Below are 55,970 nucleotides of genomic sequence, written 5' to 3' on the forward strand. Positions count from 1 at the left end.
CCTCGCGGTTGCGCGCCACTTCGTCGAGTGCCCGTTGCAGCCGTGGCCACCACTGCGTCGTGGGGTCGTCCCACGTGGCGAAGTGGTCGGTGCTGATGAGCTGGGCGTCCAGTTCGTCCGCCAGGGTCCTCGCGAACGTCGACTTGCCCGCCCCCGAAGGGCCGTCCACCGCGACCAGGCGGGTACCGCCCAGCCGCGGTGGACTCGTGGCTACATGCTCCGGCGACCAGATAGCGCACGTCCCAGCGTCAGCTCGTCCGCGAACTCCAGGTCGCCGCCCATCGGCAACCCGCTGGCGAGCCGCGTGACGGACAGCCCCGGGAAGTCCCTGAGCATCCGGACGAGATAGGTGGCCGTGGCCTCGCCCTCGGTGTTCGGGTCCGTGGCGATGATGACCTCGGAGATGTCGACACCGTCGACAGCCGTGCCGATGCGGTTCAGCAACTGCCTGATCCGCAGCTGGTCCGGACCGACACCGCTCAACGGGTCGAGCGCGCCACCCAGGACGTGGTAGCGGCCCTTGAACTCCCTGGTGCGCTCGATGGCCTGGACGTCCTTGGGCTCCTCGACCACGCAGACCAGGCTCAGGTCACGCTTGGGGTCGCGGCAGATGCGGCACCTGGTCTCGGCACTCACGTTGCCGCAGACGTCGCAGAAGACGACGCCTTCCTTCACCTTCTGCAGTGCCTGCTGCAGCCGCTCGATGTCAGCGGGTTCCGTTGCCAGCAGGTGGAAGGCGATGCGCTGGGCGCTCTTCGGACCAACACCCGGGAGTCTGCCCAGTTCGTCGATGAGGTCCTGTACCGGGCCTTCGTACATGTGTTAGCCGAGCAATCCGCCGAGGCCGCCCTGGGCGAGCGGGCCGAGCTTCTGCTCCACCAGCTCCTGCGCCTTGGCGTTGGCGTCCTTGATCGCGGCGATCACCAGGTCCTGGAGGGTGTCCACGTCCTCCGGGTCCACGATCTTCGGGTCGATGGCGAGGTCGACCAACTCGCCGCCGCCGGTGACCGTCGCGGTGACCAGGCCGTTGCCCGCGTTGCCGGTGACCTGCGTTTCGGCCAGCTGCTGCTGGGCGTCCGCCATCTGCTGCTGCATGTTCTGGGCCTGCTGGAGAAGGGCCTGCATGTCGAACTGACCGGGTTGCACCGCTGGTCCTCTCGGGTGGGGTTCGTTCTGGTCCAGGGTACGGGGCGTGGTCGTTTCTCTGGGGCTCCGCCCCAGACCCCGCCAATCTGATCCGAAGCCGGGGTCCACGCCACGCGTAGGTAGATGGCACGCCTGTTGCGTTGGGCGGAGGCGCGTTGCTTTAAGGGGCGCGTTGGTGGGGTGCCTTCGGCCTCGCGGGTGGGTTCTGTGTTTCCCCTGAGCTTTCGCTCTGACTGCTCGCCTTCGGCTTCGCTGGAGTGTCAGACCCCGTCGCTATGTTGGGTCGCGGGGGGCCCGAATCCGAAGGGGACCCCTGCGTGAGCATGGGTTTCATGCGTGAGCGGGGGTCCGTCCCTGCCTTGGTGCGGTGCGGCTAGGCCTTCTTCAAGGGGCGGGCGCCTAGTTCGTCGGCCAGGAGTTGGAGCATCACCGACTCCGGGTCCTTGGCCTGGACCTCGTTCACCGTGGCTGGGTCCACCGGGCGGGCGGCCTCGGCCAGCATTGCTTCTTCGTCGTCCGGTTCCGGCGGGAGCGGGTCGTCAGGCTCCGGGGGCTCCGGCGGGGGTGGGACGTCGTCCACCGGTGGGCGCGGGGCCTGGGCCTGTTGTGGTTCTGGCTGGGGGCGGGACTGTTGGTTCTGCGCCTGGCTCGGGCGGGTGGGGGCCGGGCGGGCCGCCTTGGCCTGGGTTGCCTGTTGTGGGGTGGCGCCTGGGGTGCCGTGGGTGCAGCGGACCTGCCAGGTGCCGCCCAGCACCGAGGCCAGGGCCGTGGCGATGGCCTCCGTGTTGCGGGACTCGGCCAGGCGGCGGGCCAGTGGGGCTGAGGTGTGGGTGATGGTGACCACGTTGCCGTCCACCTCGCTGACCATGGCGTTGGTCAGCATCGCCTCGGTGCTGCGGCTGGTCGCGCGGACCGCTGCCAGCAGTTCCGACCAGATTCGGCGGACCGCCGTCGCGTCCATGGCGCCGGAGGCAGTGGCCGCAGGGGCTGGGGCAACGGCGGCGGGGGCCGGGGCAACGGCGGCGGGCTGCGTGGGTGCGGGGGCCGCGACCGGTGCGGCTGCTGCGGGCGTGGGCTGTGCGGCGACTGGAGTGGGCGCTGCTGCCGGTGCCGGAGTGGCGGCGGGGGCGGGCTGGGCAGCGACTGCGACCGGGGCCGGGGCTGCTCGTTGTGGGTCTGGCTGGGGCGCGGGCTGGTCTGCCGGTTGCTGGGACCTGCGGGTGAAGACCGGGGCGCCTGCGGGAGCCGCGGACTCGCCCGAGGCGGCCGCGATCGCCGCTGGTGGGCGGCGTTCGAGCTGCTCTAGGCGTTGGAGCAGGGCTGCTTCCGACTGGCTCGCCGACGGCAGGAGCATTCGGGAGACGAGCAGTTCCAGGAGAAGGCGGGGGGCGGTGGCGCCCCGCATGTCGACCAGGCCCTGGTGGACGATCTCGGCGTAGCGGGTCAGGGCTGCCGGGCCGATTCGTTCTGCCTGGGCCGCCATGATGGCCACTTCGTCGTCCGGGGCGCTGACCAAGTTGCGTTCCGCGGCGTCCGGGACCGCGCAGAGCAGGACCAGGTCGCGGAGGCGGTCGAGCAGGTCCGAGGCGAAGCGGCGGGGGTCGTGGCCGGCGTCCACCAGGCGGTCGATGGTGCCGTAGACCGCCGCGCCGTCGCCTGCGGAGAGGCCGTCCACCACGTCGTTGATCAGGGCCGAGTCGGTGACGCCCAGGAGCGAGATGGCCCGCTCGTACTTCACGCCGTCCGGGCCCGCGCCGGAGAGGAGCTGGTCCATGACGGACTGGGTGTCCCGGGCCGAGCCGCCGCCCGCGCGGATCACCAGCGGGAAGACGGACGGTTCCACCGCCACGCCCTCGGCGGCGCAGTTGCGTTCCAGCAGGGAGCGCATGACGCCGGGCGGGATCAGGCGGAACGGGTAGTGGTGCGTGCGCGAGCGGATGGTCGGGAGGACCTTGTCCGGCTCGGTCGTGGCGAAGATGAAGATCAGGTGGTCCGGCGGCTCTTCCACGATCTTGAGCAGGGCGTTGAAGCCCTGCGTGGTGACCATGTGCGCCTCGTCGATGATGAAGACGCGGTACTTGGACTCGGCCGGGGCGTAGAAGGCCTTGTCACGCAGGTCGCGGGCGTCTTCCACACCACCGTGCGAGGCCGCGTCCAGTTCCACGACGTCGACGCTGCCGGTGCCGTTCGGGGCGAGGCCGATGCAGCTGTTGCACTCGCCGCACGGATCGGGCGTGGGGCCCTTCGCGCAGTTGAGCGAGCGGGCCAGGATGCGGGCCGACGACGTCTTGCCGCAGCCGCGTGGGCCCGAGAACAGGTAGGCGTGGTTCACCCGGCCTGCCGACAGGGCGACGCGCAGCGGGTCGGTCACGTGCTCCTGGCCAACGACCTCGGAGAACGTGGCCGGACGGTACTTGCGATACAGAGCGAGCGCCACGCCGCAGACAGTACCGGTGGACCCCGACACAAAAAGGGGACCCCGTGCACCCACCAGAGCCCGCTTATCCTTGCTGCCTTCCGGCCCTGGGGAGGTTCGCGAGATGTGTGCCGCACGAGGTCCGACGCAAGTATAGCGAACCCTCTAGATCGAACGTGTGTTCGAGTTGCCCACAGTGTTGTCCCCAGGTGTGGACAACTTCCGGCCCGTGGCGATCATCAGCAGGTCAGGGGCGGGAAGATCAGGAATTCCGGACTCCCGGAAGCGCTTGCGAGCACCCCAGAATGGGCTTTTCAACACATGTTCGAGCGCGGCCTGAGCCGGTTCGAGCGGTATCTCGCGGACACGGCCCAGCGGACGGGCGATGTCCTGCCCGTGGACGAGGAAGTCGACCAGCGGGTCGATCGGGGCGGCCATCGGGGCGCGCTTCGGCGAGGCGGCGGTCTCGCGGATCTGCGCGATCAACTCCGACCGGGTGAACCGTGCGGCGATCGCGCGGGCCTTCTCGTCCTCCATGCGCTCCCAGTCGAAGCGCGCCTTCACCACACCGGTGAGCACGTCGCGCCAGCCCGTGCGGGTGGACGTGGTCAGGTGGGCGGCCATCGTCTGCATGGTCCAGCCCGCGCAGAGGGTGTCGCGCCGCCACTCGTCGTCGGTGAGGTCCTCGAGGAGGTCGGCGACGCCCAGGCGTTCGGCCTCCAGCCACTTCATGATCATGATTGCCCCTCGATGGCGGTCAGCCTGCGGCGCAGGAAGTCCTGTTCGGATTCGGTGCCCGCGAGCGCGATGGCCTCGCGGTAGGCCTGCACCGCCTCGGCGTCGCGGCCCAGGCGGTGCAGCAGGTCCGCGCGGGCCGCCCGGTACGGGTGGTAGTCGCGCAGCCTGGGTTCACCGGCGAGGGCGTCGAGCAGCGCGAGGCCGGTTTCGGCGCCGTCGCGCATGGCGATCGCGGCGGCCCTGTTCAGGGCGACGACCGGCGACGGCGCGAGCGTGGTCAGCACGTCGTAGAGCGCCACGATCTGCGGCCAGTCGGTGCTGCCGAAGTCCGGTGCCTCGTCGTGCAACGCGTTGATCGCCGCCTGCACGCCGTACGGGCCGTGCCCGCCCGTCAGCGCCCGTTCGGCCAGCGCGCTGCCCTCGTTGATCATGTCGTGGTCCCAGAGCGCGCGGTCCTGGTCCTCCAGCAGCTCGGCGCGGGCGTCGCGGCGGGCGTGGATCAGCAGCATCAACGCCAGCAGCCCGGTGACCTCGCGGTCGGGCAGCAGGCCCCGCAGGATCCGCGCCAGCCGGATGGCCTCGCCGGCCAGGTCGTCGCGCTGGGCCGCGTAGCCCTCGGTGAAGATCGAGTAGACCGCCTGCAGCACGCCGGGCAGGCGTTCCGGGAGCTCGTGCGGGTCCGGCACGCGGAACGGGATGCGCGCTTCCTTGATCTTCTTCTTCGCGCGCACGATCCGCTGCTGCATGGTCGTGACCGGCACCAGGTAGGCCCGCGCGACCTCGGGGGTCGTGAAGCCGGCCAGGCAGCGCAACGTCAGCGCGCCGCGGTCCTCCTCGGCCAGCGCCGGGTGCGCGCACGTGAAGAACAGCTCCAGCCGCTCGTCCGGCAGGCCGTCCCCGGTGGGCGGGTCCGCGCGGTCGACCTCCACCTGCAACAACGCCAGCCGGGCCGCGTGGACCTGATCGCGCCGCAACCGGTCGACGGCCTTGCGGCGCGCGGTCGTGAGCAACCACGCGCCGGGCCGGTCCGGCACCCCGTCCACCGGCCAGTGCTTCAGCGCCGCCTCGATGGCGTCGGAGGTGACCTCCTCGGCCAGGTCGAGGTCGCCGAAGCGCTTGACCAGCGTCGCGAGCAGCCTGCCGCGCTCCTCCCGGAACACCTGCCCGACGTCCACGGCGCCGGACTCAGAAGTCGAACTCGGCGATGGGCCGCACGACGACCGCCCCGCCGTCGCGCGATCCGGGACACTTCGCCGCCCACTCCAGCGCCGCGTCGAGGTCGGGCACGTCGATGACGTCGTAGCCGCCCAGCACCTCCCGCGTCTCGGCGAACGGCCCGTCGGTGACGGTGCGCTTCCCGTCCTGTCCGACCTGGACGGTGGTCGCGGTGACCAGGTCGGCCAGCGAGTGCCCGGAGACCAGGACTCCCGCGTCCTTCATCTCCTTCTCGTAGGCGATCCAGTCCTCGACCGTGCAGCTCGCCTGCTGGTCAGCGGCCGCGTAGATCATCAGCATGTACTTCAAGGTTGCCCTCCTCGGTCCGGTCTTACGGGATCACGACGAGCGGGCTGCCGCCAGATCGACACGGGCTTCCGAACTTTTTCCGGCGACCCCCGTTTTGGGGCCCGGAAGACCCGTCCGGTAAGGTTCTCCACGGAGGATTCGCATAGCGGCCTAGTGCGCACGACTGGAAATCGTGTTGGGTTCACCCCCTCACGGGTTCAAATCCCGTATCCTCCGCTCTAGCTCTGAAGGGCGCCGAACCTCAACGTTCGGCGCCCTTCTGGCGTTAACGTTGCATGATGCTGCCCGAAGATCTGATGCTGCTGTTCCTCGACGAGGTCGCCGGCGGTGTGCGGATGGACTCGACGTCGATCCAGAACGCGCTCGCGGGCGCCGTGCTCCTGGAACTGGTCAACTCCGGGAAGGTCGCGTTCGACGCGGACGGCAAGAGGCTCGCCGTCGCGGACCCGACGCCGCCTGCCAACGAGTTCCTGCGGGAGTCGCTCAGCAGGATCACCAAGCCGATGAAGCCGCAACGCGCGGTGGAGAAGCTGCGGAACCACGTGAAGGACAACGTGATGGCGCAGCTCGACGCGCGCGGTGTGCTGAAGGTGGAGAAGACCAGGGTTCTCGGGATCTTCCCGTCGAAGACCTACGAGCTCAACGATCGGTCCGCGGTCAGCGACCTCCGGCGTCTCGTGGGCGATGTGGCGCAGGGACATCGAGCGCCGGACGACCGCACCGGAGCGTTGATCTCCTTGCTGTACGCGGTGAAAGGCTTGCACAAGGTGTTCCAGGGCGACAAGCGCGAGATGAACGCGCGGGCCAAGGAGATCTCCGCGGGGAACTGGGCCGGGGTCGCCGTGAAGAAGGCCGTGGAGGCCGTCCAGGCCGCCATCACGGCGGCGGTGGTGGCTTCGACCGTGGCGGCTACTTCGGGCGGAGGCTCCAGCTGATGCTGCACGAAGAGTTGATGCTGCTGTTCATCAACCCGCAGAACGGACGGCTGCACGCCAACTCGTCGGCGATCGAGAACGCGCTCGCCGGTGCCGTGCTGATCGAGCTGGTGAACTCGGGGCACGTCGCGTTCGAACCCAACGGCAAGAAGCTCCGGGTAGTCGATCCGACGCCGCCGAACGACCTGGTGCTGCACGAGGCGGTCGCGCGGCTCGACCGGCCGCTGAGGCCGCAGAGTGCGGTCGAGCGCGTGCGGAAGCGCTTGTACGACAACGTGATCAGGCAGCTGCAGGACCACGCGGTCATCCGGGTCGAGCCGCGGAAGGTGTTCGGGATCTTCCCGGCGAAGAGCTATCCGATCGTCGACGAGGCCGCGGCCGGCAAGCTGCGGAAGGCCGTCGGCGAGGTCGTGCACGGCTATCGGGGCGCGGACGCGCACACCGGGTCGCTGATCACGCTGCTGTACGCGGTGGACGCCGTGCACAAGGTGTTCGAGGGCGACAAGCGCGAGATGAGGAAGCGGGCCAAGGAGATCGCCAGGGGCAACTGGGCGGGCGATGCCGTCCGCCGTGCGGTGGAAGCGATCCAGGCCGGTGTGACTGCCGCGACCTCTGCCGCCGCGTCAGGGGAATGACGCGGCGGCAGCGGCGAGCGGTCACTTCTTGAGGCAGTCGATCAGGTCCTCGAGCGCGAACACGATCCTGTCGACGTTCGCGTCACCCGTGGACGGGCGGGCGCGGACGATCTGCGGGTCGTGGTCGCTCGCCTGGTCGGCGAACTCGGCGTTGATGTGGACGACGTCGTAGCTGAAGCGCGTGATGTTCTTGCTCATCACGAGGTGGTCGAGCGTCTGCGAGTTGCCCTCGAAGACGTAGCTGTACCGCTCGTTCGCGGGCAGCGACTCGATCAGCGCCTTGAGGTTGCCGTCACCGGTCAGCGTCTTGAGCGCGGGCGAGAACTGGTAGTCGTTCAGGTCGCCGGCGAGGACGACGTTGGCGCCCTTGTCGACCGCGCGGAGCTGCTCCGTGAACGCCTTCAGCGCCGTTGCCTGCTTGGCGCGCTGCACCTCGGACGTGCGGTTCGGCGGCTGGTTGCGGCCGTGGATGGCCTCGTCGCCGCCCTTGGAGTTGAAGTGGTTCGCGACCACGAAGACCGTGCGGCCGCGGAACTTGAACTCGCCGGCGAGCGGCTTGCGGCTGTTCGCCCACGCGTCGTTCAGCGGGTCGATCCGGCCCGGTGACACGGAGAGCTGCGCGCGGCCGTTCTTCTTCACGACCTGGACGGGCGTCTTGAAGTCGCCGCCCGGGCGGTCCACGAAGGACACCCGCTGCGGGTTGAAGAAGAAGCCGACGCGGATGTTGCCGCCGGGCTCGCCGCCGTCCTTGAGGTTCTCCGGGTCGATCTGACGCCACTGGTAGCGCGGGCCGCCCTTGGCGACGATCGCGTCGGAGAACTTCTGCAGCGTCTGGTCCGCCGCGACGACACCGTCGTTGGTCGCGCCGTTGTTGTCCTGGATCTCTTCCAGCACAACGACGTCCGGGCTGCGCAGGTTGGTCGTGACGCCGTCCGCGAGCCGGTCGAACTTGTCCTGCGGGTCGGACGGGTCGAGGTTCTCGACGTTGTAGGTCGCGACCGAGAGCTCGGACTCCTTCTGCTGCGCGGTGATCTCGCGCTGCAGGTTGGACGACGTGTGCGCGCCGAGCGTCAGTGCCGCCAGGGTGTAGCCGCCGAAGTTCGTGTACTCGATGGCGCCCACGGTCGCGCCGGCGAACACGTCACCGACGTTGGCGGCGGGCAGCGTGCCAGCGGTCTTGATCTTCAGGCGGCCGCTGTTCTGCTGGTCGTAGCTCGGGTAGGTGGTGCCGCCGCGCTGGTTGCGGTTCTGGTCGGGGTTGACCGTCACCCAGACCTCGCCGAACGTGTTGCTCGGGCCCACGACGCGGGCGTCGTCGACCTGCACCAGCGTGCCTTCGAGCGACTCGAAGTAGTCGAGGCCGTACTTCGCGGGCTCCAGCGGGAGCTGCTCGATGCTGCCGCCCGGTGCGGGCAGGTAGCCGGCCGGGACGTTCTTCACGACGACCGGCGCCGGGACGGGGTTGCCCTTGGAGACGGTGATCGTGGTGGGCGCGGTGATCTCGGTGAGGGTCTGGTTGGACCCCGCCTCACCGCCCGGCCGGTACTCCGCGATCGTGCCGCTGACCAGCACGCTGTCGCCGACCGCGACGGCCGGGGCGGTGCCCGCGGTGTAGACGAAGACGCCCTCGCTGGTGCGCGGGTCGGCGTCGGGGCCCGTGACGTCCTGGATCCAGAAGCCGCGGTCACCCGACGCGCGCGTGCCGGTGACGACGCCGGGGACGTTGGTGACCTTCTGGCCGTTCAACGGCGAGATGCGCGTGACGCCCTGGATGTCGTGGACGCGCTTGTCGCCGGGGGTGGGGTCCGGGTCGGGATCGGGATCCGGGTCGCCGCCGCCCGGGGTCTCGCCCTTGGAGTTGGTCGGGGTGGGGTTGCCGACGGTGAAGTCGGCGGAGTTGTCGTCGGTGTCGCCGAGCGCGGTGGCGCGGGACGCCGAGGTCGGGTTGCTCAGGGCGCCCGTCGCGCTGCCCTCGCGCACGACCGCCGTGCCGTAGCCGACGAGGTCCTTGATCCGCGTGTCCGCGGCGCAGTCGGCGGCCGTCTTGCAGGTCAGCGCCGCGGTGCCGGAGACCAGCGCGATGGTGCCGTTGGTGCCGCTCATGGCGATCGTGCCGGTGGCGTCCGGGGCCGGCAGCTCGACGGTGCCGCCGGTGCCCTTGGCCTCGGCGACGAGGAACGTCTTGCCGGGCGCGATCGAGCCGGTCAGCGGGGTGACGCCCCACTGCGTGGTCGCACCGGGGGTGGCCGAGATGTACTGGACGCTGAAGCCGTCCAGGCTGACCGCGCTCGTGCCCTTGTTGGCGAGCTCGACGAAGTCCTGCGTCAGCGTGGCGCCGGAGTTGCCGCCGCCTCCGTAGACCTCGGAGATCAGCGCGTCTGTGCTGGGTGCGGCGACGGCGGGGACGGCGGCGAGCACGAGTGCCGCCACCGCTGTCCCGACGACGGGCAGGGTGGGTCTCAAAACTTCCTCCAGGGGATGCGGCGGACCGACGCATCTTTCCCCGATCGGGTGAGCTTTGGTAGCCGTTGTTACTAACGGTTAACCGGTTGGCCCATCAATGATCACTCGAACAAGTGTTCGATCGTGGTGTATGCTCCATTTCGGAACGCCGGCCAGTGGGCCCCTCCCAGGCACCGGCCGGCGTCCCTACATTCAGACGTGTGGGGATTCCGAGCTACGAGCGCCGCTGCGCCGAGATCATCAACCAGACCGACCTGCTGGTCTCTTCCCTGGACGACGCTGACCTGGGCATACAGGTCCCGTCGACGCCGGACTGGACCCTCAACCAACTGCTGCGCCACGTCGGCCACGCACACCGCTGGGCCGACTCGATGCTCCGCGACAGACTCCCGGAGATCGACTTCTCGCGCAACGGCGCGCAACTCCTGTCGTCGTATGTGGGTGAACCCGCGTCCGTGCTGATCCCGTGGCTTCGGGAAGGCGCGGCGTCGCTCGCGGAGGTGCTGCGCGAAGTCGACCCGGACGAGATGATCGCGCCGCTGGGAGGCCATCCCGGCCCGCGCGTGTGGTCGCGACGGATGACGCACGAGACCGTGATCCACAGGTGGGACATGTGCAACGCCCTGGGCGTGCCGTTCTCGCTGGACCCCGAGATCGCCCAGGACACGCTGCGCGAGTGGACCGGCCTCGCACTGCCCTATGCGTTCCAGCGGTGGCCTTCCGAGACCGCGGCCCTCGCCGGTTCCGGGACCGTGCACCTGCACGCCACCGACGCCGAGGCGGAGTTCGTGATCGATCTCACCGGTCCCGCGCCGGTGGTCGAGGAGGGCCACGCGAAGGCGTCCGTGGCGTTGCGCGGTCCCGTCGTCGACCTCGTGCTCGCCGTGTACCGGCGGCGGCCGCTCGACGGGATGGAGGTGTTCGGGGACGCGGACCTGCTCTCGCTGCTGCTGGAGCGCGTGCGTTTTTGACCATGGGTGCGTTGAGCTACCGGGAACGCCTGGACACCATCGTTTCCGAGACTTCGCTGCTGGTCGCTCGGCGACGAGGAGCCCGTCGAGCCCGCCGACATGATCGCGGTGCTGCGGCCAGGTCAGCCGGGACGCGATGCTGGTCGACACGGATGACGCACGAGACGGTCATGCACAGCTAACGCCACCTGAGTCCTGCTGGGCCCAGCGCCAAGGAAGTCAGGATGTTGCTTCAGCCAGCTTCGGCATCTTCTTGCATCTTGTTGCCACTCGATTCTGCTGCCCGTTCAACTGGAAAGAATATTCGTCTTTTAGATTTACACCAAAGCAGTAGATCTGCTCCGGCCACACTTCTTCCATGATCACCGTATTGTTCTCCACCGCTACGGGAAAAATGTAGCGGTACCAGGAGCCGCACGCCCCCTGCTTCGGCAATTTGTCGTCTACGCCTGAAACTGATGCATCCACCTCGTCCTGACGACCCATCGGCCCGTTGATGTAGAGACCGTTGTTCGGATACTCCATTGTCATGGTATTCCACCACGTGACGAGCACGCGAAGTTTGGTGTCGTCTATCCGCGAGCGTTTGGCCGTGACCGACATCAAGGCGAGCCGGTCGATGGACTCCGTGTCGGAGCCTGTACCCACAGGGCACTTCTCGTTGAACTTAAGTCCCACGGGCTGAGGCGCCATCAGGTCGACCGGCAGAGGGGTCTGCCGGTCGTTCGCAATCTTGATGTCCTGGGTGTCAAGCACCGCCCACACAGCGACACCCACAGAAGCAATGGCAACAACAAGAGACAAAATCGCAATCCGCAAGCCGATCATCACCCCACGGGGTGCGCTCTTATTTCCCGTCAATCTGCGCATGCGCCTCGATTGAGGTCGCCTGATTCCTACTGGTCGACGAATATTTCGCGGATACAGTGGTGCTGGCGCCCGCAATCTTCTTCCAGTTCCGCCCAAGTTCCCCTCCTGCTCCTCAAGCCCCGCTTGTAGCATCGGCTTTGGCCGAAAAACGTTTCAAGCCATTGAGAGCGAAAACCCTGCTGCTAGCTCGATTCGATCCGGACGAGCGTCACGCGGCACATCGGTGAAGCTGCACCGAGATGACCTTGAGGCCGCTAGCAACAGCGCAGCCGGAGGGCTGGCTCTGGAGGTCCAGCAGGGCAACGGCCACCGCTGGTGCCACCAAACGTCAGAGCCCCGGTAACCAAGATCGGTTACCGGGGCTCTGAGCAGCGGTGGCGGTGGGATTTGAACCCACGGAGGCTTTCACCTCACACGCTTTCGAGGCGTGCTCCTTCGGCCGCTCGGACACGCCACCGGTAAGAACAATACACAGCCCGCGCGACTGGGTTAACGCTGGGTCCGGAAGAACCGTTCGAGCAGGTCAGCGCACTCCTGTTCCAGCACCCCGCCCTGCACCTCGGGCCGGTGGTTGAGCCGGCGGTCGCGCACGACGTCCCACAAGGACGACACAGCACCGGTCTTGGGCTCCCAAGCGCCGAACACGAGACGTGACACGCGGGCGAGCACCAGTGCACCAGCGCACATGGTGCACGGTTCCAGGGTCACCGCGAGGGTGCAGCCGTCGAGGCGCCAGCCGTCGCCGAACCGAGGAGCGGCGGCGCGCAGGGCCAGGATCTCGGCGTGCGCGGTCGGGTCGCCCAGGGTCTCGCGGGCGTTGCAGGCTTCGGCGAGGACGGTGCCGTCCGGTGCGAAGACGACGGCGCCGATCGGGACGTCCGCGCCCGCGTTCGAGGCCGCTTTCAGGGCGGCGCGGACCATGTCGTCTGAGGAGATCACGCTTGGATCGTGTCGAGCAGCTTCGTGAGCTCGTCGATGAAGCCGATGCGCTGGGCGATCATCTGGAGCTGCTCGTCCGGGTAGAGGTCGACCTCGTCGACGATGATCTGGAGTTCGTGCGCGGGCATGCCCAGGTCGGTCAGGACGCCGAGGTCGCCTTCCGGCCAGAGCTCGTTGTCCTCCTCGTCCGGCGGGTCGACGCGCAGGAGGTCGAGGACGTCGGCCGCGATGTCGTAGTCGAGGGCGGCGGCCGCGTCGGACAGCAGCAGCGCCACGCCGCCCGGCACGGGACGCAGGATGATGAAGAACTCGTCGTCGACGGCGAGGAGTCCGAACACGGCTCCTGTCGACCTCAGTTGGCGCAGCTCCGTGATAGCCGCGTCCAGCTCCGACAGCGCGGAGCTGTCCATCCTGCTGCACCGCCAGCGGCCGTCCTCTCGGACGACCGCGACCGCGAAGCCGTTGACCGGCTCCTGCTGTGTCATGTGCACACCGTAGGGCCCAGACGACCTTCCCGGTAGCCGAGGTGGTGGCACCATCGGGAGATGAGCACAACTACGCCGGACCCGCGTCTCGCCGGACTGCTCGAAGGGGCTCGCTCGCTGCAGCCCCGCACGGTGGCGCTGCGTCGTCAGATCCACCGGCACCCTGAACAGGGACTTCACCTCCCCAAGACGCAGGCCGCGATCCTGCACGCGCTGGAGGGGTTGCCTGTCAAGGTCACGAAGGGCGAGTCGACGACCTCGGTCGTGGCGGTCCTCGAGGGCGACCGGCCGGGGCCGACGGTGCTGCTGCGCGGTGACATGGACGGCCTGCCGCTCCAGGAGGACACGGGGCTGCCGTTCGCGTCCGAAGTGGACGGCAACATGCACGCCTGCGGTCACGACACGCACGTGGCGATGCTGGCCGCCTCCGCCCGGCTGCTGTCCGACCGGCGTGACGCGCTCAAGGGTCGCGTGCTCTTCATGTTCCAGCCGGGCGAGGAGGGTCACCACGGCGCCCGGTACATGATCGAGGAGGGGCTGCTCGACGACGGCGTGGAGAAGGCGTTCGCGCTGCACATCACCTCGACGATGAAGTCGGGCGTGGTGACCTGCCGGCCGGGGCCGATGATGGCGTCCGCGGACTCGTTCCACGTGCACGTGAAGGGGCGTGGCGGGCACGGCGCGATGCCGCACAACGCCCTGGACCCGGTGCCCGCCGCGGCGGCGATGGTCGGGGCGATCCAGACGATGCTCGGGCGGCGGGTGAGCGTTCACCAGCCCGCCGTGGTGACGGTCGCGCAGATCAACGCCGGTACGACGACGAACATCATCCCCGAGGTCGCGACGCTCGACGGGACGATCCGGACGTTGTCGGAGGAGACGCGGGCCCTGGTCCACAAGGAACTCAAGCAGGCCGTCAAGCACACGGCCGCCGCCTACGGGTGCCACGCCGAGGTCAACATCGTGCCGGGGTACCCGGTCACGGTGAACGACGACGTCGTCGGCCAGCACGTGGTGGACCTGGCGGCCACGGCGATGGGTGCGTCGTGGAGCGAGCCGATGCAGGACCCGCTGATGGGCGCGGAGGACTTCTCCTACGTGCTGCAGCGGGTCCCCGGGGCGCTGGCGTTCCTCGGGGCGTGCCCTCGCGGGATCGACCTGGAGGACGCCGCGCCGAACCACTCGAACCGGGTGCTGTTCGACGAGGCCGCCATGGAGCACGGGGTCGCGATGTACGCGGCGTTCGCGCTGGACGCCCTCCGGTAGTTGCAGGTACGCCTCACACGGAATGATGGACGCCGTGCGAGACGTGTGCGTGATCGGACTGGGACTGATCGGCGGCTCCGTGCTGCGAGCCGCCAAGGCTGCCGGACGCACGGTGTGGGGTGCGACGGCGAGCAAAGAAGACGCGGACAAGGCACGCGCTGAGGGCTTCGACGTCGTGGGCGTGGACGAGGCCCTCAGCCGGAGTGCCGAGGCGCTCGTCGTCCTCGCCGTGCCGCTGCCCGCGTTGCCCGACCTGCTGCGCAAGGTTCCCGAGGGCACGAGACTCACGGACGTCACGAGCGTCAAAGGGCCGGTGCACGACGCCGTGCACCGGTACGCGCCGCACGCGCGCTTCGTCGGCGGGCACCCGATGGCCGGCACGAGCAGGAGCGGGTGGGACGCGGGCAGCGCGAGCCTCTTCGAGGACGCCGCCTGGGTCGTCACACCCGAGGAGGCCGACGACCACCTCAACGACGTCATGCAGCTCGCGCTCGACCTGAAGGCGCACGTGGTGCCGACGACGCCCGAGGAGCACGACGAGGCCGTGGCGCGGATCAGCCACCTGCCGCACATCATGGCGGCGATCCTCGCGGCGGTCGGGGCCGACGGCGGACCGCTCGCCATGGCGCTCGCGGCCGGCAGTTTCGGGGACGGCACGAGGGTCGCGGGCAGCCGGCCGGAGCTCGTCAGGGCGATGTGCGAGGGGAACCGGGACGCGCTGCTGACGGCGGTCGACGACGCACTGGGCAGGCTCGGTGCGGCCAGGGGTTCGCTGGCGTCCACTGGAGGCCTCGCCAAGACGATCGAGGCTGGTCACGAGGGCCGGAACGCGCTGGTCGGCCAGCCGAACCGCACGCCGATCACGATCGACCTGACCAAGCCGGGCGCACTCGCCGCGTTGCGCAACCTCGGGTCTCGTGGCGGACGTGTGGTTGGTCTGAACGGCAGCACCGCCCGAGCGGAAACATCGTAGGGTCGCCGGGTGGATCGACGGACACTCGCCGGTGGTCTCGGTGGTCTCGCTCTCGTCGTCGCCTCCGTCGTGGCGCTCCGCAGCGGTGACGCGCCCGACACCCTCGAGAAGGAAGTCGCGGACGGCGTCGAGGTCGTGGCGCTCCAGGACCCGGTGAAGCCCGCGAACCCGAGGGCGCAGGCGCTCGACGCCGACGCGCTGCAGATCGCTTGGAACGGCTCGGCGTCCGCCTACGAGGTGCGCTGGAACGGCAACCAGCAGCTGGTGCCGACCCCCGAGGTCGAACTGCCGGGGCTCGATCCCGAGCAGGAGACCCAGGTCGAGATCCGGGCGGTGAGCGCCACCGGCAAGCGCAGCGAGCCGCTCAAGATCGCCGCGAAGCCCAAGGACCTCTACAACGGCAGGTGGGACGACCAACTCGTCGGCCAGCCGGACAAGTTCGGCGGCCCGGAGTCGCTCGACCCGCGCAAGTGGCGGGTCGAGGCGGAGCCGGACTGCCTCGGGCTCAGGCCGTTCGGGCCGGGCAAGCGCATCGACGTCGACTGCTCGATGGCGGCCTTCCAGTCGAACACGCCGATCCGCTTCGGCGTGCCCGCGAGCGACGGCGCGACCGGCCGGGCGATCATCAGCGTCGCGGGCGCGGTCGAGTCGAGTCACGTGCGGCTGACGTTGCTGCCCGACCCGTGGCAGTACCTGCCGGAGACCGAGACGCAGCCCAGGGGCGCGGTCAGCCTCGACATCACGACGCAGGGCACGCGGATCGTCGCGGACCCCGAACTCCCCCGCACCGGCAAGCAGGTCACCCTCGGCGACGCGCCCATGACCGGGCTCGTCGCGGGTGTGCGGCACCGGTGGGAGATGCGGGTGCTGCCGGACGCGGTGGTCGCGCTGCGGGACGGCGTCGTGGTCGCCTACGAGCCCGTCGCGATCGCGGAACGGGTGGTGCACCCGCGGATCCGCATCGACGGCGGCGGTTTCCTGGACGCGTTCGGCGTCGGGGGCGTGGCGGAACGCGTCGTACCGACCGAGGTGATCCCGCTCGACCGGGACGTCGAGGTGCCGCAGGACGTCGTCGCGGTGAAGCTCGTCAAGCCAGGTCGGGACAACCAGGTCACGATCACCGACGTGCGTCTCGACGCCGGGCGGGTCGCCGCCCAGGAAGAGGCGCGGCTCGTGGTCGTCCGCAAGCCCGAGAGCCGTCCCGGCGCGCTCCCCAGGCTCGTGGACCGGCCCGGCGGCATCAAGACCGGCGGTCCCCGGCTGCACGTCATGCACGAGGACGGCGCGAAGCCCCCGCAGCCGTTGCCCGCCACAGGACGTGTCCTCGTCACGGCCGAGGTCAACGCCATCGGGCACCGCGGCATCGAGCTCGAGCTGGACGGCAAGCGGATCGTCGCGCTGCCCACCAACGAGCAGGGTCCAGGGGTCCCCGGCAGGCACGAGTTCTGGATCGACAGCCTGAAGCTGCTCTCCGCTTCCCACGCCCGGCTCGAGCTCAGCGTCCTTCCGGCGGACGGTGGCGAACCCGTTATCGCGGAAACCGTGTTCGAGCTGGGGTGAACGCCTTAGCGTGACCGCTATGAAGCGGGTCGTCCTCGTTGCTGCGGGACTCGCGCTGGTGGCGGGCGTGATCGTGCTGCGCGACACCGGCGGAGGCGACCTGCCCACGGCTCCCCCGCCGCCGACGAAGCTCAAGGCGTACGCGGCGGAGAAGATCCTGGTGCCGGGCCCGCAGAAGCGCCCGGCCACCCCGGCCGGCGTCGTCGCGCGGGCCGGCCACCACAAGGTCCAGCTCAACTGGACCGGCGACGCTCCCGCGTACGAGGTGCGGTGGGGCGAGCAGGTCAGGCTCGTGACCCGGCCCGGAACCCAGCTCAACGGCCTGGAGAACGAGCGCGAGCAGCAGATCGACATCCGCGCGGTCGACGCGTTCGGCCAGCGCTCGCAGCCCGTCACGACCAGGGCGACCCCGCGCGCCGACAACGCCCCGTACACGTTCGTCGACCGCTTCGACAGCCGGACCGGACCCGACCCGCAACGGTGGAGGCTCTCCAAGCGCACCGACTGCGCCCGCGCCACCTCGGGCGACGGGGACGACGACGACCGGCTCGTGATCAGCAGCAGTTGCGGCACCCGCGCGGTGACGCTGAGATCGCGCACGCCGTTCGTCCGCAACGACGACGAGAGCCGCCTCGTGATCGAGACCGACGCTCCGAGCACCGGTGGCAAGCTGCTGCTCGACCTCGTGCCGGGCCCGGTCAGCGTGCAGGGCGAACCGGTGCCGCCGAACACCGTCCGCGCCACGGTCTCCACGGACAACGCCGGCAACTCGATCGTCGAGCTCGTCCCGGACGGCACGACGGTCAAGCCCGTGCCGGCCGCGGTGCCGGGCGTGACGGTGCGCTGGGAGCTCGTGCTGACGCCCGCCGGGGTCCAGGTGGTGCGCGACGGCGACGTCGTCGCCACCTCGCCGTTCGTGCCGCAGTGGCGCGAGGCGACGGCCCTGGTCGGCGTCGCGGCGCTGGCGGGCGACCGGATCCGCGCCGGCGTCGACCTGATCGGCTACCGCACCGCCAAGGCCGACGCCCCGCTCACCGGCCCGACGCCGCAGGTGCGCGTGGACGGTCCGGCCAGCACCAGCGCCAGTCCCATCGCGGACGTCACCGCAGGTCAGCTGCGCATCGCCATGATCCCGTCACGCGAAAGCGCGCCCATCACCGCGGTGAAGGTCAACGGCATCCAGGTGCCGCTCAGGCCGGCCGTCGAGGGGTCGCCGTGGAAGCCGGGCGCGGAGTACCCGGCCGTCGCCGACCTGCCGGCGGAGGCGTTCACGGACAACCTGAACGTCCAGCTCGTCACGGAGGAACGCGTCCAGATCACCCACACCGACGTCGAGCTGACCGGCCCGAAGAGCAGTGCCCGGCGCGAGTCCGAGACACCGCTGGTGGACGCGAAACCGACGCTCGCCGACCCGGTCCCCGAGGTCCTGGACGCCGGTGGCCAGCCCGTCGAGAACGGCGCCGCCTTCAACCGCGGCCGCGTGGTCCTGGAGGTGCGCGTCAACGCCCTGGACGCGTCCGTGGCGGGGCTCGCCGGGTTCGAGATCCGGCTCGACGGCAACCACGTCGCGACCGTCCCGACCACGGCGGACGGACCTGCCGCGGCGGGCCGATGGCGGATTTCACTCAACACGGGCGCGCTGACCCCCGGAGCGCACGCCATCGAGGTGAAGGCCTTCAGCACCGATTCAGAGGTACACCCCGAAACGGGTTACGTTCCCTTTTTGCTCAAGGCGTGAGTACCCCAAGATGGGAGCATGGCACGCGCATTGATCATCGACGCCGCCCGCACTCCGTTCGGCAGGTACCGGGGAGGTCTCTCCGGCATCCGGGTGGACGACCTCGCGGCGCTGCCCATCGTCGACCTGCTGCGCCGCTACCCGTCGCTCGACCTGGCGCGCATCGACGACGTGCTGCTGGGTGACGCGAACGGCGCCGGCGAGGACAACCGCAACGTCGCCCGCATGGCCTCGTTGCTGGCGGGGCTGCCGGTCTCCGTGCCGGGCGTGACGCTGAACCGGCTGTGCGCCTCGGGCGGCGAGTCGATCATCCAGGGCGCTCGGGCGCTGATCACCGGGGACGCCGACCTGATCGTCGCCGGTGGTGTCGAGGGGATGTCGCGGGCGCCGTTCGTGACGGCCCGCCCGGACAAGGCGTTCCCTGACCGGCTGGAGACCGTGTCGACGGCGCTGGGCTGGCGGCTCGTGAACCCGCGCATGCCCAAGCACTACACCGTGCCGTTGGGGCTGGCCGCCGAGAACGTGGCGCACGAGCTGGGGATCACGCGTGAGCAGATGGACAACTTCGCCCTCCGCTCGCACCGTCGCGCCGCTGCCGCCTGGGGCGCGGGCGTGCACGAGGGGTTCGCGTTCCCCGTGCAGTTGCCGGACGGGACGGCGATCCGGCGCGACGAGAACGTCCGCGCGGACACCAGCCTCGAGAAGCTCGCGAAGCTGAAGCCCGCGTTCTCGGAGAACGGGTCGGTGACGGCGGGCAACGCGTCGCCGTTGAACGACGGCGCGCTCGCGGCTTTGCTCGGCACGGAAGCGATCGCGTCCGAACTGGGTGTCGAGCCGCTGGGTGAGGTGCTCGGGTCGGCGACGACCGGCGAGGAGCCGCACCGGTTCACGATCGCGCCTGTGTCGGCGATCCGGAAACTGTTGAAGCGCCTGCACATCGAGGCCGAGCAGGTCGACCTCTGGGAGATCAACGAGGCTTTCGCGGCGATGGCGTTGTCGGTGGTGCACCACCTTCCCGAGATCGACAAGGAGAAGGTCAACGTCCACGGCGGCGCGATCGCCTACGGGCACCCGCTCGGCGCCTCGATGCCGCGCGTGATCATCGACCTGTGCCGCCACCTGCGGGCTCGTGGCGGCGGCGTCGGCATCGCGGCTGCCTGTGTCGGCGTGGGCCAGGGCGTGGCCGTGGCGGTGCGGGTCTAGCTCTTCGAGTGCAGGATGTCGCGCGCCTGTTCGGCGGCGCGGACGATGCTCTCGCTGACGAAGTCGAGGAACCGCGCGATGTTCTCGAGCCGGACGGCCGCGGGTGTGCCGGGGCCGAGGCTGCTGACGCCCTGGCGCGCGGCCTCGGCCAGCGTGGTCGTGCCGGCCGCGCTCGCGATCATCGACTGGTACCAGATGTCGCCGTCGTCGACCACGTAACGCTCGCGACGGCGTTCGTCGCGCTCGCGCCCGATCAGGCCCTGACTTTCCAGGTAGGACATGGCCTTCGACACTGAGGCCGCACTGACTCCCAGGTGCCCCACCAGTTCTGACGCGGTGAGGCTGCCGGAGTCGGTCGCGTAGAGGCTCGCGAGTGCCCTGGCCGGCATCTTCGACAGGCCCTGCCCCATGAAGATGCCGGAGAACAACTCCTCGAACTCCCGCACGGCCTCCAGGTCACGCCCGTCCGCGCGCTCGGCCGCCTGCCGGCGAGGTGCGGACGGCTTGCGGCGCTGCGCACGGCGTTCCGTCGCGAGGTGGGCGATGTCGGCCTTGTAGCCGGCCGGACCTCCGTTGCGCATCACCTCGCGCGTGATCGTCGAGGTCGGCCGGTCGAGGCTCCTCGCGATCTCCGCGTACGCGAGGCCGTCGGCCAGGCCGATGGCGATCTGGCGGCGTTCCTGCTGGGTGAGTCGACCTCCTGGCATGCGCCGATCATAGCGTTCACCGACACTTCATTGCAACGCTCGTTGCATTAGATCTACTGCCGGTTGCAACGATATTGTGCTTTTGAACTGCTATTATGCCTTCTCGTCACAACGAACTTGTTGTCCAGATCTGGAAACGCAACGTAGCTTTTCCATCATCAGAAACAACGAGTCGCAGGAGCCAGAGATGCAGACATTCGCCACCCCCGCCCCCATCGCCGCCGTCCTCGACATCCCCGCGGGCCGCGTCCAGTTCATCGCCGCCGACCGCTCCGACACCGCCGTCGAGGTCCTGCCGGCCAATGCCTCGCAGAGCCGCGACGTGAAGGCCGCCGAGAAGATCGCGGTCGCCTTCGCCGACGGCGTCCTGCGCATCGCCGCCGAGACCGGCAGCAAGGTCCTCGGTTCGTCCGGGGCCGTCGAGATCACCGTCCAGCTGCCCGCCGGTTCCCGCGTCGAGGCGAAGGCCGCCAGCGCCGAGTTCCGCGGCGTCGGCCGGCTCGGCGACATCGCCTTCGAGGCCGCGCAGAGCGACGTCAAGATCGACGAGGCCTCGAACGTCCTCGTGAAGACGCAGGCCGGTGACGTCACGGTGGGCCGCCTCAACGGCTCCGCCGAGATCAGCACCCAGAAGGGCGACATCACCGTCGCCTCCGGACTCTCGGCCTCCCTGGACGCCGGCACGGCCTACGGCCGCATCGACAACTCGCTGCGCAACGACGGCACGGCCGGCATCACCATCCGCGCCACCACGTCGTACGGCGACATCACCGCCCGCAGCCTCTGACCGCACACACTTCCTGGGGAGAGACCATGACCACCGCTGCCGATTACCAAGCCGCAGAACAACTCCTCCGCCGCCTCGCCGCCCCCGGCGAACTGGTCGTCGGCGACAAGGTCCGTCCACAGTGGATCGAGGACGGCCGCCGCTTCTGGTATCAGGTCCGCGACGGCGACACCAGACAGTTCGTCGTCGTCGACCCGGCCGCGGGCACCCGCACCCCGGACTTCGACCCGATGCCGTTCATCGCGGCGCCGGGCAACCCCCTGGAGGTCGCCTCCCCCGACGGCGAGGTCGCGGTCTCGCGGCGCGGCCAGGACCTGTGGGCCCGCTGCGGTGAACGCGAGTGGGCGCTCACGACCGACGGCGAACAGGACTACGGGTACGGCTACGGCCCGGACGTCCTGAGCTACAGCACGCTGATGCGCAAGTTCGGCCTGCCGCACATGCCGCCGGCCCTGGCCTGGTCGCCCGACTCGGCAAAGGTGCTCGCCCACCGCACCGACCAGCGCGAGGTCCGCCAGACCCACCTGATCGAATCGCGCCCGGCCGGCGGCGGCGTCCCGGTGACGCACACTCAGCGCTTCGCCTACCCCGGCGACGCCGACCTGCCGTTCGCCGAACTCGTCGTCTTCGACATCGCCGCGGGCAAGACGGTCCACGCCCAGTGCGACCCGCTGCTCATGCCGGAGCTCTCGCCGATCGCGGCCGGATGGGCGTGGTGGTCCGCGGACAGCTCGACCGTCTACTTCCTGAGCCGCCCCCGAGACCAGCACACCCTGACCCTGAACCGGATGGATGCCTCCTCCGGCGAGGTCAGCGTCGTGCTCAGCGAGACGGGCACGAACCGCGTCGGCCCCAACCAGCTGATCTACGGCATGCCCCTCGTCCGGGTGCTCGCCGACGAGGTGCTGTGGTTCTCCCAGCGCGACGGCTGGGGTCACCTCTACCGCTACGACCTGCACACCGGCGCGCTGCTCGGCCAGGTCACCACCGGCCAGTGGCTGGTCCGCGAGGTCCTGCACGTCGACGAGACGAACCGTCTCGTCTCGTTCACGGCCAGCGGCCTGGTCGCGGAGGACCCGTACCGGCGCACGGTGTGCCGGATCGGACTGGACGGCACCGGCTTCACGGTCGTCACCGACGACTCGCTGGACCACGTCGTCACGGTGGCTCCGAACGGCGGGTACTTCGTCGACTCGGCGTCCACTGTGGACACCCCACCGGTGACGACCGTGCGCTCCTGGACGGGAGAGGTGCTGGTCTCGTTGGAGGAGGCCGACATCAGCCGGATGATCGCCACGGGCTGGACCGCACCGGAGCGCTTCCGCGTCAAGGCAGCCGACGGCACCACGGACATCTACGGCGTGCTCTACAAGCCGCGCGACTTCGACCCGACGCAGAGCTATGCCGTGGTGGACAGCGTTTATCCCGGCCCGCAGGTCACGAGGGTCGAGCCCTGCTTCGACCCCGGCGGCATGGGGATGGACGGGGAACCGTTGGCAGCAGTCGGTTTCGTGGTGGTCGCACTCGACGGACGCGGCACCCCGGGCCGTTCGAAGGCCTTCCACGACGCCTCGTACGGCCGGTTGGCCGACGCAGGCAGTCTGGAGGACCACGTCGCGGCACTGCACCAACTGGCGGAGTCGCGGCCGTGGATGGACCTCTCACGTGTGGGCGTGATGGGCCACTCCGGCGGCGGATTCGCCGCGGCACGAGCGATGCTGGACTTCCCGGAGATCTTCAAGGCCGGTGTCGCGTTGTCCGGCTCGCACGACGCCACGTGCATCGCGCAGGGTTGGGCGGAGACCGTCGACGGGCCGGACAACCCCGAGGCCTGGACGCGGGCGTCGAACGTCCTGATCGCGGACAGGTTGAAGGGAAAGCTGCTGCTCGTCCACGGCGAACTCGACGACACGGTGCACCCGGACCAGTCGCTGCGACTGGCCGACGCGCTCATCGCCGCCGGCAAGGACTTCGAGCTGCTGATCGTGCCGGGGGCCGAGCACCTGCTCCTCGACCGGCTCGCCTACGTGCGGACGCGGGCCTGGGACTTCCTGGTGCGGACGTTGATGGGCGTCGAGCCGCCCGCATACCGTCCGGCGCCGATCGTGATCGATCCCGAGGTGCTGGGAGAGATGCTCTAGCGAGCGGACTTCACCTCGGCCAAGCCGCCTGCTGCCCTTTCACCGACACAGGTGAGGGGCAGTAGACGGCTTCATGGCCGGATCGATACAGACTGAACGGCCCCCTGGGGGGATCCGGGTCCCATCCCAATCATCTCAAGGAAGTCTGACAATTTCGGGCGCCTCATCAGGGCACGAGGCCGGCGATCAGTTCCATGGAGTGCTCGGCATCCAGGGCGAACTGGTCGATGCCCTTCAGCGCCTTCATCACCTCTGGGCCGCCCACCGGCAGCCGAAGCGCGTTTTCGTGGATGTAGAAGACGAACTCACGGCTGCTGTGGATCAACGACCACGCGGTGATCTTCGTTGCGTGGCGTTCCTGGTGCATGAGGGTGCGCACCGAGCAGGCGGCAGGCTTCGTCCGGCTCGACGCGGCAGAGGCCGAGGAGCATCTCGAACTCGACCTCTGTGACTCCGCCCTTGACGAGGTCGGAGTCATCCCCGTGAACCGGATGGCGTCGCGGACGCCATCACCGAACGAGCGACCGACCACGCTCGAAAATCGTTTCGGCATGGTCGGAAGCTAGAACCACAGTCCCGGCGCTTCCATCGTTCGGATGCGACTCGCCACGAAGGAAGTACTTCTTGGACCGGTTCTAAATCCGCTTCGAGATCAGCGGGTACTCGACGACCAGGCCGTTGGGGTCGACCTTGATGTTCTGCTCGAACCCGCCGCTCTTGAACCGCACCACGGAGACCTCGTCCCCCACGGACACGGTCTTGTAGGTCTGGGTGACGGCCTTCACCGACAGGTCCGGCAGCGACACCCGCACGACGGGCAGCGCGTGCTCGGACGGTTCGCGGTGCAGCCCCAGACGCCGGATCGGGATGGCGTTGAACAGCACGGCGAACTGGACGTCGACGTCGAGCGCGTCGTTGAACGTCTCGCGTTTGCTGCCCTGGCCGTGGTCTACCAGCCAGGCGCCGTCCTCGGTGCGGGAAAGAGAGCACTGGCGCTCTTCCAGCACTGTGGCCGTGCGCAGCAGCAGGCGGTTGACCTGGCCGCTCTCGCTCACGGACACCTCGAAGGAGGCGTTGAACTGCTCGTCGGGGCCGGCGGCGACGAGACGGCCCGACGCGCGGAGGCGCAGGTCGCTCGACAGGAGCAGGCGGACCTGCTCGAGGCGCGGCTCGTGGATGCCCTGCCAGGTGATCATGTCCGGCCGGCGGGCAGAAGGAGAGCGGGTCTCTCCGGTGGAGGTGACCCGCCCCGCGTCAGTGGCGTTGAAGGAGTTCACTCATCCACCTGGAAGGATGTCCTTGATCTTCTCGGCGACCGAGTCGACCTGCTGCTCGTGACCGAACTTGCCTGCGACGAAGTCCGCCGCGGCGTCGATGCCCTGGTCGACCTTCTCGTGGTTCTGCTCGGCCAGGTCCAGGGCCTTGTTCTTGATCTCGTCGAAGTTCATGTGGTGCTCCTTCGTCCCTGACGCAGGGTACCCGAGTAGGGCCCGCGTGTTGATAGCCGCGATCACGCTAACTGCGCCTGGACAAGTTGGCTGGGTGACAACGAAGATGTCGCTACCGCCGCCTGGTCGGCCGCCTTCGCGGTCAGAACCAGGAGGATGCTCGATGACACGACTCCTGCGTGGAGTTATGTCCGCAGTACTGCTGTTGCCGCTCGTCGCGGTCTCCTCGGCCAACGCCACGGCCGATGCTCAGGGGAAAGCGAAGTTCACGGTGACGACCACGGCCACGAGTGTCGCGGCCCGCAGTGACCGGCGTCCGGTCGCTGGCGGCGTCCACGACAAGAAAGTGAACAAGACGTTCATCTCGTGGGCCGGCCAGTACGAGGACAGCTACGTCCAGTCGTACGACCACCGCAAGTCCACCTGGTCCGCGCCCAACCGGATCGCGGACGGTGCGTCGGACGCCCACAACTACCCGACCATGGTCCAGGCCAGGGACGGGCACCTGCTCATCTTCCGCGGCATGCACAACGTCGAGTTGCGCATGTCCCGTTCGCCCGAGCCCCACTCGGCCGACGGCGTCTGGGAAGAGACGCTGATCTCGAAGAACGCGGCCACGTACCCGATGCCGTTCGTCACGCGCGACGGCACGATCTACGTGTTCTACCGCGAGACGACGCGTGACCTCGACGGCACCACGCCGACGGACACGCGTCCGATGCTCTACGTGGTGTCCAAGGACAACGGCAAGACGTGGAAGACCTCCACGGACCTGACCGGGGACCGCTTCGCGATCGGCTCGACCGCCCGCGCGGACAACATGAACGAGATCTACATCGGCCAGCTCCGCCAGGAGGAGAACGGCCGCGTGCGGATCGTCTACACGCTCGCCGGTGGCGGGCCCGAGGGCAACAAGCACGACCGCTACCACCGCAACATCTACTACACGTGGTTCGACCCGCAGAACCGGCACTTCTACTCGGCGTCGGGCAAGGACCTGGGCACCCAGATCGACGACGCCGACCAGGAGAAGCACCTGTTGGTCGCGGAGACCCCGCTGACCCTGCCGAACAACGTGAAGTCGCCCGACTACATCCAGCAGGTGGGCACGACCCTGGGTCAGCCGTTCCTGTTGTGGTTCATGGGCGACGAGGCCGGCGGCCCGCTGCGCAACTACCTGTCCACCTGGAACGGTCGCAGTTGGGAGACCAAGGAGGTCGCACGGGGCCTGCGCACCCGTGAGGTCGAGAAGGTCGACCTGTTCACGTGGCGCGTCTACGCCACCGAGGACGGCAAGCCGAACGTGAACACGTACCTGGTGCGGCTGGGCCGTTTCTGGTCGCCGGAGACCGTCATCCCGACGGCCAAGCCGGTGCAGCGCGTCGAGATCGTGGAGAACTTCCGCGACCCCGCCCGCGCGATCTTCTCGGGAGCGTCGTCCAACCGGGACGTCGCGATCGCCGACGGCGACATCTACGTGGCGGGCTTCACCCGCCGGTAGAACCCTTCGAGAATGGCAAACGCCCCCTGCTCCGGCGCGGAACCAGGGGGCGTTCGTCTTGGGGGCTGGCTACCTCAGATCAGGCGCCGGCCTTCTTGCGACGGACCACGAACAGCGCACCGACACCGGCGCCGACGAGGACCAGACCGCCGAGCAGCGGCCACAGGATCGACGCACCGGTCGACGCGAGGTCGTCCTCGCCGCCACCCGGAGCCGGGTTGGCCGGGGTGGAGGAGGTGGTGCTCGGAGTGGTGGTCTCCGGCGTCGTGGTGGTCGTGGCGGTGGTGGTCGTCGTGGTCGGCTGGGTCGGGACGGTGCCGGCCTTCCAGGTGGCCTTGGCTTCCTTCTCGACCTTGGCCTTCTGCGGCTGCGCGACGACGAGCGACTGCGCGACGTTGTCCGAGCTCTTGTTGTGGGCGACGAAGAGGCGACCCACCGGGATGTCGGCCTGGGCGGAGAGCTTGAAGGTGGCCTCGCCGTCCGGCGTGCCGGTCGGCACGTTCACGGAGAACTCGGAGATCTTCTCGGTGCCCTTGATCGAGAGCCCGTCGGACTTCTGCTGCACGTCGAGCGGCTTGCCGTCCTTGCCGACGACGGTGACGCCTGCGGGGAGGTTGCCGGTCAGCTTGACCTCGTCAGCCGTGGTCTTGACCTCGAACGGGCCGATCGGCGTGCCGGGCACGCCTTCCTTGGACTCCGGGGTGATCGTCAGCGTCGGCTTCGGCGCGGCTTCCGGGGTGGCCTTCGCGAGGAACGTCTTGTAGAGCTCGACGACCTGGGGGTCGTTGTTCTTGTTCTCGACGTCGAGCTTGGCGTCGTCGGAGAAGTGCCACAGCGCGGCCTGCGTGGCCGCGATGATGTCTTCCTTGTCCAAGTTCTTGATCGAGAACTCGTCCTTGACTTCCTTGACCGACTTGTTCGGGTAGGAGCGGTTCAGGATCCAGAGCACCTTGCCGGGGTTGTCACCCTTGAACTTGGTGTTCTTGCCGGGGTGCTTGTCCCAGTCGACTTCCTTCAGGACGTCGTCGTCCAGGAGCGGGGTCGGCAGCTCGACGCAGTACGCGAAGACGTTGGAGCGGTCCCTGTCGTCCGTGATGCGGAGCTTGATGACCGAGGTGCCCTCTTCCTTGGTCACCTCGTTGTTGTCCTTGTCGAGGACCCTCAGCCACACCTTGTGGCCCTGCTCCTGGCCGCCACGGTCCGGAGTGATCTTGACGTCGGCGTGGGCCGGGATGGCCGAGAACGCGAGGGCGGCGGTGGCGCCGAGCAGCGCCGTACCGATCCTGAACCGGGAAGCCATGGGTCTCCTCTTGCTCACTGAAGTTAGCCCGAACGCGGCGGGAAGTCGTCATCCGTCGGGACGGTCGGCACGTCGTCATCGACACTGAACCGACAGGAAGCGAGCGGGACGTTAGCCGATGGGGTGACACACGTATGAGTGAGGTAAGGACGCCGTCACCCACTATGCGTGAGCAGCGAAAACATCCGCAGGGTGTCCACAGTGGATAGGGCTGCGATGCATTCGTTCCGTCAGGTGACGTTAAATTCGTTGCCGAACAGTTATCGACCGAGGCGTTTCGCTACGGATGATCGACAACTTCGGTTCAAGACCTAGGCCACCATTTCGGTAACTTCTGCCGGACGAATGTCGCCGGGACGCAGTGAGGTGCCGCGCAGGCACATCTCGCGGGGCTCCGGGCGGTCGCCGGTGAGAATCCACCTGGTGAGCCCGGCCAACTGGTAGGCGATCAGCGGCGGAACGGCGTCGCCCACGTGCCGGTAGGCGTTCCCGAGAATCGAGACGTCGAACTTGAACTGGCGCGGGAACCCTTGCAGCAGAGCCATCTCGCGGACCGTGCACAGGCGGTGCTGGACCGGGTGCGCATAACGCCCGTTGCCGACGTGGCCGCATTCCCGCTTGATCGTGCGGGCCGGTTCGTCCCACCACAACCGGCCGTAGACATCGGGGTGGGAACCCCAGTTCTGCTGCTCGACGATCTTGCGTTGTGCCGGGTTCAACAACTCCGCGGTCTCCGGTGAGCGGAGCAGATCAGCCCACGATCCGCCGTTCGCCGGAATCGCGCGCATTCTTTCGAGGCTGCGGTCCTGGGAAAAGGTCGGCGAGACGTGAATGGGGTCTTCCAGGTCCGCGACGCCGGCCGCGAGGACGGGCAGCTTGCCGATCGCGCGCCGGACCGTGATCGCCGACGGCCGGATGACCCGGCCCTCCCACAGGTCGTCCAGCGTGAGCAGCGGAAGGCCGCCGTCGACGGCCACCATCAGCGTCCGCTCGCGCAGTTGTGGGAGGCCGAACTTGGACAGCATGTGCGTGCCGCCCCAGACGGAGTACCCGATCCGGGTGAGCTCCTCGGCGAGGCTGTCGAAGTGGTGGCGCTGCTTGCCCTTGACGAGCTCGCGGGCGTTCTCCATCAGCACGACCTTGGGGCGCAGCTCCTGTGCGTACACCGCGATCCGGCCGACCAGGGAGTTCCGCGGGTCGTCGCGCAGGTGGTTCTGGGAGGTGATGCGGCTGAAGCCCGAGCACGGCGGGCACGCGAGCAGCACGTCCAGTTCGCCGCGTTGCAGGCCCCAGACCTCGCGCAACGCCGCGGGCGAGACCCTCGCGAGGTCGACCTCCAGCGGGTCGACGCCGATGTTCGCGCGGTAGGTGTCGTTGCAGCGCAACGAACCCAGCTTCGAGCTGGGCTTGCCGATCTGCGCGTCTGCGGCACCGACCACCCGGAAGTCGCGGTGGGCGTGGAAGCCGAAGCTCATGCCGCCCGCACCCGAGAAGATGTCGGCCACCGAGAAGGACACGGCGAGATCGTACGGGCGAGGCGCCGAGGTCCTTTCCCTGACATCCCGTACCTTTCCCGCCTATGGAGCTGCCGCGCGCCTGGCAACGGCCTGACCCGTTGCGCGGACTCGACAGGATTTCCTGGAGCGAGGTCTACGACGGCCGGGGTGGCGCCGGCCGCGTGCCCCGTCTGCTGCGCTCCCTGATGGACCCCAGCGCGGACGAGCGGCAGAACGCGCTCTCACAGCTCGCTGAGCGGATCCTCACCGAGGACACGGTGTCCGAGGCCTCGTTCTGCACCGTGCCGTTCCTGGTGGAGCTGGGAGCCTCGTACAAGGTCGCCGGGGACGTGCGGGACCGGGTGATCTTCCTGCTGGCCGCCGTGGCGTTGGCGGGCAAGGGGTTCACCGAGGACGGACGGCGCACGCACCGCAGGTGGAACGCCCTCGGCCGCGAACTGCCTCGCACGGCTCCGGACTGGTTGACGCAGACCCGGCACGCCGTCGCGCAGGGAGCGCCGAAGATCTTCGAGGCGCTGGCGTCCGAACGGGTCGCGTGCCTGGTCGCGCTGGCCTGCGCGGTGCCGGAGAAGCTGCCACCGTTCGTCGGCGGCCTCATGAACGACATGGTCGAGCTGCCGGGCGAGGAGATGCTCGCGGACGCCGCCGAGATCGCCGTGGCACTGCTGAAGGACTCGCCCGAACTGCTGGGCGTGGACCTGCCGAAGGTGCTGGGCGAAGGGCTGGTGCGTCCGGTGCACCAGCCCCGCGAGGTCGCCGCAGCCCTGATGGGCTACCGGTTCGCCCTCGTCTCCGCATACGGCGACGAGGGCGCCTGGTAGGTCTTCCTAGGCGGTGACGGCCTCTTCGATGGCCTGCTCGACCTGGTTCTCGTCCTCGACCGCGATGGCGGGTTCCAGGGCGCCGAGGCCCGTCCCCCACTCCTGGTCCGCCAGCGCGAACGCGGCGACCGTCAGCGCGGCCACGGGAGCGCCCACGGGCATGTTCTCCCGGTGCAGGTCGAGGTCGAGCCGGCCGCCGATCGGCGACGGGCTCAGCCGCAGCGTCGCGTGCGCGGCCTCCTCGGGGTGCGCGAGCCGGCACGCCCAGCCGGTGAAGATCACCCGGCGCTCGTCGACCGTCGTCGGCTGCACGGCCCGCACGTTGGCGCCCACGGCCCCGGCGCGGTGGTTGTCCGCGGCCTGCAGGACGAGCTCCTCGAACTCCATCGAGGAGATGCCCAGGTCCCATCCGGCGACCAGGGCGACCTGGACCAGCGCGAGCGGCAGCGTCGGGACGGCGTCCTCGAAGCACACCATCGCGCCGCCGTAGCGGGTGTTGATCTCGGTCGGCAGGAAGCCGTCCTCGGTCGCGATGCCGTCCAGCGTGAACGTGCCGCGGTAACCGACGGTGCCGCGCAGGTGTTCGCCGACGCGGCGGGCCAGGTTGCGCATCTCGTCGCGGATCCACACGGGCGGGTCGTAGTACGACGCGCAGCCCGCGTAGAGGAACTTGGCCTGGCCCTGGCGGCGCGGCACGACCATCTCGATCGGACGCAGCACCGCGGTCCCGTCCGGGAAGACGATGCCGTGCACGCTGACCGGGATGCCTTCCAGGAACGGCATGACGCGGACCTGGTCGCACTTGGGCGCGAGCACGTCGAAGGCTTCCTTGGCCTCCTCGTACGACCGCACGCGGCGCACGAAGTTGGCACCGCCGTTGATCGCCGGGCCGTCGCCGGACCAGACGACGCCGGCGCCGCGGTCCAGGATCTCCGAGGCGCCCCAGAGGCGTTCGAAGTCGAGGTCGAACACCATCGCGGGCGCGCGGCGGGCGGACAGCTCGTCCCACAGCGCGTCGATGGTGGTCTTGTTCTCCAGCTCGACCCAGTCGTGCTGCCGGGCGTTGAGCACCGGACGGCCCTCGAACGAGCTGATCTCGTTGTAGGGCGTGCTGATCACGACCGCTTCACCGTCGGCGTCGAAGTCGCTCAGGATCGCCTTGACCTCGGCGCCCGGCTTGGTCAGCAGCTTGCCCAGACGGCGCTGCTCGACCGCGACGAGGCTGCCCTTGATGCCCAGCGACACCCAACGCGCGATCACCGAATCATGAAGCGGCGCATGATCGTCGGTATCGAGCACGAGCGTATGGCGGGCGCCGAGCGCATGGAGCTCATGCGCGCGCTTCGCCAGACGCGTACCGCCGGCCAGGACTACCAGCCGGTCACCGAACAACCTGCCGAGGCGCTCGTTGAGCGCTGAGAGGACATGATTCATCGCCGAAAACTCGCTTAAGAGAAGCGGAGGACGTGACCGGCGATCGCCGGGTGACGCGTAGCGTAGAGCCACCCGGTATGTGTGTCGAAGCACGGTCCGGCAACGGCCGGATGAATCTTGCGACGGGCCTGTCGGCTCAAGCCCGCAAGCATGTGGATCAGCAGCTGTTCCGGGTGCTCACCGGGAACGGGCCGCGTCCCGAAGGACCTGGTCAACGCGGTTGAGGAAGCTGCGCCTGGGGTTGATCGACGGCAGCGGCGCCGTGAGCTCAGCGGACTGCGGCGCGGGTGCGGCTCCCACGATCTCAGCCACGTTGCGCAGGAACTCCTGCCGCTTGAACTCGAGCACGGCGTGATCGTGCAGGAGTCCGGCGATGCTTGTGTGCACAGCGCGATGGGGGTAACTCACTCGTGTGTTATCGGCGCAGTCGCCGTCGACCTTTAGGGTCAACTCGTGCGAGTTCTGGTGACCGGTGCCACTGGGTACGTCGGCCGCGCCGTGGTGCGTGAGCTGCAGGTTCATGGTCATGAACCGGTTCTGTCCCGTCAACGTCTCTCTGAGCCGTTCGAGCTGGACGACGTGGACGCCGTCGTCCACCTGGCCGCCGTGGCCCGTGTCCGGGAGTCGTTCCAAGATCCACTCCCCTACTGGGAGACCAACGTGGGCGGGACGCTGAACCTGCTCAAAGCCCTGAAGGGCCAACGATTCCTGCTCGCTTCGACAGGCACCGTGTACCGGCCTTCCGACGCCGTGCTGACCGAGGAATCGGCCCGGGAACCCTCCTCCCCGTACGCCGCCTCCAAGGCCGCCGCGGAGGACCTCGTGGCGTGGGCCGCGCGGTCCGGGCAGATCGGGGCGACCACTCTCCGTTTGTTCAACGTCGCTGGAGGAGGTGACACGGACACCACTCGGGTGATCACGCGGGCCGTGGCGTGCGCCGCCGGAACGGTGCCCGGCATGGAGGTCTACGGCGACGGCGGGGCCGTGCGCGACTTCGTGCACGTACGCGACGTCGCTGCCGCCTTCGTCGTGGCCCTGGAGGCGTGCTCCGTGGGCACGTCGTCGGTCTACAACGTCGGCGCGACCGCCGCTTCCGTCCGGGACGTGCTCGACGCCGTCGCCGAGGTCACCGGACGAACCGTGGACGTTACGTGGAAGCCCGCCGTTCCCGGGGAGATCCGTTCACTGCGGGCCGACGCGTCGCGGCTGCGAGCGTTGGGCTGGGAGCCCCGTTCGTCGGCGCTGGCGGAGATCGTCACCGACCAGTGGCTCGCTTCGGCACCGGCACCCGGTCCAGGTCCTTCGCGATGACGATCTCGCCGTCGAACTCGGCGGCGGCTTCGGCGAGGAACTCGGCGGGGTCGTCGTAGCGCTGGGAGAAGTGGGTCAGCACCAGCTTGCGGACGCGGCAGTCCTGCGCGACGCGGGCGGCCTGCTGGGCGGTGAGGTGGCCGTGGTCGCCCGCGAGCTTCGTGTCGCGGGCCAGGTAGGTCGACTCGATCACGAGCATGTCGGCGTTGTCGGCGAGCTCGAAGACGTTGTCGCAGAGCCTGGTGTCCATGACGAACGCGAACCGCTGACCCTTGCGGGGTTCGCTGACGTCCGCCAGCTGGACGCCGTTGAACTCGCCCTGCTGCTGCAGCGTGCGGACCGCAGGCCCCTGGATGCCGTGCTCCTTGAGCTTCTCGGGGAGCATGCGGTGGCCGTCGGGCTCGACCAGGCGGTAGCCGACGCTGTCGATGCCGTGGTCGAGCGCGTAGGCCTCCAGCCGGCCGAACTTGCCGTCGGCGATCTCGCCGTCCTCGACGACCGGCACCTCCTTGACGTCCGCGGCGTCGTAGAACGCGCTGGCGTGGCGGAGGCGTTCGAAGAAGTGGGCGCCCGACTGCGGGTAGTGCGCGTGGACGGTGTGTTGGACGCGGTCCAGGGACAGCCGCTGGACGATGCCGGGCACGCCCAGGCAGTGGTCGCCGTGGAAGTGCGTGATGCAGATCCGGGTGATGTCGCTCGCAGCGGCGCCTGATCGCAGGAGCTGCCGCTGGCTGCCGTCACCCGGGTCGAACAGGAAGCCCTCGCCGTCCCACCTGAGCAGATAGCCGTTGTGGTTGCGCTGGCGGGTCGGGACCTGGCTGGCCGTTCCCAGGACGATCAGTTCCCGGACTGTCACACCCTGACGTTAACGTGCGTCCTATGCAGAGCGTGGAAGTAGCGGCGTCCTGGCCTGTCGGGAACGTGGCGGTGGCGGTGGTCACCCCCGACGGCGTGGCCGGCTCACTGGGTGATCAACAGCGCGTGTTCCCGCTCGCGTCCGTCACGAAGCTGCTGACGTCGTACGCGGTGCTGGTGGCAGTCGAGGAGGGCGCGGTCGAGTGGGACCAGCCGGCCGGCCCCGAGGGGTCGACCGTCCGGCACCTGATCGCGCACACCGCCGGTTACGCGTTCGACGAGGCCGAGGTGCAGGCCGCTCCCGGCACCCGCCGGATCTACTCGAACGCGGGCTTCGACGTGCTGGCGTCCTTCGTGGGCGAGGCGTGCGAGATGCCGTTCGCGACCTATCTGCACGAGGCCGTTTTCGCACCGCTGGGGATGAGTTCCTCCGCGCTGACCGGCTCGGCGGGCGCCGGGGCCGAGTCCTGCGCCGCCGACCTGGCGCTGTTCGCGGCCGAGCTGCTGTCACCACGCCTGGTCTCCGCCGAGCTGGTGGCCGAGGCGACGTCGGTCGTGTTCCCCGGCCTGAACGGCGTGCTGCCCGGCTACGGGATGCAGAAGCCGAACGACTGGGGCCTCGGCTTCGAGATCCGCGACTCGAAGTCACCGCACTGGACGGGGCTCTCGTTCTCGCCGCGCACCTTCGGCCACTTCGGGCAGTCCGGCACCTTCCTGTGGGTCGACCCGGAGATCTCCGCGGCCTGCGTGGCCCTGACCGACCTGCGCTTCGGACCGTGGGCGGTCGAGGCCTGGACCCCGTTCTCGGACGGCGTGCGCGCCGAGCTCGTCAGTCGGCGAGCCTGATCGCGAGCTGCCGCAGGACCTCCTGCACGTCGGCTTCCTCGTAGTCGTTCTCGTAGGCCTGAGCGACGCCGTGGAAGGCGTAGAGCAGCCCGGCCGTGAACCAGCCGAACTGCGACAGCACCTGGTCCATCGCCTGCTTGAGGGCCTGCTGCCCGGCCTCGTTGAGCTCGCCGTCGACCTTGACCTCGTAGCTGAACACGCCCTCCTGCAACGACTTGAGGGCCATGCGCAGGTAGTCGTTGGACCCGGCGCCGTCGTAGGTGAGCGTCAGGACGCCGAGCGCTCGCTGCATGATCTCCCGCTGCTCCACGCCGCCACTCTGCCTGGAGATCAGGCGTGCGTCACCTTCCGACACCCCATCGGACCCTGGCGGGCTCCTCCGGCACGATGTGCCGCTCGAAGGCCTCGGCGATCGAGTCGACGTCCCACGCCTCGCGTTCGAGAACGGGTTCCTTCGGCGACGTCTGCCCCATGACGTGCAGCTTCTGACCGGCGAACCGGACGAGCTGCCCGGTGATCTTCGCCGCGCGGTCGCTCAGCAGGTACGTGACCAGCGGCGCGATCGTCTCCGGCGGCCCGCTCGGTCCGCCCTTGGTGTCGGCCGCGGCCATGCGGGTCCAGGCGACGGGGCACACGGCGTTGACCCTGATGCCCTTGTCGCGGAGTTCCGCCGCCGCACCGGCCGTGATGCTCGCGACGGCCCCTTTGGACGCGGAGTAGGTGAGCGCGGTCGGCTGCCCGACCATCGCGACCGAGCCGAGGTTGACGATCGACCCCCTGCCCATGCTCCGCACCGCGGCGTTGGTGCAGTAGAGCGTGCCGAGCACGTTGATCTCGATGAGCTCGCGCATGGCCCGGGGGTCGTCCTGGCCGATCTCGGCCTGGTACCGGATGCCGGCGTTGTTGACGAGCCCGTCGATCCGCCCGAACGCCGCCGTGCAGGCGTCGACCATGGCCTCGGCCTGATCGGGGTCCTGCACCGGCCCGGCGCTGACGACGGCCTTGCCGCCCCTGGACGTGATCAGGCCGGCGACCTGCCCGGCGAACGGCTCGTCGACGTCGTTGACCACCACCGCCGCCCCCGCGGCCGCCGCGTGGACGGCGAACGCCCGCCCCAACCCTTGCCCGGCGCCGGTGATGACCACGGCCTTGCCAGCCAGAACCGTCATCCTCCGATGATGCCGCCCGGCCCCGTGCGAACGGGGCCGGGTCAGCTCGGCTCAGGCGGGCTTGCGCGCGACCCACCGCGCGACCGAGAAGACACCGGCCGCCCGCGCGGCGTCCAGCACGCGCTTGCCGTCGTGGATCACGGTGTCCTGCTCGCCGGCGTACTCACCCCAGCCCTGGCCGTCGTCCGGCGGCGTGCTGCCCCAGCACTCGACGTCCGGGTAGAGGTCCTCGGCGACCTCGACGACGAAGCCGGCGGCCGACATCATCTCGCGGTACTCGTCCAGCGAGCCGAGCTTCGGAATGGAGATGACCTGCTCCACCGGCCTGATGAACGGCGCGATCTGCTCCTCGGTCAGGTGCTCGCCGAACGGCCGGCGGATCCAGTCGACCCCGACCAGGCAGGCACCGGGCTTGAGGACCCGGAACGCCGCCGTGAAGAAGGCGGCCTTCTCCGGCAGGTGGCACACCGACTCGTAGAAGCTGACCACGTCCAGCGACCCGTCCGGCCACGCGACCAGGGTCTTGTAGTCCTCGTCGCCGACCGTCAGGAACGCGGCCCGCTCGCTCATCCCCTGCTCGGCCGCATAGGCACGCGCCTGCGCCGACAACCACTCGTTGTTGGAGACGCCGACGACGTTCGCCCCGGAGACCGAGGCCGTGTAGACCGCCGTCCCCCCGACGCCGCTGCCGAAGTCCAGGCCGGTCCCGCCAGGACGCAACCCGGCCGCGTCGATCTGCTTGCGCGCCAACGCCTTCGCCGCCTCCTCGGGCGACAACCCGGCCCGTTCGGCTTCCAGGTCTCCGTGGTGCCAGAACTGCCCCATGAGCGCGTGGTAGGCGGGTCCCGCGTGGTCGTAGTACTCGCGGACCTGTTGCTCGACAGAGGTGTTCACAAAACCCGGCCTTTCGTGTTGAGCTCGCGGCCGCTCATCGAAGGGCCAGCGAGAACTCGTCGGCCACACCGAAGTCGACCAGCACCGGCGAATCTCAACGTAGTGCCCGGTCAGCGGGGTTGTCCACGATCCCGGTTGTGGGCAGGACGTGGTGCTGATCATGGCTGGGGGCTCGAATTTTCCGGACCGGGCGCCGACCTGACGCATTGACGTAATGATTACGTCAATCTATCGTCTACGCATGCTGTATCCCACGCCTGATCTCAACGCCGACGATCGGCGAGTTCTTGGCGAGATCGATGACCTTCGCCGCTCCTTGCGCCTCCAGGTCCAGTCCACCCCTAGGAAGTGGACCGAAGGGTTGCGCAAGTTCTTGACCGCCGACGCGGTCGCGGCCTCCAACTCGATCGAGGGCTTCAAGGTCTCCACAGTCGACGTCGAGGACCTCCTGGAGGGCGAGCGGGACGTCGATGTCTCCGAGGAGGATCGAGAAGAGACGCTCGCCTACCAGCGGATGATGACCTACATCCAAACGCTTAACGACGTCGTGGACTTCCGCTACGGCAAGGAGTTCCTCAACGCGCTGCATTGGATGCTGCAAGGGCACCGGCACAACCCGAGGAAGCCGGCCGGGCAGTGGCGGCCAGGTGCGGTCTACGTGACGGATGCCCGTGACCCCAGCATCGCGGTGTACACAGCACCTCACGAGGCGCACGTGCCTGCGCTGATGGGTGAACTGGTCGAGTGGCTGAATGCGGATGACGGCAGCCACCCTCTGATACGGGCCGCCATGGCGCACCTGCATCTCGTTTCCATCCACCCGTGGTCGGATGGAAACGGCCGCATGTCCCGGTCCCTCCAGACACTCATGATCGCGAGAGAGGGAGAACTCGCGCCCGAGTTCTCTTCGATCGAGGCCTGGCTGGGGCGACCCGGCAACACCTGGGAGTACTACCGCGAACTGCAACACCGCGGGGCGACCTACGACCCGGACCAGGACGTTTCTGACTGGGTTCGTTTCAACCTCACCGCGTATCACCAGCAGGCGCAGACCGTCCGCGGCCGGTTGGACCGCTCTAGCCGGGTGTGGGTTCTGCTCGGCGAGTTCGCGGAGGCCCGAGGACTGGAGCAGAGGGTCGTATCAGCGCTGCACGACGTGGCGATGTCGGGACGGGTGCGTCGGACACGCTACGAGCGGGCCGAGGACCTCAGTCTGCAACGGGCTCAACGTGACCTGCGGGACCTGGTCACAGCCGACGTCCTGACACCGGTGGGTCGTACCCGCGCTCGCTTCTACACCGTCGGCGCCGCTTTTCCGCAGCTGGCTCTGGAAGCGGCCCGGACACCACTGACGCTGATCGATCCCTACAAGCGCTGAGCGCGGCCGACATGGACCTGAAAGACAAAGGGCCCCAGTAAGACTGGGGCCCTTTGTGAGCTGGTGCGCTCGGCAGGATTCGAACCTGCAACCTTCTGATCCGTAGTCAGATGCTCTATCCGTTGAGCTACGAGCGCGTGTATTCAATTGTAACCGATCCTCAAGAGGCTCGGCCTTGCGGAGGCTCCGGGATTTGAACCCGGGATGGGGGGTTACCCCAAACCGCATTAGCAGTGCGGCGCCATAGACCAGACTAGGCGAAGCCTCCCGGGACCATCCTTGGCCACTGGACATAGGTTACACAGGTCCTCAACCGAGTTGCAAAACGCCCCCCTCCTACCCCGAAACCTGCTGGTCAGGTCACGTTCAGAGGGTCGGAGAGGGGCGTTAAACGCCTGGTCGCCGCACGCGGAGTGACCTAGATCATTCCGAGGCGATTTCCAGGAACGGTTGGAGGGACTCGGGATTGCGCAGCGCGCCTCGGCTGACGGCTCGGTCCGGGTCCATGCCGGCGAGGATCTTCTTGACCGGGACCTCGCACTTCTTGCCGTTGAGGGTCCTCGGGACCTCGGCCACGGCCACGAAGCGGTTCGGCACGTGGCGCGGGGACAGGGACGCGCGCAATTCGCGGCGCAGCAACGGTTCCACGTCGGACAGGGTTACTCCGTCCAGCACGACGAAGCAGAGGAGTTCGCCCTCGGTCACGCCCGAGGTGTCGATCACCAGGGAGTCGACGACGCCGTCGATCGACTCGACCACGCGGTAGAACTCCGAGGTGCCCATGCGGACGCCGCCGCGGTTCAGGGTCGAGTCGGAGCGGCCGTAGATCACCGCCGAGCCTCGCGGGGTGATGCGGATCCAGTCGCCGTGGCGCCAGATTCCGGGATATGTGTCGAAGTACGCGTCGCGCAGGCGCGAGCCGTCCTCGTCGCCCCAGAAGTAGACCGGCATGGACGGCATCGGCTTGGTGATCACGAGCTCGCCGACCTCGTCGTCCAGGGCGTTGCCGGCCTCGTCGTACGCGAAGACCGCGGCGCCCAGGGCCCGGCAGGAGAGTTCTCCCAGCCATACGGGACGGTCCGGGGAGGCTGCCACGAAGGCGGTGCAGAGGTCGGTGCCGCCGGAGACCGAGGCGATCTGGACGTCCTTGCCGACGGCGGAGGCGATCCAGCGGAAGCCTTCCGGGGTGAGGGGTGCACCGGTCGAACCGACGACGCGCAGGCCCGTCAGGTCGTAGCGCGCAGACGGCTCGATACCCTCCTTCAGGCACGACTGGACGTACGGGGCGGAGGTGCCGAAGTAGGTCACGCGGTGCTGTTCGGCCAAGTGCCACAACACGTTCAGCGACGGGAACGCCGGGCTGCCGTCGTACAGGACGATGGTGGTGCCGACCATGAGGGCGCCCACCAGGTAGTTCCACATCATCCAGCCGGTGGTGGTGAACCAGAAGAAGCGGTCGCCGGGACCGAGGTCGCTGTGCAGGCCGAGCATCTTGAGGTGTTCCAGCACGATGCCGCCGTGGCCCTGGACGATGCCCTTGGGCAGGCCCGTGGTGCCGGACGAGTAGAGCACCCACAGCGGGTGGTCGAACGGCACCGGGGTGAACTCCAGCTCGGCGCCCTGGTGAGCGGCCACCAGTTCCGCGAACGACAGCGTGTCCGGCAGGGTCGAGCCGTTGTCCAGGTAGTCGATCAGGACCGTGGCGCGCAGCGACGGGATCTGCGCGCGGATCTCCTCCACGACCGGGCGGCAGTCGAACGACCGTCCGTTGTAGACGTAGCCGGAGACCGCCACGAACACGACGGGCTCGATCTGGGTGAAGCGGTCGGCCACGGCGCGGGCACCGAAGTCCGGGGAGCAGGACGACCACGTGGCGCCGAGCGAGGCTGCCGCCAGGAAGGCGATGAGGGCCTCGGGGGCGTTGGGGACCAGCGCCACCACCCGGTCGCCCTGGGAGACGCCCAGAGACGCCAGCGCGGCCCGGAAAGCGGCCACGCGCGAGCGCAGGGTGCCGAACGTCAGGGACGAGGTGACGCCGTCTTCGCGGTGGAAGATCACGGCGAGGTCGTCGTCGGCTCCGCGGCGCAGCGCGTGCTCGGCGTAGTTCAGGGTGGAACCGGGGAACCACTCGGCGCCGGGCATCTCCGTGGAACCCAGCACGCGCGAAGGCTCGGTGTGGAACCTGACGTCGAAGTACGAAGCTATGGCGCCCCAGAACCCCTCGAGGTCTGAGACGGACCACTCCCACAGCGTCTCGTGGTCGGGGAGGTCGCGGCCGTGCTCGGAGAGCCAGGCCCGAAAGGCGGTCATCCCGTTGTCCCTCGTGGGGTCCGGGCGCCACAGCAGTTCGACGTCGGTGTCGGTCATGCCCCATGTCTAACCGAGGCACAACCGCACGTCCATGTGTGATTGGCGGACTTGCGGTAGCCCGCCGGTGTGGAACTACCCCGCCGCGATCAACTCGTCGACGGCGCTGGTCAGGCGTGAGGCGTCGGCCGGGGCCAGCACCAGCCAGCCGTCCTGCCTGCGCAGGAGGTAGCGGCCCTCGCGGGTGTCGAGCCACTGCACCGAACGGCCGGTCGGGCGGGGCACGCCGTTGCGGTTGCGGGCGGTCAGGCCCAGTTCGCCGCCGCCGATGCGGGACGTCACGATCCGCATCAGGTTGTGCGCCTCCGGCTCGCGGATGCCCGCGTCGCGCAGGACTTCCAGGAACGCCTGCTTGCCGTCCTGCTCGCCCGCCTGGCCCGCGCGGACGTAGTCGTCCCAGCGCACGTTCACGGCACGGCCGTTGCCCGGTGCGAGGCCGGGCAACGACGACACCGTGGCCGAGGCCAGCGACGTCGGGTGGAACGGGTACAGGTGGACGTCGTCGTTCACGCGGGCGGCGAAGGCACCGCCCCAGCCGGCGCACGCGATGCCGCGGGCCAGTTCGGTGCCCTTGAAGTACGCGATCTCCAACGCGCGGTCGAACTCGCCGAGGCCGCTGACCAACGCCCTCAGGTCGGGATCCGGGCGTTGGACCGTGCCCAGCCGGCGAGCCTGCAACGTCCGCGAGCTCTCTTCGGCGAGAGCCTGCCGCGCCGCCCGGGTGGCCCCGAAGTGGGGCGTGCCGAGCGGCACGACGCGGTCCTCGCCGTGCACGGCTTGCCACAGCAGGAAGAACTCCTGCGAACTCACCGTGTACTGGCGTTCGATCACTGACCGATCACCGGCGGGGCCGCCTTGCGGTCCAGGCCGAAGACGTTGTCGTCCTCTTCCAGGTAGCTCGCCGTCTTGTGCTCCTTGGAGTCGTTCTGCCCGCCGCCGCCCATGGGGGCACCGGCCATCGGCGCGCCGCCCATCGCGAGCGGGTTCTGGAACGCCTTGGTCGTGTTGCCCGGTGCGGCCGAGGCCGCGGCTGCCGCGCCACCGACGCCGCCACCGCGCGAGCCCTCGCTCACACCGGCCGAGCCACCGGCGGACGCGGCACCGCCGGCACCGCTGGCGGCGGCACCCTGGTTGCCGCTGCCGGTACCGAACGGACGGGCCATGCCGCCGCCGAAGCCACCGCCCCCTCCGGCGCCACCACGGCCACCGGCGCCTCCCCCGCCGAAGCGCGAGGAAGCGTTCGTGGTGCCGCGGTTCTGGTTCTGCGTGCCGGTCGCGACGGGAGCACCCGCGGCACCACCCGCACCGCTGTCCGTCGTCGTCGGCGTGCGTCCGGTGAGGTCGCCGCCGACCGGGGTCGGGTTGATCGGGTTGACCGGAGGCGTGAACTGCGTGGGCACGGTCTGGTCGACCGCGGCCGAGTTGCGCTGGAACGCCGCCATCACGTCCGCCGCGAGGCGGTGCGAGGCGTCGTTGGCCGCGAGGGTGTCGACGGGGCTGGTGCCGATGGTCTCGAAGCCGGCGAACTCGGTCTGCGGCTGCGCGATCAGACGCGGTTCCCGCAGGCCCGCGGCCCCGAAGCCGTCGATCTGGTCGACCGTCTGCAACCTGTCCTGCAGCACCGGCCTGGGCAGCGCCGTGTCCGCGGGCACCGGCGCTGCCGGCGCCTTGGGAGGCGGCGGCATCGCGGCACGCGCGGCTTCGACGTTGCTGGTCTCGGTCGTGATCGCGGCCGAGACCTTGGTCGCGTAGTTCGCGGTGTCGTCGACCCAGTTGGTGACCTCGGTGAGGCCGTCACGGGCGAGCCGGGCCGACTCGCTGTCCCAGCCGACCGACGAGTCCTCGACGGCCTTGAGCAGGCTCGTGCGCACGCCGGCGATGTCCTCGCCGATCTTCTTCCAGTTCGTGGCGGCGGCCTGGGCACCGTCGAGGTTCACGCCCGTGTGCACCATCTTGTACAGCGCCTCGTGGCTGTACGTCATCCAGTCGACCGGCTCGTGCAGGTCGTTGCGGTCGTACTTGCCGTCGCCGTGGTGCGACGACTTGCCGTCCTTGTCTCCGTTGCCCTTGTTGTCGTGCGATCCGTGGCTCACCAGGACCCCCCGGTGTTCTTCATCGACTTCTCGGCCTCTTCGTCGGCGTCGCGAATGGTGTCGCGGTTGCGGCGCAGGGCGTTGCCGATGTCGTCGAGGACCTTGAAGAGGTCCAGCAACGCCTTGGCGGCACCCGAGTCCTCACCGACAGCCAGGTCGGCGAACCTCGCGCTGATCGCCTTCGCGACCGGGTTCTCCCCCAGCTGCAACGGTGTGGCCAGCTGGTCGGTGGCGCGCTTCCACAGGTCCATCACCTGGTCCCGGGCCGCATCGACGGCCTTGATCAACGCATCCGCGGCGTCGACGTCGAGCGTCAGCTTCCCGCTGTCCGCCGCCTGGTCGAGCTTGGCCGCGGCGTGGCTCGCCTCCGCCTTGTCCGTGAGCATCTGCTGCTGGAGAACAGGCTTCACCGCCGCCAGCTGCTCAGCCGTGATCGGCACGGTGGTCGACGTCGTGACCTCCGGTGTCACCGCCGGCGGTTCCGCCGGTGGTGGTGCGGTGCCCGTCGTCGCCGCGCCAGTCGTCCCGGTACCTGTCCCAGTGCCTTCAGCCATCCCTTGTAACCCCCTGCACTGCTAACTCGTCACCGCAGCACTGGGTGTTACGCGCAGCTACACCCAGTCAGCCGTCCGAAGCACTCCTTAGATGTACCTGGAGGACGGTTCGGTTCCAATCCGCCGTAAAGACCCTTACCTCATGTGAGCGTCGAACCAGTTCAACGCACGAACCCACGCTTCGTCACTCGAAACGTTGAAACGGACCACATCTGACGCGGTTTCGGAGCTGATCACAGCATCACGAAGCTTGCTCACTTCTTCCGAGTCCTCGTCGCTGAAGATGCCGAGCCACGGGCAGGTGAGGTCGGCGGCGACGTCGACCAGCGCGGGGAGGCCGTCCGAGAGCGGCTCGAGGATGCCGGGCGCCTGCACGGTGACGGCCGCGCCGATCGTGCGGCTGGCGGCGACCACCATGGCGACGGTGCCGCCGATGTCGAAGCCGACCACGCCCATCCGGTCCGCGCCCACCCCTTGCTGCCCCAGCCAGACGAACGCGACGTCCGTGTCCGCGAGCAACCGGTCGCCGTTGAGCTTGCTGACCTGGTCCTTGATGTCGTCGCCGTGCACCCGGTCCGCGTCGTAGAGGTGCGGCGCGATCGCGAGCCAGCCCTCGTCGGCGAGGCTGCTGACGAGCGTGCGCACGCCCGCGGTGATGCCGCGGGCTTCGTGCAGCACCACGAGCCCGCCCCGCACGGCGGAGTCGGGTTCGGCGATCGTCACCCGCAGCTCACGGCCGTCGGTGAGGGAAAGCGTCTCGGTGCGGGTAGTGGTCATGTTTCCCACCCTTCCACGAGGGGGTGAACTCCAGTCAACGTGACCAATCGGACGGAGCAATGCGAGGATCGGGGTCATGACCGTGCGAACCCGTGCTGACCTGGCGTCCCTGCCCTCCTACGTGCCTGGCAGGACCATCCCCGGCGCCATCAAGCTCGCGAGCAACGAGGTGTCGGCCGGACCGCTTCCGAGCGTCGTCGAAGCGATCGCCGAAGCAGCCACCGGCATCAACAGGTACCCCGACTCGGGAGCTACCGAACTCACCGGGCGCCTGGCCGACAAACTCGGCGTGCCCGCGGACCACCTGGCGATCGGCTGCGGCTCGGTGACCCTGTGCCAGCAGCTCGTCCAGGCCACCTGCGCCGAGGGCGACGAGGTGCTGTTCGCGTGGAGGTCCTTCGAGGCCTACCCGATCGTCTCCCACGTCGCGGGCGCACGGCAGATCCGCGTGCCGCTGAACTCGGAGCACACGCACGACCTCGACGCGATGCTCGCGGCGATCACGCCGAACACGCGGATGGTCTTCGTCTGCAACCCGAACAACCCGACCGGCACCGCGCTGCGCACCGAGGAGATCGAGGCGTTCATCGCCCGCGTGCCGCGCGACGTGCTCGTGGTGCTCGACGAGGCCTACAAGGAGTTCGTGGACGACGCCCACGTCCCGGACGGCGTCGAGCTCGCGAAGCAGCAGTGGGCCACCGGCCACAACAACGTCGCCGTGCTGCGGACGTTCTCGAAGGCGTACGGCCTCGCCGGCCTGCGGATCGGCTACGCGGTCGCGCCGCCGGTCGTCGCCGACGTGCTGCGCAAGGTCTACGTGCCGTTCTCGGTGAACGCGCTGGCCCAGGTGGCCGCGCTGGCCTCGCTGGACGCCGAGGACGAGCTGATGATCCGCTGCCGCGCGATCGTCGCGGAACGGGGTCGCGTGCGCGGCGAGCTGCTGGCCATGGGCTTCGAGGTGCCGGAGACCCAGGCGAACTTCGTGTGGCTGCCGCTGGGCGAGCGCACGGGCGCGTTCAACGAGCACTGCCTGGCGCACAAGGTCGTCGTGCGCGCGTTCGTGGGCGAGGGCGCACGGGTGACCATCGGCGAGCCGGACGAGAACGACGCGTTCCTGGCCGCGGCTCGCGCGTTCACTTCGTGAGCAGCTGAACGATCGCCGCGACTCCCACCACCACGATGACGCCGCGCAGCACGGCGGGTGGGAGTTTGCGGCCGATCTTGGCGCCGATCTGGCCGCCCACCACGGACCCGACCGCCAGCAGCAGCACGACCAGCCACGCCACGTCGGCGATGAAGATGAACAGGACGCCGGCGACGAGGTTCACGAACGCGGTGAGCACGTTCTTCAGGGCGTTCATCCGCTGCAGGTGCTCGCTGACGAGCACGCCCATGATGCCCATGACCAGCACGCCCTGCGCGGCACCGAAGTAGCCGCCGTAGATGCCGGCGGCGAAGACGCCGAACCACAGCAGCACGCCGCCGTCGTTGTCGTTGCGCCGGTGCGAGAGCTTGCGGTTGAGCCACGGCTGGATGAGCACGAGGACCAGCGCGATCACGATCAGCACCGGCACGATCGCGGTGAACGCCTTGTCCGGCAGCGTGACCAGCAGGATCGCGCCGATGATGCCACCGAGGATGGAAGCGGGCAGCAGGCGCTTGATGCGGTCCGACTGCCCTTTGAGCTCCTCGCGGTAACCCCACGCGCCGGACAGCGAGCCGGGGACGAGGCCGAGGCTGTTGGACACGTTCGCCACCACGGGCGGGTAGCCGACGGCGAGCAGCACCGGGAACGTCACGAGGGTGCCGCTGCCCACGACGGTGTTGATCCCGCCTGCGAACACACCCGCGATCACCACCGCGATTGCTTCCCAGACCGTCATGACACCCCCTGATACCCGATGGTTCGCGACGCTAACACTCCGTTCGGACCAGCGAAGTGTGGCGCTCATGACAACAGGCCCGGCACTCAGAGTGAGCACCGGGCCTGTTGGTCGAAATGCGGTTACGCGACCCTGCGGCGGCCGATCAGGCTGGCACCGAAGCCGAACGCCACGAGCAGCGCGCCCAGCAAGCCGAGGCCGAGCACGGACGCACCGGTCTTGGCGAGCACGTCAGCCGAACCGCCACCACCGGACGCGGCCGGCGTGAACGACGTGACCACGGCAGGTTCCTGGTCCTCCGGCAGCGGGTAACCGGGGTCCTCGACCTCGGGTCCCGGCACGAGGTGGAACAGCTGCACCCAGGACTCGCCGCCGGCCCGGACGAGGAACCACGGGTTCATCCGGCGGATCTCGACCTTCCACGGACCGGGCACGACCACGTCGTACTTGCCGACCGGCAGCTGCGAGACACCGAACTTGCCCTGGGCGTCGGTGATCGTGCGCGCGACGACCTTCTCCGTGCCGGCCTCGACCACGACGACGGTCGTGTCGGGCTTCGGGTTGTCGACGCCGTTCTCGCCCGGCGTCACCAGCATGCCGAACGCGTCGGCGCGCAGGCCCGGCACCTTGAGGTCGTCGCCGGCCCTGGCGGCACCGGGGTCGGACGAATCGGGGGCGAAGCTGCAGTGGAGGGTGGCGTAGCCGATGGACGCCGCCTCTGCCGGCAGCGGACCGGTGACCCGGAACGTGCGCTTCTCGCCGTTCGGGACCGACACGCCGCCGCCGTCCCACGCGAGGCCGCCCCAGCCGGGACCGTTGTTGTAGATCTCGCCCGGCTCACCGGGACCGCTGCAGAGCGCGTTCACGACGGGCAGGTCGGCACCGGTCTTGTTCTCCAGTGTGATCACGGCCTCCCAGTTCTCGCCGGCCGTGTACTCGTCCTTCGTGAAGTCCAGCGTCGCGAAGAGGTCGTCGGACAGCGGACGCTCCGCACCGACCTCCAGCACCGACTCCGCGTTGGCGGTGACCGTGAGCCTGTCCGAGTTGTAGCTCGGACGCACCCAGCCGTCCGGGTACGAGGCGTACAGGTTGTACACACCGACGGGGAGGTTCTTGAACGACGCGCGACCGGACTCGTCGGTCTTGGCGGAGCCGTACCAACCAGGCCGGGTACCGCCGCTGACGGACACCTCGACGTTCGGGAACGGCTGCTCGCCCGCGTCCTTCTGCTTGTTCTTGTTCGCGTCGGCGTACAGCACGATCGCCGCGTCACCGCTGAGGTAGGTGACGGTGGCGGTCGCAACGGCGTTCATGGGACCAGGGCCGTAGTTCACCGGCGTGATGACCTGGACCGGCAGGCTCACCCTGTTGTCGCCGTACAGCCACCCAGCGGTGCCCACGACGGTGATCTCCCGGCTCTCACCGGGCCACAGGTACACCTTCTTGCTCTCGTCGCCCAGGTCGCCGAACTGCGACCGGTCGAAGTCGAGCATGGTGCGGAGGTCCGGCGTCAGCTGGCCGGTGCGCAGGCTGACCTGCGCCTCGTGCCCCCTGCCGACGTTCTTCACGGTGATCGTGGCGCGCATCGGCTCGGCGATGTCGTACGAGGCCTTGTCGAAGCTCACCGCGACGGTCATGGCCGGACGGTGGCTGACGTCGGGCACGTCGACGTCGCTCGGCACGACGTTGAGATCGCGCCTGACCGTCTGGTCGGCGACGACGTCGACGACGAACTCGTTGCCGTCCTGCGGCTTCCACTTGCCCGCGACCTGCAGCACGACCTTGCCGGGGTTGAGGCTGTAGATCCTCAGGTTGCCGTTGCCGTCGACCAGGATGGTGTCCTTGATCGCGCGCCGCGTGACCGGGTCGAGCACGTTCACGACCGCGCCGCGCAGGAGCTCGCCGTTCTCGGCGTTGACGACCTTGCCCTCGAACGCACCGTTCACGCCGGTGACGTCCGCGCGGACGTTGCCCCCGTACGCGGCACCGTTGGCGTTGCGGCCCTGGTTGCCGAAGAAGCAGTTGGCGTAGATCCACGGGTTGGTCAGCTTCGGCATGTCCGTGGTGACGGACACCGTCAGCTCGCCGCGGGCCGGCACCGTGACACCGGGGCCGTCCGGGCGCAACGCCGAGAAGTTGTCACTGCTGAGGAACTCGGGGCTGCTGCTGTGGCAGACAGCGACGATGCGCTCGAGCGGCAGGGCACCGGAGTTCTTCAGCGTGATGTTCAGGACGGGCTTCTCGCTGGCGTGGTACGTCGGCTTGGCGAACGCCATGGTCGCCGTCAGCGACTCGCGCACCGGCGCCACCACGGGCACCTCGAAGTACGCCTCCTTGCCGGCCTCGATCACGAACTCGTTGTGACCGGGCTTCACGGCCCGCTGGTCGTTCCCGACCTGCGAGATCGTGTACTTGCCGGCGACGGCGCTCCACACCCTGAACACGCCGTTGGAGTCGCCGTGGCCCCAGACGTCGCCGGCCGGCGTGCCGCCCTTGGCGACGAAGTACGTGTTCGGGAGACCTTCGCCCTGGTCGAACGCGCCGTTGTTGTTCGCGTCGACGTAGATCACGCCGGACGCGGAACCCTTGCTCTGGCGGATCTGCAGGTTCAGGTCCCTGCCGTTGTCCCCCGGCGTCGGGTCGGCGATGCCGTCGACGGTTGCGCGGAACTGGAAGGGCACCGACTCGGTGGTCGGGTTCGACGGCCGCAGCACGACCCGGAAGGACTTCTCCGCACCGGGCGCGAGCGACGGACGTCCGCTCAGCTCACCCGCGCCGGAGACCAGCCACGCCTGCGTGCTCTCGTAGCCGAGCCGGATGTTCGACGCGAGCGCGTCGCCCTTGTTCTTCACGGTGAGCGTGAGACCGAGGTCCTCGCCCGCCGGGAACTCGGCGCGGTCGGGCGTCACGGTCACGGCCAGGTCGGCGCGCGGCTCGGCCGCGCGGGCGACGGTCGGCGGCTCGTCCTTCTTCTCGTCCTCCGGCTTGGTCTCCGGGGTGGACGGGGTGGTGGACGGCGGCGTCACCGGCTCGCTCGGCGAGGCGGACGGCTCCGCCGGTGGCGTGGACGGCTCGCTCGGTGGCGTGCTCGGCTCCGCCGGTGGCGTGCTCGGCTCGGTGGTCTGCGTCGGTTCGGTGGTCTGCGTCGGTTCGGTCGTCTGCGTCGGCTCGGCGACCGACGTCGGTGTTTCCGGCTCCTGAGCGTGTGCACCGGTGGTGGCGGTGCCGAACGCGAGGACGACAGCGGTGGTCAAGGCCCCGAATTTGAGCAGGGCACGGCTGACCGATCTCTCGGACAAAGGAATCCCCCAAAGACCCCGGTAGTGGTGGTCCACCGGCGTCTGAGCCCCCGCACGCGCCCAGCAGACACGCGCAACCTACCTCAAGAACACCGGCAGGAAAAGGTGTTCATGTTTTCGGAAATCCACTCTGGACAGTGATGTGAACGACAGGGCGTTGGTGGATCAGGAGGTCCTGCGGCGGCCGGCGACGCGAGCGCCGAAGCCGAACACCACGAGGAGCACGGCGAGCGCTCCGAGTCCGAGCACGCTGGCGCCCGTCTTGGCGAGCGCACCACCCGTGTTTCCTCCGGCGTGCTGATCACCACCTGGTGGCGTGACGTGCAGGGCCGGTACCACGAAGAAGTCGCGTTCCGTCAGTTCGCCGCCCCTGATGTCCGCACGGCCCTCGTCGCCCTCGAACTTCCACGGTCCGTCGACCGACGCCCAGAACTCGCCGGGCGGCAACTCACCGAAGCGCATCACCCCGTCCGCGTCCGAGACCGTCTCCGCGAGCTGGAAGCCGTACTCCTTGTCGGTCATCAGCAGGACGCGGGCACCGGTGACGGTCTCTCCGGGGTCCACGACGTGGTTGTTGTTGCGGTCGTGCGCGAGCCTGCCCTTCAACGAACCGGTTCCGCTCTGGAAAGCGGCCCAGTCGAAGGCGGAGGGAACGTCGCTGTTCTCGACGGGGTTCGGTCCGAAGCTGCAGGCCAGCACCGCCATCTGCCAGATGGCGGCACCCGCGGGCACCGCTTCCTCTACGACGATCGTCTTCGTCCCGCCGGCGGCGAGCGTGACACCGGGACCGCCCTCGCGGAGATCTCCCCATCCTGGAGGCATGGGGTTGTCGAAGTTGCCGCCGAAGTGGTTCACCTCGCCTTGGAAGTTGCACATGGCCTTGATGCCGCGGATCTCGCGGCCGGCGGTGCTGGTGAACCTGATGGTGATCTTGGCGGTCTCCCCCAGCACGTAGGAGATCTTGTCCAGCTCGGCGGTCGCCGTGAACAGTTCGGTGTACGGGCGCTCCGCCCGGACGATCAGGTCGAGCGGTTCGCCAGGTTCGATCCGCACGTTCGAGCGCTGGTCCTCGGCGTGCACGATCCACCCGCCGGCCAACCGGAAGCTGATGCTGTAGTCACCGGACGGGATGCCCTTCGCCGAGAACCTGCCTTCGGCGTCCGTCACGAGCTGCTTGGACGTGTGCGGGGCACCACCGCTGAGCCAGACCTCTGCGTCAGCCGCCACCTCGCCCTGGTCGAGCCGGCCGTTGAGGTTCTCGTCGGTGTAGACGACGCCGCCGAGGTCGCCCACGGTCTGCACGACCCCAGCCGTGGTCCGGAAGCCGGAGGCGTCCCGCATGCCGAGGTGGGCGACGGCCCCCACCACCGCGAGCTCACCGTCGGTGATGACGCTGATCCGGCCCGAGGCGCGGAGAGTGCGGGACTCCCCGGCTGGGATCCGCCCACCTGAGAAGTACGGGCTGAACTCTCCCCACTGCTCGTCAGGCAGAGACACCCCGTCGACCCATTCGACCCAGACCCGTTCGGCGGTCTGACCACCGGTGTTCGTGATGGTCAGCTCCAGGTGAACCGTTTCGTGCGACTCGTAGCGAGGTTTGTCCAGCTTGATCTCGACCCGCAGGTCGGCGGGACTCGCGGACTTCAGGAACCGGTACCCGAACCCGCCCTTCCCGGTGATGACCACCCGCTCCTGAGCCGAGTCGGCGAACGTCCACGGCCCGACGACGGCGGCCCGGTACTCACCGATCGGCAGGCCACCGAACTCGATCCTGCCGTCTGCCCCACTGGTGGCGTCGGCGACCCACGCCCCGTTCCGCGCGTCCAGCAAGACGACCCTGAGTCCTTCCACCGCTTCATCGCCCTCGATGCGCGCGTCGGCGTTCCTGTCCTCGCCGAACACCATCGTGTAGGCGCCGGCACCACCGCTCGCCTGCGCCTGGACACTGATGGTCGGACCATCGGTGTTCCAGCCGGCGTTGGGTGCGAACGCGCACGCGAGCGATACCGAGCCCATCAGGCTGGCCGCTTCGGGGATCTCCTCGTCGATCGTCATCGTGTACTTCTGCCCTGCGTCGAGCGTGAGGCCGTTCGCCAGGAGCGCGTCCCAGCCCTTGCCGCGGCCGAGTGCCTCCGGCCTGCTCCGGCTCTCGCACCGGGGCTTGATGCCGTGGATCTTGCGGTTGCCGATGTTGTGGAAGTTCAGCGTGATCTTCGCGGTCGCCGGGAGGCGATAGCTCTCGCGGTCGAGAGTCGCGCTGACCTCGAGTTGCTCGTTGTACGGCCGCTCTGCCCTGGCCGTGACCTGGGTCGTCTCGTTCGCCCTGATCGTGATCAGGTCACCGCCGGCGTTCACGTGGTGCACGACCCAGCCGTCGTCCATGGTGTAGGTCGGGGCGTAGGTGCCAGGTGCGAGGTCGCGGAAGACGAACTTCCCGTCCACGTCGCTCCTCGCCGAGCGCTTGTCCGAATCGCCGTTGCCCAGGAGCGACACAAAACCACCGGAAACCGCCTCCCCGGGGTCCTGCACACCGTTGCCGTTCTTGTCGGCGTACAGCACGCCGGCGACGCTGTCCGGCTGCGGCGCCTGGGCCGGCGGTGGTGGCGGTGGGGGTTCCGAGGACGGCGGCGCGGAAGTCTCGGCGGACGCGGGCGGTGTGCTCACGGGCTCGGGCTGCGCGAGGGCGGTGCTGCTGAAAGCCAATGCCGTGACGGTGGCGAGAACACCGATCTTGAGCACGGCACGGCTGACGGATCTATCGGACAACGGTTCCCCCCGAGTCCCAGTGACGTGCGAAAGTACCGCAGGCCCATGACGTGCCATAAGGGTTTTGGCCAGGACGAAAACGCGTTCAAGATTTTCTTCCGAGTGGGCAACCGAAGGCGCGCGGAAAGCGTGAGCATCGCGGGCACTCCCCTGCGCTCACGCCGGTGGCATGCTGGTCCGCGTGACGCCCGAGGACCTCGCGCACCTGCGCCGGGCACGTGACCTGATGGACCGCGAGTACGCGCGGCCGCTGGACGTGCCCGCGATGGCCCGTGCCGCGCTGATGTCGCCGTCGCACTTCGCCCGCCGGTTCCGCGCGGCGTACGGCGAGACGCCGTACAGCTACCTGATGACGCGGCGGATCGAGCGGGCCAAGGCGTTGTTGCGCCTGGGAACGCTGTCCGTGACCGAGGTGTGCGTCGAGGTCGGCTGCACCTCGCTCGGTTCGTTCTCCGCGCGGTTCACCGAACTCGTCGGGGAGACGCCGTCGGCCTACCGGGCTCGCGCTCACGACGCGCTGGCCGGGGTGCCGGGATGCCATCTGATGGGGCTGACGCGACCGAGCAGATTTCGAGAAGCGACGCGTTCACCGCGTGCCTAGTGTTTCGCCCATGAAGCTTTCGCACACGTTCCTCTTCGTCCACGACCAGGACGCCGCGTTGCAGTTCTACCGCGACGTCGTAGGGCTCGAAGTGCGCACGGACGTCACCATCGAGGACGGTTACCGCTGGCTCACCGTCGGCCCCGCCGAGCAACCCGACGTCGAGATCGGTCTGTCGCGCATCGGCCCACCCGTGCCGCCGACCGATCAGGAGGCGCTGGAAGCGTTGCTGGCCAAGGGATCGTTTCAGGGCATCATCTTCCGGATCGACGACGTGGACGCGAAGTTCGAGCAGGTGCGCACGGCCGGGGCCGAGGTGCTGCAGGAGCCGATCGACCAGTACTACGGCGTGCGCGACTGCGCGTTCCGCGACCCGTCGGGCAACATGGTCCGCTTTTCCACGCCGCGCACCCAGGCGTAAATCGCTTTCGCGCGCGTGAGCGGCGTGGTTCAGTAGTGCCTTCAGACGTTCTCGAAGACAAGGTCGATGCCATGGGCAGCCCCGGACACACCGGGTGCCTTCGCAGTACCCGGTGACTCTCGCGTTTCTGTTTCTCGCGATCACCTGGAGCACCACCTTGACTTGGTACACCTCTTTCTTCACCGACCTCGCCAACGGTTTCTGGCGCGGTGCGGTCCAGCCCTCGCAGACTTCGGCCGAGGTCGACTTCCTCGTCGGCCTCGGTGCCGGCCCGCGGGTGCTGGACGCGCCGTGCGGCAGTGGCAGGCACAGCATCGAACTGGCCCGCCGCGGCTACGCGGTCACCGGCGTCGACATCTCGGCCGAGGCCATCGCGCACGCCCGCGAACTGGCTCCGGACCTCGACTGGCGGCAGGGCGACGTGGCGGCGCTGGGCTCGTTCGGCGTGACGGCCGATCTGGCCGTGTGCATGGGCAACAGCTTCGGCTACCTCGACCACGCCGGTTCGCAGCGGTTCCTGCGCGAACTGGCCGACGCCGCACCGGTGCTGGTCCTCGACTACGGCTGCGCGGCCGAGGCCCTGCTGCCCTCGTTGCCGGGCGAGATCCGGATGTCCGCGGGCGGCGTCGACATGGTCGCCGTCAACACCTACGACGTGGCGACGGCGCGACTGCTGATCGACTTCACGTTCACCGGTGGTGAGCGGACGCAGCGGTCGACCTGCGTGCAGCACGTCTACACGGCCGGTGAGCTGACCCGGATGTTGAACGACGCCGGGTTCTCGTCGGTCGAGCTGTTCGGCGACGTCGACGGTGGCGCGTTCGAGGTCGGCAGCCACCGGTTGCTGGCGGTGGCACGCCGCTGATCTCACTTGGCCCAGGTGGTAGCGCTCTCACGACCACCTGGGCCAAGGTCGGTCTCATGCGTGCCATCACCGCGGTAACAGCCCTGGCCTCGTCCCTGGTGCTGCTCGGCTCCACAGCGAGCGCAGCCACCGACCCCGCTCGTGACCTCTCCGCACGGGTGAGCGCGGACGGCGCCCAACGCCACCTGATCGCGTTCCAGCGCATCTCCGACACCCACGGCGGCAACCGGGCCGCGACGACCACCGGCTACGCGGCCAGTGTCGACTACGTGGCCGGGCGGCTGCGCGAGGCCGGGTTCGACGTGACCACACCGGAGTTCGAGGTCAGGCGGAAGGTCGACGACGCCGGCCGGGCGACCGTCGGCGGGACCTCGCACGAGCTCGTGCCGTTCGGCGACACCCCCAACACCCCGGACGGCGGCCTCACCGCGCCGTTGCGGGTCGTGCCGGAGGACGGCACGCCCGGCTGCGAGGCGAGCGACTTCGCCGGGCAGGACTTCCGGGGCTCCGTCGCGTTGATCCGGCGCGGTACCTGCACGTTCGTCGCCAAGTACGCCAACGCGGTGAACGCGGGCGCGGCGGCCGTGATCATCTCCAACAACGTCGACGGCCACCTCGACCTGACCGTTCCCGGCACGATCCCGGGCGGCAGCGCCTCGAAGGCCGGCGGCACGGCGCTCGCCGCACTGGCCGGGCAGTCCGTCACGCTCGACCTGCGCCACCACGACGAGGTCCACCTCGACCGCAACGTGATCGCGCAGACCCGCACAGGCCGCAAGGACAACGTTGTCGTGGCGGGAGCGCACCTCGACAGCGTCGACGCGGGACCGGGCATGAACGACAACGGCTCGGGGTCGGCCACCCTGCTCGAAGTGGCGCTGAAGATGGGCTCCCGGCCGAAGCTGCCCAACGCCGTGCGCTTCACGTGGTGGGGCGCGGAGGAGGCCGGTCTGATCGGGTCGCGCGCCTACGCGTCGGCGCTGTCGTTCGAGCAGCAGCTCGACATCGCGCTGTACCTGAACTTCGACATGGTCGGCTCGCCCAACCCCGGCTACTTCGTCTACAACGACCCAGGGCTGCCGTACGGGTCGAAGCACGTCGAGAAGGCGTTCAGCGACTTCTACGCGGCCCGGAACCTCGGTCCGGAGGGCCTGAACGTGCGTGGTGCCAGCGACTACGGCTCGTTCACCGCGCTCGGCATCCCGGCGGGCGGCATCATCTCCGGCGGCGGCGAGGTCAAGACCGTGGCGCAGGCCGCGAAGTGGGGCGGCACGGCGGGTATGGAGATGGACCCCTGCTACCACCGCGCGTGCGACCACCTCGGCAACATCAACCGCGAGGCGCTGGGCCGCAACGTTTCCGCCGCGGCCCACGTCATCGCCTCGTACGCCGTCACCACCGAGGGCGTGAACGGCGTCCCGTCCCGCGCGGAACGGGCTGCTCTGCGTTAGCCCAGGTTGTTCGTGTCGAACGTGTTGCAGCGGGCGGGGTCGCCCGTCTGCAACCCGGTCGTGAACCACTTCTTGCGCTGCTCCGAGCTGCCGTGGCTGAACTGGGTCGTGTCGACCCGCCCGCCGCCGAGCTCGCTCTGGATGAAGTCGTCACCGATGCGCGCCGCCGCGTCGAGGGCGGCGTCGATGTCCTCCTGGGTGATGTTCGAGATGAGGGGCTGGCCGTTGGCCGACGGGACGGTCGTCGCGGCCTTGCCCCAGGCGCCCGCGTAGCAGTCGGCCTGCAGTTCGAGGCGCACCGAACCCGAGGTGGGACCGGTCTCCCGGCCGACCCGGTCCGAGGTGCCGAGCAGGTTCTGCACGTGGTGGCCGTACTCGTGGGCGAGCACGTAGGCCTCGACGAACGGGCCGCCGGTCGCGCCGAACTTGGTGCGCAGCTCGTTGAAGAAGTCCAGGTCGATGTACACCTGGGAGTCCGCCGGACAGTAGAACGGGCCGACCGCGGAGGTGGCGTTGCCGCAGCGGGTGTTCACGCTGTTGCGGAAGAAGTTGGTCTTGGTGACCTGGTAGGTGTTGCCCGAGCGGGCGAACTGGTCGGTCCAGAAGCCCTGGATCGAGTTGATCGTGGCCAGGACCCTGCAGTCGCTGTCGCGGTTCGCGTCGGCCCCCGTCTTGCACTTGTCGAGCAGCTGACCGGACTCGACCTGGGTGTTGTTGCCCAGGCCCTCCAGCCCGCCTGCGGGCAGCTGGATGCCGGTGAACTGCTGGAACAGGAAGTAGATGATCAGGCCGACCACGCCGAGGCCACCACCGACGCCCGCGACCCTGCCGCCTGAGCCTCGTTGGTCCGAAACCTGAGAAGTGTCGAGTTCCGCACCTTCGTTGAACTGCACCGCATCCTCCTGCCAAGGACCCCATGGGT

54 protein-coding genes, 4 tRNA genes and 1 other RNA gene (1 of these 59 running past the window's edge) are annotated in these 55,970 nt (G+C 69.0%); 23 read left to right on the forward strand and 36 right to left on the reverse strand.

Features of this window, described 5'->3' with window-relative positions:
• The 8 genes from DFR72_RS34895 to DFR72_RS34930 form a co-directional block, all read right to left on the reverse strand.
• On the reverse strand, positions 1-169 hold the 5' portion of the coding sequence (locus DFR72_RS34895) for a uridine kinase family protein (RefSeq protein WP_245983756.1). The gene continues 308 nt to the left of window position 1, outside the view; 169 of the gene's 477 nt are visible here — the first part of the coding sequence; its start codon is at positions 167-169; its stop codon lies off the left edge, out of view.
• Positions 170-210: 41 nt separating this feature from the next.
• Complete coding sequence (gene recR / locus DFR72_RS34900; RefSeq protein ID WP_090069736.1) at positions 211-819, reverse strand: recombination mediator RecR; 609 nt, start codon at positions 817-819, stop codon at positions 211-213.
• 3 nt (positions 820-822) lie between these two features.
• Positions 823-1,125, reverse strand: coding sequence for a YbaB/EbfC family nucleoid-associated protein (locus tag DFR72_RS34905; RefSeq protein WP_170176552.1), 303 nt, complete (start codon positions 1,123-1,125; stop codon positions 823-825).
• Between the two features lie 394 nt (positions 1,126-1,519).
• Positions 1,520-3,583, reverse strand: a complete 2,064-nt coding sequence (locus tag DFR72_RS34910; RefSeq protein WP_090069731.1) for a DNA polymerase III subunit gamma and tau — start codon at positions 3,581-3,583, stop codon at positions 1,520-1,522.
• A 30-nt stretch (positions 3,584-3,613) separates the two neighbouring features.
• Positions 3,614-3,710: signal recognition particle sRNA small type (gene ffs, locus DFR72_RS34915), an RNA gene on the reverse strand.
• 17 nt (positions 3,711-3,727) lie between these two features.
• On the reverse strand, positions 3,728-4,300 hold the full coding sequence (locus DFR72_RS34920) for a maleylpyruvate isomerase family mycothiol-dependent enzyme (RefSeq protein WP_090069729.1): 573 nt from the start codon (positions 4,298-4,300) through the stop codon (positions 3,728-3,730).
• Entirely contained in the window at positions 4,297-5,475 is a 1,179-nt protein-coding gene (locus DFR72_RS34925; RefSeq protein ID WP_090069727.1) for an RNA polymerase sigma factor, read from the reverse strand. Before DFR72_RS34925 ends, DFR72_RS34920 begins: the two co-directional genes overlap by 4 nt.
• 10 nt (positions 5,476-5,485) lie before the next feature.
• Complete coding sequence (locus DFR72_RS34930) at positions 5,486-5,824, reverse strand: YciI family protein (protein WP_090069724.1); 339 nt, start codon at positions 5,822-5,824, stop codon at positions 5,486-5,488.
• Positions 5,825-5,955: 131 nt separating this feature from the next.
• Here DFR72_RS34930 and DFR72_RS34935 point away from each other — a divergent pair.
• The 3 genes from DFR72_RS34935 to DFR72_RS34945 all read left to right on the forward strand — a co-directional run bounded on the left by DFR72_RS34935 (position 5,956) and on the right by DFR72_RS34945 (position 7,394).
• Positions 5,956-6,040 (forward strand) — tRNA-Ser (locus DFR72_RS34935).
• Positions 6,041-6,102: 62 nt separating this feature from the next.
• Entirely contained in the window at positions 6,103-6,759 is a 657-nt protein-coding gene (locus DFR72_RS34940; protein ID WP_170176542.1) for a GOLPH3/VPS74 family protein, read from the forward strand.
• The gene (locus tag DFR72_RS34945; protein WP_090069719.1) at positions 6,759-7,394 is read left to right on the forward strand and encodes a GOLPH3/VPS74 family protein; all 636 of its coding nucleotides are present in this window, start codon (positions 6,759-6,761) and stop codon (positions 7,392-7,394) included. The genes DFR72_RS34940 and DFR72_RS34945 overlap by 1 nt, the downstream gene beginning before the upstream one ends.
• 21 nt (positions 7,395-7,415) lie before the next feature.
• Here DFR72_RS34945 and DFR72_RS34950 read toward each other — a convergent pair whose 3' ends face one another.
• Positions 7,416-9,857 (reverse strand): endonuclease/exonuclease/phosphatase family protein, encoded by a 2,442-nt coding sequence (locus DFR72_RS34950; RefSeq protein ID WP_305728246.1) that lies wholly within the window; start codon positions 9,855-9,857, stop codon positions 7,416-7,418.
• 200 nt (positions 9,858-10,057) lie between these two features.
• Between DFR72_RS34950 and DFR72_RS34955 the strand changes: the two genes are divergently transcribed.
• Positions 10,058-10,828 carry a maleylpyruvate isomerase family mycothiol-dependent enzyme gene (locus DFR72_RS34955; RefSeq protein ID WP_170176543.1) on the forward strand — a complete coding sequence of 257 codons (771 nt, stop codon included), beginning with the start codon at positions 10,058-10,060 and terminating at the stop codon, positions 10,826-10,828.
• A gap of 219 nt (positions 10,829-11,047) precedes the next feature.
• Here the strand turns inward: DFR72_RS34955 and DFR72_RS34960 are convergent, their stop codons facing one another.
• From DFR72_RS34960 to DFR72_RS34975, 4 genes are all read right to left on the reverse strand, one after another.
• Positions 11,048-11,698 carry a hypothetical protein gene (locus tag DFR72_RS34960; protein WP_143086884.1) on the reverse strand — a complete coding sequence of 217 codons (651 nt, stop codon included), beginning with the start codon at positions 11,696-11,698 and terminating at the stop codon, positions 11,048-11,050.
• Between the two features lie 372 nt (positions 11,699-12,070).
• Positions 12,071-12,155, reverse strand: a tRNA-Ser gene (locus tag DFR72_RS34965).
• A 32-nt stretch (positions 12,156-12,187) separates the two neighbouring features.
• Positions 12,188-12,619 carry a nucleoside deaminase gene (locus tag DFR72_RS34970; protein WP_211335644.1) on the reverse strand — a complete coding sequence of 144 codons (432 nt, stop codon included), beginning with the start codon at positions 12,617-12,619 and terminating at the stop codon, positions 12,188-12,190.
• Positions 12,620-12,633: 14 nt separating this feature from the next.
• Complete coding sequence (locus DFR72_RS34975; protein ID WP_170176544.1) at positions 12,634-13,122, reverse strand: tRNA adenosine deaminase-associated protein; 489 nt, start codon at positions 13,120-13,122, stop codon at positions 12,634-12,636.
• Between the two features lie 60 nt (positions 13,123-13,182).
• On the opposite strand from DFR72_RS34975, the gene DFR72_RS34980 reads away from it, so the two are divergent.
• From DFR72_RS34980 to DFR72_RS35000, 5 genes are read left to right on the forward strand one after another with little or no spacing between them, the layout of a single operon-like run.
• Positions 13,183-14,388 (forward strand): M20 metallopeptidase family protein, encoded by a 1,206-nt coding sequence (locus DFR72_RS34980; RefSeq protein WP_090069711.1) that lies wholly within the window; start codon positions 13,183-13,185, stop codon positions 14,386-14,388.
• A gap of 25 nt (positions 14,389-14,413) precedes the next feature.
• Entirely contained in the window at positions 14,414-15,361 is a 948-nt protein-coding gene (locus DFR72_RS34985; RefSeq protein WP_170176545.1) for a prephenate dehydrogenase, read from the forward strand.
• A gap of 9 nt (positions 15,362-15,370) precedes the next feature.
• Complete coding sequence (locus DFR72_RS34990) at positions 15,371-16,921, forward strand: fibronectin type III domain-containing protein (protein WP_090069709.1); 1,551 nt, start codon at positions 15,371-15,373, stop codon at positions 16,919-16,921.
• 19 nt (positions 16,922-16,940) lie between these two features.
• Positions 16,941-18,659, forward strand: coding sequence for a hypothetical protein (locus tag DFR72_RS34995; RefSeq protein ID WP_090069707.1), 1,719 nt, complete (start codon positions 16,941-16,943; stop codon positions 18,657-18,659).
• Positions 18,660-18,677: 18 nt separating this feature from the next.
• Entirely contained in the window at positions 18,678-19,862 is a 1,185-nt protein-coding gene (locus DFR72_RS35000) for a thiolase family protein (RefSeq protein WP_090069705.1), read from the forward strand.
• On the opposite strand, the gene DFR72_RS35005 is transcribed toward DFR72_RS35000, so the two are convergent.
• Positions 19,859-20,569, reverse strand: coding sequence for a helix-turn-helix domain-containing protein (locus tag DFR72_RS35005; protein ID WP_090069703.1), 711 nt, complete (start codon positions 20,567-20,569; stop codon positions 19,859-19,861). The two genes, DFR72_RS35000 and DFR72_RS35005, sit on opposite strands and share 4 nt — an antisense overlap.
• A 187-nt stretch (positions 20,570-20,756) precedes the next feature.
• Between DFR72_RS35005 and DFR72_RS35010 the strand changes: the two genes are divergently transcribed.
• Both DFR72_RS35010 and DFR72_RS35015 read left to right on the forward strand, forming a co-directional pair.
• Positions 20,757-21,356, forward strand: a complete 600-nt coding sequence (locus DFR72_RS35010) for a DUF4097 family beta strand repeat-containing protein (RefSeq protein ID WP_090069701.1) — start codon at positions 20,757-20,759, stop codon at positions 21,354-21,356.
• Between the two features lie 26 nt (positions 21,357-21,382).
• On the forward strand, positions 21,383-23,497 hold the full coding sequence (locus DFR72_RS35015) for a S9 family peptidase (RefSeq protein WP_090069698.1): 2,115 nt from the start codon (positions 21,383-21,385) through the stop codon (positions 23,495-23,497).
• Between the two features lie 166 nt (positions 23,498-23,663).
• Here the strand turns inward: DFR72_RS35015 and DFR72_RS35020 are convergent, their stop codons facing one another.
• Entirely contained in the window at positions 23,664-23,864 is a 201-nt protein-coding gene (locus tag DFR72_RS35020) for a hypothetical protein (RefSeq protein WP_090069696.1), read from the reverse strand.
• Positions 23,865-23,868: 4 nt separating this feature from the next.
• Between DFR72_RS35020 and DFR72_RS35025 the strand changes: the two genes are divergently transcribed.
• Positions 23,869-24,063, forward strand: a complete 195-nt coding sequence (locus DFR72_RS35025; RefSeq protein WP_143086883.1) for a hypothetical protein — start codon at positions 23,869-23,871, stop codon at positions 24,061-24,063.
• Positions 24,064-24,132: 69 nt separating this feature from the next.
• Here the strand turns inward: DFR72_RS35025 and DFR72_RS35030 are convergent, their stop codons facing one another.
• Together DFR72_RS35030 and DFR72_RS35035 are read right to left on the reverse strand one after the other, a co-directional pair.
• A complete protein-coding gene (locus DFR72_RS35030) occupies positions 24,133-24,774 on the reverse strand; it encodes a putative glycolipid-binding domain-containing protein (protein WP_090069693.1) in 642 nt (213 codons plus the stop codon).
• Positions 24,775-24,945 carry an antitoxin gene (locus DFR72_RS35035; protein WP_090069691.1) on the reverse strand — a complete coding sequence of 57 codons (171 nt, stop codon included), beginning with the start codon at positions 24,943-24,945 and terminating at the stop codon, positions 24,775-24,777.
• A gap of 187 nt (positions 24,946-25,132) precedes the next feature.
• Here DFR72_RS35035 and DFR72_RS35040 point away from each other — a divergent pair, with 187 nt between their 5' ends.
• Entirely contained in the window at positions 25,133-26,446 is a 1,314-nt protein-coding gene (locus DFR72_RS35040; RefSeq protein WP_245983757.1) for a BNR-4 repeat-containing protein, read from the forward strand.
• Positions 26,447-26,525: 79 nt separating this feature from the next.
• Here DFR72_RS35040 and DFR72_RS35045 read toward each other — a convergent pair whose 3' ends face one another.
• Together DFR72_RS35045 and DFR72_RS35050 are read right to left on the reverse strand one after the other, a co-directional pair.
• Positions 26,526-27,746: a thioester domain-containing protein gene (locus tag DFR72_RS35045; protein ID WP_090069686.1), complete on the reverse strand. Its 1,221-nt coding sequence runs from the start codon at positions 27,744-27,746 to the stop codon at positions 26,526-26,528.
• 311 nt (positions 27,747-28,057) lie between these two features.
• A complete protein-coding gene (locus DFR72_RS35050; RefSeq protein WP_245983758.1) occupies positions 28,058-29,263 on the reverse strand; it encodes a DNA cytosine methyltransferase in 1,206 nt (401 codons plus the stop codon).
• A gap of 62 nt (positions 29,264-29,325) precedes the next feature.
• Between DFR72_RS35050 and DFR72_RS35055 the strand changes: the two genes are divergently transcribed.
• On the forward strand, positions 29,326-30,084 hold the full coding sequence (locus DFR72_RS35055) for a hypothetical protein (protein ID WP_090069684.1): 759 nt from the start codon (positions 29,326-29,328) through the stop codon (positions 30,082-30,084).
• 6 nt (positions 30,085-30,090) lie between these two features.
• Here DFR72_RS35055 and DFR72_RS35060 read toward each other — a convergent pair whose 3' ends face one another.
• Positions 30,091-31,344 (reverse strand): ATP-grasp domain-containing protein, encoded by a 1,254-nt coding sequence (locus tag DFR72_RS35060; protein ID WP_245983759.1) that lies wholly within the window; start codon positions 31,342-31,344, stop codon positions 30,091-30,093.
• An 18-nt stretch (positions 31,345-31,362) separates the two neighbouring features.
• Between DFR72_RS35060 and DFR72_RS47230 the strand changes: the two genes are divergently transcribed.
• Positions 31,363-31,503: a hypothetical protein gene (locus DFR72_RS47230; protein WP_245983760.1), complete on the forward strand. Its 141-nt coding sequence runs from the start codon at positions 31,363-31,365 to the stop codon at positions 31,501-31,503.
• Positions 31,504-31,695: 192 nt separating this feature from the next.
• Here the strand turns inward: DFR72_RS47230 and DFR72_RS45930 are convergent, their stop codons facing one another.
• Entirely contained in the window at positions 31,696-31,866 is a 171-nt protein-coding gene (locus DFR72_RS45930) for a hypothetical protein (RefSeq protein WP_170176546.1), read from the reverse strand.
• A 105-nt stretch (positions 31,867-31,971) separates the two neighbouring features.
• Here DFR72_RS45930 and DFR72_RS35070 point away from each other — a divergent pair, with 105 nt between their 5' ends.
• Positions 31,972-32,829 (forward strand): NAD-dependent epimerase/dehydratase family protein, encoded by an 858-nt coding sequence (locus DFR72_RS35070; RefSeq protein WP_090069679.1) that lies wholly within the window; start codon positions 31,972-31,974, stop codon positions 32,827-32,829.
• Here DFR72_RS35070 and DFR72_RS35075 read toward each other — a convergent pair.
• On the reverse strand, positions 32,774-33,685 hold the full coding sequence (locus DFR72_RS35075; RefSeq protein ID WP_090069677.1) for a ribonuclease Z: 912 nt from the start codon (positions 33,683-33,685) through the stop codon (positions 32,774-32,776). The genes DFR72_RS35070 and DFR72_RS35075 overlap by 56 nt on opposite strands.
• 23 nt (positions 33,686-33,708) lie before the next feature.
• On the opposite strand from DFR72_RS35075, the gene DFR72_RS35080 reads away from it, so the two are divergent.
• Complete coding sequence (locus DFR72_RS35080) at positions 33,709-34,530, forward strand: serine hydrolase domain-containing protein (protein WP_090069675.1); 822 nt, start codon at positions 33,709-33,711, stop codon at positions 34,528-34,530.
• Here DFR72_RS35080 and DFR72_RS35085 read toward each other — a convergent pair.
• Genes DFR72_RS35085 through DFR72_RS35095 form a run of 3 tightly spaced genes read right to left on the reverse strand, consistent with a single transcriptional unit; the run spans position 34,514 to position 36,593 of the window.
• Complete coding sequence (locus tag DFR72_RS35085) at positions 34,514-34,840, reverse strand: hypothetical protein (protein ID WP_143027745.1); 327 nt, start codon at positions 34,838-34,840, stop codon at positions 34,514-34,516. The genes DFR72_RS35080 and DFR72_RS35085 overlap by 17 nt on opposite strands.
• Positions 34,841-34,871: 31 nt before the next feature.
• Positions 34,872-35,699, reverse strand: coding sequence for an SDR family NAD(P)-dependent oxidoreductase (locus tag DFR72_RS35090; RefSeq protein ID WP_090069673.1), 828 nt, complete (start codon positions 35,697-35,699; stop codon positions 34,872-34,874).
• 51 nt (positions 35,700-35,750) lie between these two features.
• Entirely contained in the window at positions 35,751-36,593 is an 843-nt protein-coding gene (locus tag DFR72_RS35095; protein WP_170176547.1) for an SAM-dependent methyltransferase, read from the reverse strand.
• Positions 36,594-36,834: 241 nt separating this feature from the next.
• Between DFR72_RS35095 and DFR72_RS35100 the strand changes: the two genes are divergently transcribed.
• The gene (locus DFR72_RS35100) at positions 36,835-37,971 is read left to right on the forward strand and encodes a Fic family protein (RefSeq protein ID WP_090069669.1); all 1,137 of its coding nucleotides are present in this window, start codon (positions 36,835-36,837) and stop codon (positions 37,969-37,971) included.
• Positions 37,972-38,032: 61 nt separating this feature from the next.
• On the opposite strand, the gene DFR72_RS35105 is transcribed toward DFR72_RS35100, so the two are convergent.
• From DFR72_RS35105 to DFR72_RS35135, 7 genes are all read right to left on the reverse strand, one after another.
• Positions 38,033-38,108 (reverse strand) — tRNA-Arg (locus tag DFR72_RS35105).
• Between the two features lie 41 nt (positions 38,109-38,149).
• A tRNA-Ser gene (locus DFR72_RS35110) sits at positions 38,150-38,239 on the reverse strand.
• Positions 38,240-38,394: 155 nt separating this feature from the next.
• A complete protein-coding gene (locus tag DFR72_RS35115; protein ID WP_090069667.1) occupies positions 38,395-40,338 on the reverse strand; it encodes an acetoacetate--CoA ligase in 1,944 nt (647 codons plus the stop codon).
• Between the two features lie 75 nt (positions 40,339-40,413).
• Positions 40,414-41,169: an ESX secretion-associated protein EspG gene (locus tag DFR72_RS35120; RefSeq protein WP_090069665.1), complete on the reverse strand. Its 756-nt coding sequence runs from the start codon at positions 41,167-41,169 to the stop codon at positions 40,414-40,416.
• Positions 41,166-42,431, reverse strand: a complete 1,266-nt coding sequence (locus DFR72_RS35125; RefSeq protein ID WP_090069663.1) for a PPE domain-containing protein — start codon at positions 42,429-42,431, stop codon at positions 41,166-41,168. The genes DFR72_RS35120 and DFR72_RS35125 overlap by 4 nt, the downstream gene beginning before the upstream one ends.
• Positions 42,428-42,985, reverse strand: coding sequence for a hypothetical protein (locus tag DFR72_RS35130; protein WP_143086882.1), 558 nt, complete (start codon positions 42,983-42,985; stop codon positions 42,428-42,430). Before DFR72_RS35130 ends, DFR72_RS35125 begins: the two co-directional genes overlap by 4 nt.
• Positions 42,986-43,120: 135 nt before the next feature.
• Positions 43,121-43,762 (reverse strand): dienelactone hydrolase family protein, encoded by a 642-nt coding sequence (locus DFR72_RS35135; RefSeq protein ID WP_090069661.1) that lies wholly within the window; start codon positions 43,760-43,762, stop codon positions 43,121-43,123.
• 76 nt (positions 43,763-43,838) lie between these two features.
• On the opposite strand from DFR72_RS35135, the gene hisC reads away from it, so the two are divergent.
• Positions 43,839-44,906, forward strand: coding sequence for a histidinol-phosphate transaminase (gene hisC / locus DFR72_RS35140; protein ID WP_090069659.1), 1,068 nt, complete (start codon positions 43,839-43,841; stop codon positions 44,904-44,906).
• On the opposite strand, the gene DFR72_RS35145 is transcribed toward hisC, so the two are convergent.
• The 3 genes from DFR72_RS35145 to DFR72_RS35160 form a co-directional block, all read right to left on the reverse strand.
• Positions 44,896-45,645: a sulfite exporter TauE/SafE family protein gene (locus DFR72_RS35145; RefSeq protein WP_090069657.1), complete on the reverse strand. Its 750-nt coding sequence runs from the start codon at positions 45,643-45,645 to the stop codon at positions 44,896-44,898. The two genes, hisC and DFR72_RS35145, sit on opposite strands and share 11 nt — an antisense overlap.
• Positions 45,646-45,767: 122 nt before the next feature.
• On the reverse strand, positions 45,768-48,899 hold the full coding sequence (locus tag DFR72_RS35150; protein ID WP_143086881.1) for a hypothetical protein: 3,132 nt from the start codon (positions 48,897-48,899) through the stop codon (positions 45,768-45,770).
• Between the two features lie 210 nt (positions 48,900-49,109).
• Entirely contained in the window at positions 49,110-51,710 is a 2,601-nt protein-coding gene (locus DFR72_RS35160) for an SdrD B-like domain-containing protein (protein WP_143086880.1), read from the reverse strand.
• A gap of 169 nt (positions 51,711-51,879) precedes the next feature.
• Here DFR72_RS35160 and DFR72_RS35165 point away from each other — a divergent pair, with 169 nt between their 5' ends.
• From DFR72_RS35165 to DFR72_RS35180, 4 genes are all read left to right on the forward strand, one after another.
• A complete protein-coding gene (locus DFR72_RS35165) occupies positions 51,880-52,311 on the forward strand; it encodes a helix-turn-helix transcriptional regulator (protein WP_211335640.1) in 432 nt (143 codons plus the stop codon).
• A gap of 10 nt (positions 52,312-52,321) precedes the next feature.
• The gene (locus tag DFR72_RS35170; protein WP_090069652.1) at positions 52,322-52,732 is read left to right on the forward strand and encodes a VOC family protein; all 411 of its coding nucleotides are present in this window, start codon (positions 52,322-52,324) and stop codon (positions 52,730-52,732) included.
• A 157-nt stretch (positions 52,733-52,889) separates the two neighbouring features.
• On the forward strand, positions 52,890-53,597 hold the full coding sequence (locus tag DFR72_RS35175) for a class I SAM-dependent methyltransferase (protein ID WP_245983761.1): 708 nt from the start codon (positions 52,890-52,892) through the stop codon (positions 53,595-53,597).
• Positions 53,598-53,653: 56 nt separating this feature from the next.
• Positions 53,654-55,048, forward strand: coding sequence for a M28 family peptidase (locus DFR72_RS35180; RefSeq protein WP_090069650.1), 1,395 nt, complete (start codon positions 53,654-53,656; stop codon positions 55,046-55,048).
• Here the strand turns inward: DFR72_RS35180 and ypfJ are convergent.
• Positions 55,045-55,941 (reverse strand): KPN_02809 family neutral zinc metallopeptidase, encoded by an 897-nt coding sequence (ypfJ, locus tag DFR72_RS35185; RefSeq protein ID WP_090069648.1) that lies wholly within the window; start codon positions 55,939-55,941, stop codon positions 55,045-55,047. The genes DFR72_RS35180 and ypfJ overlap by 4 nt on opposite strands.
• Positions 55,942-55,970 lie beyond the last annotated feature (29 nt).

Source organism: Lentzea flaviverrucosa (genome assembly GCF_003350445.1).
GTDB classification, from domain to species: domain Bacteria; phylum Actinomycetota; class Actinomycetes; order Mycobacteriales; family Pseudonocardiaceae; genus Lentzea; species Lentzea californiensis.

Bases quoted from the DNA above. Each gene is read 5' to 3' on its own strand.
- recR (WP_090069736.1), bottom strand. From the start codon at position 819: ATGTACGAAGGCCCGGTACAGGACCTCATCGACGAACTGGGCAGACTC.
- DFR72_RS34905 (WP_170176552.1), bottom strand. From the start codon at position 1,125: ATGCAGGCCCTTCTCCAGCAGGCCCAGAACATGCAGCAGCAGATGGCG.
- DFR72_RS34920 (WP_090069729.1), bottom strand. From the start codon at position 4,300: ATGATCATGAAGTGGCTGGAGGCCGAACGCCTGGGCGTCGCCGACCTC.
- DFR72_RS34940 (WP_170176542.1), top strand. From the start codon at position 6,103: ATGCTGCCCGAAGATCTGATGCTGCTGTTCCTCGACGAGGTCGCCGGC.
- DFR72_RS34945 (WP_090069719.1), top strand. From the start codon at position 6,759: ATGCTGCACGAAGAGTTGATGCTGCTGTTCATCAACCCGCAGAACGGA.
- DFR72_RS34960 (WP_143086884.1), bottom strand. From the start codon at position 11,698: ATGCGCAGATTGACGGGAAATAAGAGCGCACCCCGTGGGGTGATGATC.
- DFR72_RS34970 (WP_211335644.1), bottom strand. From the start codon at position 12,619: ATGGTCCGCGCCGCCCTGAAAGCGGCCTCGAACGCGGGCGCGGACGTC.
- DFR72_RS34975 (WP_170176544.1), bottom strand. From the start codon at position 13,122: ATGACACAGCAGGAGCCGGTCAACGGCTTCGCGGTCGCGGTCGTCCGA.
- DFR72_RS34980 (WP_090069711.1), top strand. From the start codon at position 13,183: ATGAGCACAACTACGCCGGACCCGCGTCTCGCCGGACTGCTCGAAGGG.
- DFR72_RS34985 (WP_170176545.1), top strand. From the start codon at position 14,414: ATGGACGCCGTGCGAGACGTGTGCGTGATCGGACTGGGACTGATCGGC.
- DFR72_RS34995 (WP_090069707.1), top strand. From the start codon at position 16,941: ATGAAGCGGGTCGTCCTCGTTGCTGCGGGACTCGCGCTGGTGGCGGGC.
- DFR72_RS35000 (WP_090069705.1), top strand. From the start codon at position 18,678: ATGGCACGCGCATTGATCATCGACGCCGCCCGCACTCCGTTCGGCAGG.
- DFR72_RS35005 (WP_090069703.1), bottom strand. From the start codon at position 20,569: ATGCCAGGAGGTCGACTCACCCAGCAGGAACGCCGCCAGATCGCCATC.
- DFR72_RS35010 (WP_090069701.1), top strand. From the start codon at position 20,757: ATGCAGACATTCGCCACCCCCGCCCCCATCGCCGCCGTCCTCGACATC.
- DFR72_RS35015 (WP_090069698.1), top strand. From the start codon at position 21,383: ATGACCACCGCTGCCGATTACCAAGCCGCAGAACAACTCCTCCGCCGC.
- DFR72_RS35020 (WP_090069696.1), bottom strand. From the start codon at position 23,864: ATGCACCAGGAACGCCACGCAACGAAGATCACCGCGTGGTCGTTGATC.
- DFR72_RS35035 (WP_090069691.1), bottom strand. From the start codon at position 24,945: ATGAACTTCGACGAGATCAAGAACAAGGCCCTGGACCTGGCCGAGCAG.
- DFR72_RS35040 (WP_245983757.1), top strand. From the start codon at position 25,133: ATGTCCGCAGTACTGCTGTTGCCGCTCGTCGCGGTCTCCTCGGCCAAC.
- DFR72_RS35045 (WP_090069686.1), bottom strand. From the start codon at position 27,746: ATGGCTTCCCGGTTCAGGATCGGTACGGCGCTGCTCGGCGCCACCGCC.
- DFR72_RS35055 (WP_090069684.1), top strand. From the start codon at position 29,326: ATGGAGCTGCCGCGCGCCTGGCAACGGCCTGACCCGTTGCGCGGACTC.
- DFR72_RS47230 (WP_245983760.1), top strand. From the start codon at position 31,363: ATGATCGTCGGTATCGAGCACGAGCGTATGGCGGGCGCCGAGCGCATG.
- DFR72_RS35080 (WP_090069675.1), top strand. From the start codon at position 33,709: ATGCAGAGCGTGGAAGTAGCGGCGTCCTGGCCTGTCGGGAACGTGGCG.
- DFR72_RS35090 (WP_090069673.1), bottom strand. From the start codon at position 35,699: ATGACGGTTCTGGCTGGCAAGGCCGTGGTCATCACCGGCGCCGGGCAA.
- DFR72_RS35100 (WP_090069669.1), top strand. From the start codon at position 36,835: ATGCTGTATCCCACGCCTGATCTCAACGCCGACGATCGGCGAGTTCTT.
- DFR72_RS35115 (WP_090069667.1), bottom strand. From the start codon at position 40,338: ATGACCGACACCGACGTCGAACTGCTGTGGCGCCCGGACCCCACGAGG.
- DFR72_RS35130 (WP_143086882.1), bottom strand. From the start codon at position 42,985: ATGGCTGAAGGCACTGGGACAGGTACCGGGACGACTGGCGCGGCGACG.
- DFR72_RS35135 (WP_090069661.1), bottom strand. From the start codon at position 43,762: ATGACCACTACCCGCACCGAGACGCTTTCCCTCACCGACGGCCGTGAG.
- hisC (WP_090069659.1), top strand. From the start codon at position 43,839: ATGACCGTGCGAACCCGTGCTGACCTGGCGTCCCTGCCCTCCTACGTG.
- DFR72_RS35145 (WP_090069657.1), bottom strand. From the start codon at position 45,645: ATGACGGTCTGGGAAGCAATCGCGGTGGTGATCGCGGGTGTGTTCGCA.
- DFR72_RS35165 (WP_211335640.1), top strand. From the start codon at position 51,880: ATGCTGGTCCGCGTGACGCCCGAGGACCTCGCGCACCTGCGCCGGGCA.
- DFR72_RS35170 (WP_090069652.1), top strand. From the start codon at position 52,322: ATGAAGCTTTCGCACACGTTCCTCTTCGTCCACGACCAGGACGCCGCG.
- DFR72_RS35180 (WP_090069650.1), top strand. From the start codon at position 53,654: ATGCGTGCCATCACCGCGGTAACAGCCCTGGCCTCGTCCCTGGTGCTG.